Annotated in this window: 57 protein-coding genes (2 of these 57 cut by a window edge); 38 read left to right on the top strand and 19 right to left on the bottom strand. The window is 71.7% G+C overall.

Annotated features, from left to right (window positions below):
* Both ACLJWH_RS27140 and ACLJWH_RS27135 read right to left on the bottom strand, forming a co-directional pair.
* A protein-coding gene (locus tag ACLJWH_RS27140; RefSeq protein ID WP_411144377.1) for an epoxide hydrolase family protein crosses the window boundary here: on the bottom strand, positions 1-847 show its 5' portion. It extends 308 nt beyond the left edge of the window; only the first 847 of its 1,155 coding nucleotides appear in the window; it begins with the start codon at positions 845-847; its stop codon lies off the left edge, out of view.
* Positions 848-1,085: 238 nt separating this feature from the next.
* On the bottom strand, positions 1,086-1,538 hold the full coding sequence (locus ACLJWH_RS27135) for an SRPBCC family protein (RefSeq protein WP_411144376.1): 453 nt from the start codon (positions 1,536-1,538) through the stop codon (positions 1,086-1,088).
* Between the two features lie 56 nt (positions 1,539-1,594).
* On the opposite strand from ACLJWH_RS27135, the gene ACLJWH_RS27130 reads away from it, so the two are divergent.
* Positions 1,595-2,077: a MarR family winged helix-turn-helix transcriptional regulator gene (locus ACLJWH_RS27130; protein ID WP_411144375.1), complete on the top strand. Its 483-nt coding sequence runs from the start codon at positions 1,595-1,597 to the stop codon at positions 2,075-2,077.
* A 604-nt stretch (positions 2,078-2,681) separates the two neighbouring features.
* On the opposite strand, the gene ACLJWH_RS27125 is transcribed toward ACLJWH_RS27130, so the two are convergent.
* Entirely contained in the window at positions 2,682-3,596 is a 915-nt protein-coding gene (locus ACLJWH_RS27125) for an IS982 family transposase (RefSeq protein ID WP_411144374.1), read from the bottom strand.
* An 86-nt stretch (positions 3,597-3,682) separates the two neighbouring features.
* Complete coding sequence (locus ACLJWH_RS27120) at positions 3,683-4,192, bottom strand: DinB family protein (protein WP_411144373.1); 510 nt, start codon at positions 4,190-4,192, stop codon at positions 3,683-3,685.
* 239 nt (positions 4,193-4,431) lie between these two features.
* Between ACLJWH_RS27120 and ACLJWH_RS27115 the strand changes: the two genes are divergently transcribed.
* The 13 genes from ACLJWH_RS27115 to ACLJWH_RS27055 all read left to right on the top strand — a co-directional run bounded on the left by ACLJWH_RS27115 (position 4,432) and on the right by ACLJWH_RS27055 (position 13,631).
* Entirely contained in the window at positions 4,432-5,028 is a 597-nt protein-coding gene (locus ACLJWH_RS27115) for a GH25 family lysozyme (RefSeq protein WP_411144372.1), read from the top strand.
* A gap of 14 nt (positions 5,029-5,042) precedes the next feature.
* Positions 5,043-5,279: a hypothetical protein gene (locus tag ACLJWH_RS27110; protein ID WP_411144371.1), complete on the top strand. Its 237-nt coding sequence runs from the start codon at positions 5,043-5,045 to the stop codon at positions 5,277-5,279.
* Positions 5,280-5,319: 40 nt separating this feature from the next.
* Positions 5,320-5,670: a hypothetical protein gene (locus tag ACLJWH_RS27105; RefSeq protein ID WP_411144370.1), complete on the top strand. Its 351-nt coding sequence runs from the start codon at positions 5,320-5,322 to the stop codon at positions 5,668-5,670.
* A gap of 1,032 nt (positions 5,671-6,702) precedes the next feature.
* Entirely contained in the window at positions 6,703-7,875 is a 1,173-nt protein-coding gene (locus ACLJWH_RS27100) for a helix-turn-helix domain-containing protein (protein WP_411144369.1), read from the top strand.
* Between the two features lie 88 nt (positions 7,876-7,963).
* Complete coding sequence (locus ACLJWH_RS27095; RefSeq protein WP_411144368.1) at positions 7,964-8,791, top strand: hypothetical protein; 828 nt, start codon at positions 7,964-7,966, stop codon at positions 8,789-8,791.
* On the top strand, positions 8,788-9,120 hold the full coding sequence (locus ACLJWH_RS27090) for a hypothetical protein (RefSeq protein ID WP_411144367.1): 333 nt from the start codon (positions 8,788-8,790) through the stop codon (positions 9,118-9,120). The genes ACLJWH_RS27095 and ACLJWH_RS27090 overlap by 4 nt, the downstream gene beginning before the upstream one ends.
* Positions 9,117-9,428, top strand: coding sequence for a hypothetical protein (locus ACLJWH_RS27085; protein ID WP_411144366.1), 312 nt, complete (start codon positions 9,117-9,119; stop codon positions 9,426-9,428). Before ACLJWH_RS27090 ends, ACLJWH_RS27085 begins: the two co-directional genes overlap by 4 nt.
* A 283-nt stretch (positions 9,429-9,711) precedes the next feature.
* Complete coding sequence (locus ACLJWH_RS27080; RefSeq protein WP_411144365.1) at positions 9,712-9,858, top strand: hypothetical protein; 147 nt, start codon at positions 9,712-9,714, stop codon at positions 9,856-9,858.
* Between the two features lie 55 nt (positions 9,859-9,913).
* Positions 9,914-10,804 carry a hypothetical protein gene (locus ACLJWH_RS27075; RefSeq protein WP_411144364.1) on the top strand — a complete coding sequence of 297 codons (891 nt, stop codon included), beginning with the start codon at positions 9,914-9,916 and terminating at the stop codon, positions 10,802-10,804.
* On the top strand, positions 10,791-11,606 hold the full coding sequence (locus ACLJWH_RS27070) for an SAM-dependent methyltransferase (RefSeq protein WP_411144363.1): 816 nt from the start codon (positions 10,791-10,793) through the stop codon (positions 11,604-11,606). The genes ACLJWH_RS27075 and ACLJWH_RS27070 overlap by 14 nt, the downstream gene beginning before the upstream one ends.
* Before the next feature lie 143 nt (positions 11,607-11,749).
* A complete protein-coding gene (locus tag ACLJWH_RS27065; RefSeq protein ID WP_411140227.1) occupies positions 11,750-11,908 on the top strand; it encodes a hypothetical protein in 159 nt (52 codons plus the stop codon).
* A gap of 110 nt (positions 11,909-12,018) precedes the next feature.
* Positions 12,019-12,510 carry a hypothetical protein gene (locus tag ACLJWH_RS27060; RefSeq protein ID WP_411144362.1) on the top strand — a complete coding sequence of 164 codons (492 nt, stop codon included), beginning with the start codon at positions 12,019-12,021 and terminating at the stop codon, positions 12,508-12,510.
* Entirely contained in the window at positions 12,507-13,631 is a 1,125-nt protein-coding gene (locus tag ACLJWH_RS27055; RefSeq protein WP_411144361.1) for a hypothetical protein, read from the top strand. Before ACLJWH_RS27060 ends, ACLJWH_RS27055 begins: the two co-directional genes overlap by 4 nt.
* A gap of 215 nt (positions 13,632-13,846) precedes the next feature.
* Here the strand turns inward: ACLJWH_RS27055 and ACLJWH_RS27050 are convergent, their stop codons facing one another.
* Both ACLJWH_RS27050 and ACLJWH_RS27045 read right to left on the bottom strand, forming a co-directional pair.
* On the bottom strand, positions 13,847-14,719 hold the full coding sequence (locus tag ACLJWH_RS27050; protein WP_411144360.1) for an undecaprenyl-diphosphate phosphatase: 873 nt from the start codon (positions 14,717-14,719) through the stop codon (positions 13,847-13,849).
* 474 nt (positions 14,720-15,193) lie between these two features.
* Positions 15,194-15,895 (bottom strand): TVP38/TMEM64 family protein, encoded by a 702-nt coding sequence (locus ACLJWH_RS27045; protein WP_411144359.1) that lies wholly within the window; start codon positions 15,893-15,895, stop codon positions 15,194-15,196.
* A gap of 730 nt (positions 15,896-16,625) precedes the next feature.
* On the opposite strand from ACLJWH_RS27045, the gene tuf reads away from it, so the two are divergent.
* The 3 genes from tuf to ACLJWH_RS27030 all read left to right on the top strand — a co-directional run bounded on the left by tuf (position 16,626) and on the right by ACLJWH_RS27030 (position 20,260).
* Complete coding sequence (tuf, locus tag ACLJWH_RS27040) at positions 16,626-17,798, top strand: elongation factor Tu (RefSeq protein WP_411144358.1); 1,173 nt, start codon at positions 16,626-16,628, stop codon at positions 17,796-17,798.
* A 201-nt stretch (positions 17,799-17,999) separates the two neighbouring features.
* Positions 18,000-18,842: a patatin-like phospholipase family protein gene (locus tag ACLJWH_RS27035; RefSeq protein ID WP_411144357.1), complete on the top strand. Its 843-nt coding sequence runs from the start codon at positions 18,000-18,002 to the stop codon at positions 18,840-18,842.
* 524 nt (positions 18,843-19,366) lie between these two features.
* Positions 19,367-20,260 (top strand): spermidine synthase, encoded by an 894-nt coding sequence (locus tag ACLJWH_RS27030; RefSeq protein WP_411144356.1) that lies wholly within the window; start codon positions 19,367-19,369, stop codon positions 20,258-20,260.
* A 250-nt stretch (positions 20,261-20,510) separates the two neighbouring features.
* Here the strand turns inward: ACLJWH_RS27030 and ACLJWH_RS27025 are convergent, their stop codons facing one another.
* Positions 20,511-21,818: an MFS transporter gene (locus ACLJWH_RS27025; protein ID WP_411144355.1), complete on the bottom strand. Its 1,308-nt coding sequence runs from the start codon at positions 21,816-21,818 to the stop codon at positions 20,511-20,513.
* 282 nt (positions 21,819-22,100) lie between these two features.
* Between ACLJWH_RS27025 and ACLJWH_RS27020 the strand changes: the two genes are divergently transcribed.
* Complete coding sequence (locus ACLJWH_RS27020) at positions 22,101-22,553, top strand: DUF4442 domain-containing protein (RefSeq protein ID WP_411144354.1); 453 nt, start codon at positions 22,101-22,103, stop codon at positions 22,551-22,553.
* 188 nt (positions 22,554-22,741) lie between these two features.
* Complete coding sequence (locus ACLJWH_RS27015; protein WP_052853965.1) at positions 22,742-23,389, top strand: DedA family protein; 648 nt, start codon at positions 22,742-22,744, stop codon at positions 23,387-23,389.
* Between the two features lie 133 nt (positions 23,390-23,522).
* Here the strand turns inward: ACLJWH_RS27015 and ACLJWH_RS27010 are convergent, their stop codons facing one another.
* Positions 23,523-23,732, bottom strand: coding sequence for a hypothetical protein (locus ACLJWH_RS27010; protein WP_411144353.1), 210 nt, complete (start codon positions 23,730-23,732; stop codon positions 23,523-23,525).
* Positions 23,733-24,034: 302 nt separating this feature from the next.
* On the opposite strand from ACLJWH_RS27010, the gene ACLJWH_RS27005 reads away from it, so the two are divergent.
* From ACLJWH_RS27005 to ACLJWH_RS26970, 8 genes are all read left to right on the top strand, one after another.
* Positions 24,035-25,033, top strand: a complete 999-nt coding sequence (locus ACLJWH_RS27005; RefSeq protein WP_411144352.1) for an alpha/beta hydrolase — start codon at positions 24,035-24,037, stop codon at positions 25,031-25,033.
* A gap of 569 nt (positions 25,034-25,602) precedes the next feature.
* On the top strand, positions 25,603-26,739 hold the full coding sequence (locus ACLJWH_RS27000; protein ID WP_411144351.1) for an ATP-binding protein: 1,137 nt from the start codon (positions 25,603-25,605) through the stop codon (positions 26,737-26,739).
* Entirely contained in the window at positions 26,736-27,143 is a 408-nt protein-coding gene (locus tag ACLJWH_RS26995) for a roadblock/LC7 domain-containing protein (protein ID WP_411144350.1), read from the top strand. The genes ACLJWH_RS27000 and ACLJWH_RS26995 overlap by 4 nt, the downstream gene beginning before the upstream one ends.
* Positions 27,140-27,520, top strand: coding sequence for a DUF742 domain-containing protein (locus ACLJWH_RS26990; protein ID WP_411144349.1), 381 nt, complete (start codon positions 27,140-27,142; stop codon positions 27,518-27,520). The genes ACLJWH_RS26995 and ACLJWH_RS26990 overlap by 4 nt, the downstream gene beginning before the upstream one ends.
* Positions 27,495-28,085, top strand: a complete 591-nt coding sequence (locus tag ACLJWH_RS26985) for a GTP-binding protein (protein ID WP_411144348.1) — start codon at positions 27,495-27,497, stop codon at positions 28,083-28,085. The genes ACLJWH_RS26990 and ACLJWH_RS26985 overlap by 26 nt, the downstream gene beginning before the upstream one ends.
* A 10-nt stretch (positions 28,086-28,095) precedes the next feature.
* Positions 28,096-29,460 (top strand): cytochrome P450, encoded by a 1,365-nt coding sequence (locus ACLJWH_RS26980; protein ID WP_411144347.1) that lies wholly within the window; start codon positions 28,096-28,098, stop codon positions 29,458-29,460.
* A gap of 238 nt (positions 29,461-29,698) precedes the next feature.
* On the top strand, positions 29,699-30,832 hold the full coding sequence (locus tag ACLJWH_RS26975) for a cytochrome P450 (protein ID WP_411144346.1): 1,134 nt from the start codon (positions 29,699-29,701) through the stop codon (positions 30,830-30,832).
* Between the two features lie 7 nt (positions 30,833-30,839).
* On the top strand, positions 30,840-31,616 hold the full coding sequence (locus ACLJWH_RS26970) for an enoyl-CoA hydratase/isomerase family protein (RefSeq protein ID WP_411144345.1): 777 nt from the start codon (positions 30,840-30,842) through the stop codon (positions 31,614-31,616).
* Positions 31,617-31,643: 27 nt separating this feature from the next.
* Here ACLJWH_RS26970 and ACLJWH_RS26965 read toward each other — a convergent pair whose 3' ends face one another.
* Positions 31,644-32,183 (bottom strand): gamma carbonic anhydrase family protein, encoded by a 540-nt coding sequence (locus ACLJWH_RS26965; RefSeq protein ID WP_411144344.1) that lies wholly within the window; start codon positions 32,181-32,183, stop codon positions 31,644-31,646.
* A 157-nt stretch (positions 32,184-32,340) separates the two neighbouring features.
* Between ACLJWH_RS26965 and ACLJWH_RS26960 the strand changes: the two genes are divergently transcribed.
* The 3 genes from ACLJWH_RS26960 (at position 32,341) to ACLJWH_RS26950 (ending at position 34,469) form a co-directional block, all read left to right on the top strand.
* Positions 32,341-33,138 carry an acyltransferase gene (locus ACLJWH_RS26960; protein WP_411144343.1) on the top strand — a complete coding sequence of 266 codons (798 nt, stop codon included), beginning with the start codon at positions 32,341-32,343 and terminating at the stop codon, positions 33,136-33,138.
* A 138-nt stretch (positions 33,139-33,276) separates the two neighbouring features.
* On the top strand, positions 33,277-33,849 hold the full coding sequence (locus ACLJWH_RS26955; RefSeq protein WP_411144342.1) for a helix-turn-helix domain-containing protein: 573 nt from the start codon (positions 33,277-33,279) through the stop codon (positions 33,847-33,849).
* A gap of 62 nt (positions 33,850-33,911) precedes the next feature.
* Entirely contained in the window at positions 33,912-34,469 is a 558-nt protein-coding gene (locus ACLJWH_RS26950) for a YbaK/EbsC family protein (protein ID WP_411144341.1), read from the top strand.
* An 18-nt stretch (positions 34,470-34,487) separates the two neighbouring features.
* Here ACLJWH_RS26950 and ACLJWH_RS26945 read toward each other — a convergent pair whose 3' ends face one another.
* The 3 genes from ACLJWH_RS26945 to ACLJWH_RS26935 form a co-directional block, all read right to left on the bottom strand.
* Positions 34,488-35,003, bottom strand: a complete 516-nt coding sequence (locus ACLJWH_RS26945) for a GNAT family N-acetyltransferase (RefSeq protein ID WP_411144340.1) — start codon at positions 35,001-35,003, stop codon at positions 34,488-34,490.
* On the bottom strand, positions 35,000-35,437 hold the full coding sequence (locus tag ACLJWH_RS26940) for a CoA-binding protein (RefSeq protein WP_411144339.1): 438 nt from the start codon (positions 35,435-35,437) through the stop codon (positions 35,000-35,002). Before ACLJWH_RS26940 ends, ACLJWH_RS26945 begins: the two co-directional genes overlap by 4 nt.
* Before the next feature lie 193 nt (positions 35,438-35,630).
* Positions 35,631-36,431, bottom strand: coding sequence for a type VII secretion system-associated protein (locus tag ACLJWH_RS26935; RefSeq protein WP_411144338.1), 801 nt, complete (start codon positions 36,429-36,431; stop codon positions 35,631-35,633).
* A gap of 241 nt (positions 36,432-36,672) precedes the next feature.
* Here ACLJWH_RS26935 and ACLJWH_RS26930 point away from each other — a divergent pair, with 241 nt between their 5' ends.
* The 4 genes from ACLJWH_RS26930 to ACLJWH_RS26915 all read left to right on the top strand — a co-directional run bounded on the left by ACLJWH_RS26930 (position 36,673) and on the right by ACLJWH_RS26915 (position 43,375).
* Complete coding sequence (locus tag ACLJWH_RS26930; protein WP_411144337.1) at positions 36,673-37,299, top strand: YigZ family protein; 627 nt, start codon at positions 36,673-36,675, stop codon at positions 37,297-37,299.
* Between the two features lie 145 nt (positions 37,300-37,444).
* Positions 37,445-38,917 (top strand): APC family permease, encoded by a 1,473-nt coding sequence (locus tag ACLJWH_RS26925; protein WP_411144336.1) that lies wholly within the window; start codon positions 37,445-37,447, stop codon positions 38,915-38,917.
* Positions 38,918-39,023: 106 nt separating this feature from the next.
* Positions 39,024-40,190, top strand: a complete 1,167-nt coding sequence (locus ACLJWH_RS26920; protein ID WP_411144335.1) for an exonuclease SbcCD subunit D — start codon at positions 39,024-39,026, stop codon at positions 40,188-40,190.
* Positions 40,187-43,375 carry an AAA family ATPase gene (locus ACLJWH_RS26915; protein WP_411144334.1) on the top strand — a complete coding sequence of 1,063 codons (3,189 nt, stop codon included), beginning with the start codon at positions 40,187-40,189 and terminating at the stop codon, positions 43,373-43,375. The genes ACLJWH_RS26920 and ACLJWH_RS26915 overlap by 4 nt, the downstream gene beginning before the upstream one ends.
* A 26-nt stretch (positions 43,376-43,401) precedes the next feature.
* Here the strand turns inward: ACLJWH_RS26915 and ACLJWH_RS26910 are convergent, their stop codons facing one another.
* Complete coding sequence (locus tag ACLJWH_RS26910) at positions 43,402-43,848, bottom strand: Lrp/AsnC family transcriptional regulator (protein ID WP_411144333.1); 447 nt, start codon at positions 43,846-43,848, stop codon at positions 43,402-43,404.
* Between the two features lie 94 nt (positions 43,849-43,942).
* On the opposite strand from ACLJWH_RS26910, the gene ACLJWH_RS26905 reads away from it, so the two are divergent.
* Positions 43,943-44,449, top strand: a complete 507-nt coding sequence (locus tag ACLJWH_RS26905) for a rhodanese-like domain-containing protein (protein WP_411144332.1) — start codon at positions 43,943-43,945, stop codon at positions 44,447-44,449.
* A 137-nt stretch (positions 44,450-44,586) separates the two neighbouring features.
* Here ACLJWH_RS26905 and ACLJWH_RS26900 read toward each other — a convergent pair whose 3' ends face one another.
* The 3 genes from ACLJWH_RS26900 to ACLJWH_RS26890 all read right to left on the bottom strand — a co-directional run bounded on the left by ACLJWH_RS26900 (position 44,587) and on the right by ACLJWH_RS26890 (position 49,448).
* Positions 44,587-46,278, bottom strand: a complete 1,692-nt coding sequence (locus ACLJWH_RS26900) for a DUF885 domain-containing protein (RefSeq protein WP_411144331.1) — start codon at positions 46,276-46,278, stop codon at positions 44,587-44,589.
* Positions 46,279-46,392: 114 nt separating this feature from the next.
* The gene (locus ACLJWH_RS26895) at positions 46,393-47,790 is read right to left on the bottom strand and encodes a GNAT family N-acetyltransferase (RefSeq protein WP_411144330.1); all 1,398 of its coding nucleotides are present in this window, start codon (positions 47,788-47,790) and stop codon (positions 46,393-46,395) included.
* Positions 47,791-47,873: 83 nt separating this feature from the next.
* The gene (locus tag ACLJWH_RS26890) at positions 47,874-49,448 is read right to left on the bottom strand and encodes an alkaline phosphatase D family protein (RefSeq protein ID WP_411144329.1); all 1,575 of its coding nucleotides are present in this window, start codon (positions 49,446-49,448) and stop codon (positions 47,874-47,876) included.
* Between the two features lie 234 nt (positions 49,449-49,682).
* Here ACLJWH_RS26890 and ACLJWH_RS26885 point away from each other — a divergent pair, with 234 nt between their 5' ends.
* Positions 49,683-50,087 (top strand): VOC family protein, encoded by a 405-nt coding sequence (locus ACLJWH_RS26885; RefSeq protein ID WP_411144328.1) that lies wholly within the window; start codon positions 49,683-49,685, stop codon positions 50,085-50,087.
* 63 nt (positions 50,088-50,150) lie between these two features.
* Here the strand turns inward: ACLJWH_RS26885 and ACLJWH_RS26880 are convergent, their stop codons facing one another.
* Positions 50,151-50,981, bottom strand: coding sequence for an alpha/beta fold hydrolase (locus tag ACLJWH_RS26880; RefSeq protein WP_411144327.1), 831 nt, complete (start codon positions 50,979-50,981; stop codon positions 50,151-50,153).
* Between the two features lie 533 nt (positions 50,982-51,514).
* Between ACLJWH_RS26880 and ACLJWH_RS26875 the strand changes: the two genes are divergently transcribed.
* A complete protein-coding gene (locus ACLJWH_RS26875; protein WP_411144326.1) occupies positions 51,515-52,261 on the top strand; it encodes a GntR family transcriptional regulator in 747 nt (248 codons plus the stop codon).
* Between the two features lie 49 nt (positions 52,262-52,310).
* Here ACLJWH_RS26875 and ACLJWH_RS26870 read toward each other — a convergent pair whose 3' ends face one another.
* The gene (locus ACLJWH_RS26870; RefSeq protein WP_411144325.1) at positions 52,311-53,468 is read right to left on the bottom strand and encodes an ROK family transcriptional regulator; all 1,158 of its coding nucleotides are present in this window, start codon (positions 53,466-53,468) and stop codon (positions 52,311-52,313) included.
* A gap of 170 nt (positions 53,469-53,638) precedes the next feature.
* Here ACLJWH_RS26870 and ACLJWH_RS26865 point away from each other — a divergent pair, with 170 nt between their 5' ends.
* A complete protein-coding gene (locus tag ACLJWH_RS26865; RefSeq protein ID WP_411144324.1) occupies positions 53,639-54,127 on the top strand; it encodes a hypothetical protein in 489 nt (162 codons plus the stop codon).
* Positions 54,128-54,180: 53 nt separating this feature from the next.
* Here ACLJWH_RS26865 and mug read toward each other — a convergent pair whose 3' ends face one another.
* Positions 54,181-54,623, bottom strand: partial view of a G/U mismatch-specific DNA glycosylase gene (gene mug / locus ACLJWH_RS26860; protein WP_411144323.1) — the 3' portion only. Its footprint extends 106 nt past the window's final position; only the last 443 of its 549 coding nucleotides appear in the window; its start codon lies beyond the right edge, outside the window; it ends in the stop codon at positions 54,181-54,183.

Here is a 54,623-nt window from a genome sequence, read left to right as displayed (position 1 = left end):
TGGCGGTGTGCTTGGTCGCGGTGGGGTCGTAGTCGACGAACCACTCAGAATTCCAGGCCAGTTGACCGACCGGCGAGTCGTTCAGCGCGTAGGCGATCGTCTGTGGGCGGGTGCTCATCTCGTGCATGTAGCCGGAACGCCCGTACCACCAGCGCTCGTGGGTGAGCGCCCGTTCGCGATCGGCCTCGCCGAGTATGTCGAGCTCGTCGGGGGACATGGGCCACGCGGCGAAGGCCAATGCGTTGACGTGCACTCCGATCACCCGTTCCGCGGCAACCCGGCCGAGCTCGGGCGCGATGAGACTGCCGAAATCCCCTCCCTGGGCCGCGTAGCGCTCGTACCCCAGGTCGCTCATGAGCTGAGCCCAGGCGCGGGCGGTGCGGTGGACGCCCCAGCCGCGATCGCGGGTCGGACCGGAGAAGGCGTACCCGGGCAGGGAGGGCGCGACGACGTGGAAGGCGTCGGCCGGGTCGCCTCCGTGTGCGCGGGGATCGGTGAGCGGTCCGATGATCGCCTGGAAGTCGGCGATCGTGCTGGGCCAGCCGTGCGTGATGATCAGGGGTGTCGCGTCCGGCTCGGGGGAACGGACGTGCAGGAAGTGGATGTTCTGCCCGTCGATCTTGGTGGTGAACTGGGGGTGCGCGTTGAGCGCCGCCTCGTGCGCTCGCCAGTCGTAGCCCTCGCGCCAGTAGCCGACCAGGTCCCGCAGCCATGCCCTGTTGACGCCATGGGACCAGCCGGCCCCAGGCAGCTCATCGGGCCAGCGGGTGCGGTCCAGGCGCTCCGCGAGGTCCATGAGATCTTCTTCGGGTGTGTCGATCCGGAAGGGGCGGGGTTCGGATGCCATGCGACTCTCCTGGGTTGTGCAGTGCACACTGCGGCGGCACGCCGCTGAGGGTGGTGTTGGGCCCGCGGCAGCATTCGCCTCTGCGCGCCGTGGTTCGGCGACATGCGAACGTTCCGCGGAAGCATGTCGAAGTGGTGCGATGGTCCCGGCAGTCCGAGTACCCGGGGTGACCGTACGGTGTGTGGTCGACTGCGGCAGGCCGCGGCAGGTGGGTCGGGCTGCGCCCCCGGCTGTCGGTTCAGGCGCCGTTCTCGACTAGGGCCTTGAGCCGCGGCAGGGTCTTCTCGATGCCCTCGGCGTTCCAGCGGGGCCACGGTGTGCGCAGGAGCAGCCCGCGCACAGGCGAGGTGGAGAAGTCACAGGTCTCGACGACCCGTGTGGCGCCGTCGACGGCTTCGAGTTCGTAGCGCCAGCGGTGCTTGCCGGAGTGGCACCACGCGATGCGCCGGTCCGCCTCGAACTCGACCACTCTGTTCATGATTTGGTAGCGCACACCGAACAGTTTCATGGCTGTCTTGAACGTGTCGTCCAGGCCCAGGCGGTCGGGTCCCGAGACCGCGTTCTTCACGGTGCCTGAGCCGTCGAAGTCGGCGTGGCGGTGCGGATCGGCGAGCACCGAGAACACCGCCGAGGGCAGTGCGGCGATGACGATGCTGCGTGAGATTAAGAGGGGGCGGGGTACGGAGGACATGCGGTACTCCTCATTCGCTCATTGCGGCCCGAAGCGCAACATGACAACATGTTGCCATGTCCGAGAAGGTAGCTACACGACAACATGTTGTCAAGGATGGCGACCGGGCCTGTGATGCCTACAGCGCACTGATCGACCAGGTCGGCAGACTCGCCGACGTCGTCGAGGCAATCGGCAACGGCATTGCCCGGCCGACCGGCCAGAGTCTGGCGCGCTGGCAGGTCCTCGCCGAGGTCGAACACGAAGCCGCCCCGGTCGGGGCCATCGCCTGCCGGCTCGGCCACACGCGACAGGCAGTCCAGCGCGTCGCGGACCTGCTCGTCGAGGACGAACTCGCCTGCTACCGGCCCAATCCCGCGCACCAGCGGGCCAAGCTGCTCGAGGTCACCCCGACCGGCCGCGCCGCACTGCACAGGATGCAGGCGGCCTACACCCAGCTGGCCCTGCGCACCACCGAAGGTCTCGACCCGGAAAGGCTCAACCTCGCACGCGAGACCCTCGGTGAGCTGCAGCGCCGCCTCGAATCCGAACTACCCTGACCCATCGAATGGCGCGCCAGCACTCAGGGGATCTCGACGCACAGATCCCCCGCGGGACCGCCACCAGGACCCACCTCGCCGACCCGGCCGACAAACCGGTCAGACCTGGGCGCGGATCGTCGAAGAGGTCCGTAGATCGAGCGCGTGGAGAACTCCAGCGCAGGGCATGAGGGCGATCCCCCTCGTCACGCTTACCTCTGCGACGAAATAAGGGAGTTCAGCAGGAATGGTCGGGCAGCCGAAGCGCATTGCTGCTGGGCCGTTCCTGCGCACGCATTGCCACCTTTAGCACCGGATCCCCGGTTAGCGAAACCGGGGATCCTCCGGATCATTGTCCTTCCATCGCCGCTCGTTCAGTTCGCGGAAGGACGCCCTCGTGCCCAAGCCGCCCGCCATACGCTCCTGTCAGCGCCCTCACGCCCGACGGCGGCATGCCCAGATCAGACGTTACGCAGAGCGACCACCGGTGGCATCCCAATCAACCGTTCTGCTCATGATCCCCACCCGCGAGCAGTGCTCAGCGCGTGCGGAAAACGCCATCACCGCAGGAACCAGTGCTCACGGAAATGCGGTCCCTAGATGATCGATTCCAAGGGGTCTGTGGTTAGTGCTCGTAGGCGGTCAGTGACCTCAGTACGGATTGTTCGGTCTGGTCGTTGTGCCAGATCGCGGCGGTCAGCGCGAGGATGCGCTGCATGACGCGGGTGATGACGCCGCCGGGCGTGCGGCCGCGGTGGTGCTCCAGGGCGAGCTGGCCCTTCAAGGACTCGTTGACCGACTCGATGATCTGCCGCAACGGCTTGAACAAAGGGGTGCCGGAGCGTTCCGGTTCTCCCTTGCGGGTCGGCCGCAGCAGCTGGATGCTCCGCTCGGCCAGTTCGCGTTCGAAGGCGCGGCCAAAGTAGTTCTTGTCGCCGATCAGCGTCTGCCCGGGCCTGCGGGCGACCAGGTCGTCCTCGGCGGCCAGCAGGTCCAGGAGCGTTTCACGTTCGTCGGCCTTCGCGCCGGTCAGGGCGAAGCCGATCGGCAGCCCCTGGAGCGTGCAGACCAGGTGCAGCCGAAGCCCCCAGAAGAAGCGGCTGTGGCTGGCGCAGTAGCCGTACTCGGCCCATCCGGCGAGGTCGGACCGTTTGACGGTCTTCCGTGAGCGTCCGCATTCGACTGGAGTGGAGTCCACGATCCACACGTCGTCGCTCCACACCGAGGTGTCGACGGCCAGCATCCGGGCCACCCGGCGCAGCAGCTCCGCGGCCTTGCGCAGTCGCTTGTTGTAGCCGGGCTGCTGGGGCAGGTAGGGAAACAGGTGCCGCAGATGAGCGCGGGCGTGCCGCAGCCACCGGGCCTCGGAGGTGAACCCCAGCATGGCCTGGATCATCGCCAGCGTCACCAGCTCCGCGTCGCTGAGCCGCGGCGCGATGCCCACGGCCGGCCGCCACGGGGCCAACTGCGGCGAATCCTTCAGCAGATCATCGGTCTTCACATAGAGTGCGGTGGCGAGGTGGTCCAACTCCGTCTTCATACACCGAGGTTGGGCTCGGTCCTTCCGGACATGCGGGCGATTCTCTGGAATAGATCAGCATTTGGAGATCGGTGACTCCTGTGGACTCAGGCGCCCACGGTTCCGTCGACACCCTCACGCAGAAAGTCTGCGTGGCCGTTGTGGCGGCCGTACTCCAGGAGCACGTGCACCATCACCATCCGCAGTGATACCTCCTCGCCCCATCTTGGCTGATACCCGGCCACGTCCAGGGACTCAGCCTCCCGCTCGATGCGGCGCGAGTTCTCCACCTCGGCCTCCCAGGCTACGAACGCCTCGTCCCTGGTCGACGCGCTCGCGTCGTACGCCGCCTGGAAGTCGATCTTGTCGGACCAGACCATGGGCACGTCGTTGTCCTCGAACACTCGACGGAACCAAGCACGCTCCACCTCCGCCACGTGCCGTACCAGACCGAGCAGCGAAAGCGTGGACGGCGGCATCGACTGCTGCCGCAGCTCCTCGTCGGTGAGCCCTTCGCACTTCATGGCGAGGGTCGCGCGGTGGTAGTCGAGGAAAGCCCGCAGCATGTCGCGTTCGCTTCCGAAACTGGGCGGTCCTATACGACTGTCGCTGGTCACTGGCCGTGCTCCTCATCCGTGCCTGCATTCAGGGCCAGTATCTACTCCCGTCGGCTGTCCCCAGACAAGGGCCGTCCACCGGATCCGACTGTCACCACGGAGGTCGCCGGTCACAGGAATCAGCAAGGCTCATCGGTCACCCCACAGCCGCAGCTACCCCTTGGAATCGATCATCTAGAGTCGAGCGCTGCGCGTCCGTCGGGGGGGACCCGCTCTGGGCCGACTGGGAGGACTCCGGAGTGAGTTGCGCGCAGAAGGACGCGTTCCTTGCCGAGGTGAAGCGGCTCCGCGGCTCGACGCACCGCGTCGGCCTCTACTGCAACCTCGACTACTGGAAGAACCGCGACCACACCAGCAACGCTGGCGACGCCCTGTGGATCGCCGACTACGTCACCGCAGGCCGCCCCCGGATCACGGCGCAGTGGCTGTTCCACCAGCACACCGACCGGCCCCTCGACACCAACGTCGGTCAGTTCGCGGACCGGGCTGCGCTGTGGAAGTGGGCATCCGGCGGTGCGGGCACGCCGCCTGGTGGCGGCACCGGCCGGCCGACGGTGTCCTTGGCCCATGTCGTCGCCGCGGCCCGCACGGACCCGCCGGCGGCGGAAGGCCACATCACCTACCGCGACGAGGTGCTGCGCGTGGAGCAGGCGTTGGCGGCGGAGGGGCTGTTGGCATCCACGTACGTGGACGGCTCGTTCGGTGCGAAGACCGTGGCCGCCTTCGCGGCGCTCCAGCGCCGGTACGGCTACAGCGGTCGCGACGCCGACGGTATCCCCGGCGTGACGTCACTGACCCGTCTGGGCACGGCGCATGGCTTCACCACCACCTCTTGAGAAGGGCACACCCCATGAGCGATCCCCTTTCCCTGCCGTCCGCTGACACCGTCCTCAAGACGGCCGGCACGTTCGGCCGCGACCTCGTCGAACGCATCCTCTCCACATTCCTCCAGGCATTCATCGGCGGCATCGCCGTCACCCAGCCCCTCGACGGTTCCATGTGGTACGCCGCGCTGTCCCTCGCCAAGGGCCTCGTGGCCCGGCTTGCCGACATCCGCAACAGCGCATCCCTCGCCAAGGGCGTCTGACCCCGGGTTGAACTGAACTGCGATGTGAGCGGAGGCGGTTGTGTCCGATGAGCTGTCGGTTGGTGAGATCGGGCGCACCGTCGTCGCGCTGTGCCAAGAGGTCCAGGCGATGGGGCAGGGCATCAACGCCCGGTTGGACAAGATGGTGTCGACCGAGGTCTATTCTCTCCAGTCTGCGTACACCGATCAGCGGATCAGCGATCTGAGTCGGGATGTGCAGAAGGAGCGGGATGCCCGCGGTGTCCTGGAGCGGGAGTTCGAGGCGCACCAGCTGGCGGATCGGGACCGGCGCGAACGTGAGCGGCAGGTCCGCCTCTACCAGGTGGTCGTGCCGGTGCTGATGGGGCTTCTCGCGGCGGCGATCTCCGTGTGGGCCGTGGTCGCCAAGTAGAGGCTGGTGAGCCCTGATAGGGATGGTGACGATGCGGGAACTACCTGACGCTCGGCCGGTGACACCGCGGGTGGACGAGACAGCTGGGGACGTTGGCGCTCTCGTCGACGGCGGGTGGATGGATCCGCTGGCGGAGCCGAGTTTGGAGCCCCCACCGCCTCTGGGCAGCCGATGGCACGCGTCGTTGGCGGGTGCCTTTCTACGAACGTCGCTCTGGAAGGGACGAGGGTAGGCTCGGTGCATGGATATTCGGTTAGCTCGGCCGCGCCCACTCCGCTGGTCGGAGGAGCGCACGCACGTATCCCCTATGTCCCGTTGGTCGGATTTCGTGAAAGTGCTCAAAAATCGCGTCGGCCCACGGTAAAGTCGCAGGTCGCGCCTTGTGGTCCCCGCGCACGCGGGGATGGTCCCGCCTTGGCGGCGACCTTCAGCCCGGGAAAGGTGGTGGTCCCCGCGCACGCGGGGATGGTCCCTCCGGCGCCTCCGGCCATGCGGCAGAGCCGACGTGGTCCCCGCGCACGCGGGGATGGTCCCCCGTCCTCCGAGGGCAGCCGGCCGAGGTTCATGTGGTCCCCGCGCACGCGGGGATGGTCCCTCCCAGCTCTCGCGCACCGGCTGATCGGCCCCGTGGTCCCCGCGCCCGCGGGGATGGTCCTGCGGCATACCTGTCCGCGATGAATTGCCATCTGTGGTCCCTGTGCCCGCGGGGATGGTCCCTTTGGGGCTGGCCGCCGCTCCCGGATCGCCTTGTGTTCCCCGCGCCCGCGGGGTTGTTCCCTGGCCTGATGGCTATCCGGCCAGTACGGCTGCGCCCCGTCGCCTGCTTCGGCAGGCGACGGGGCGTTTCGTCATACCGCAGGAGGTCACGGTAGAGCTGACACTGTCCTGGACACGGCACGCCCATGGAATTCGTCCAACACCCCAAGAACATGACACACAACGGCCCTCGTCAATGGCGAGGGCCGTTCGCTGTACTCCCTCGGGCCAGCCGGGGGTACCGTTCTGAGTGTCGAGGTCAGAACGGAGTCCAGTATGCACGAGCACGCTGACATGCACATCGGGCCGCGCCTTCGCGACGTACGTAAGCGCCGCGGCCTGTCGCAACGGGAGTTGGCAGCTGCCTCGGGGGTGTCTCTGTCTCTCATCCGCAAACTGGAGCAGGGCGAAGTCGAAGGCACGCGTATGGAGACGGCGCGACGCCTGGCAGTGGCGCTACGGCTCCCCACCACCAGTTTGCTGAAACGCGACAGTGAGTCTGCCACCGGTGTCTCTGAGCCATGGCGGGCCGTGCAACTCGCCGTCCAGGTCGCTGGGCGCCAATCGACCGAGGCGCCGACCGTCGAAGGGATCTGCGCCTCGCTTGCAGACGTACGCGCTGCCTATTTTGACAACCGCCTGGCCGATCTCTCGGGCCTCCTCGCGCCCCTATTGCGGGACGCCGACGCTCTGGGAGACACGACAGGCGCCAGGGATGTGCGCGCGCACCTCCTGCAAATCGCAGGGTCGACACTGACTCAGGTTCGCCAGTTCGAGGCTGCGGAGACGGCTCTTCAACGTGCCCTGGACGATGCGCCGGATCGACTGCGTGCCGCTGCTGTCGTCACCACGTGGAGTTGGTTGCTGCTTCGGCAGGGCCGGTTGGATGAGGCCCGCCAGTTGGCGACGCGGTGGGCCGACGATGTCGAGCCTCGCGTGTCGAGAGCGACGCAGGAAGACCTCGCCGCGTGGGGGTGGCTCTTGCTCCAGGCGTCCGCCGCAAATCTGCGCGACAACCGGACTGGAGAAGCCAAGGACACGATGCGCCTGGCGCGCTCAGTGGCAGTCATGACGGGGCGGGAGCTGCCGCGTGGCCGGGATCGACTGACGACCTGGGGGCCTGTCACCGTCGGCTACAAGTACGCAGAGCGCTACGTCATCTTGGACAAGCCCGACAAGGTGTTGACGACAGCTCACCGGATGACCAACGGTGGCCAGGTCGCGAGCACTGAGTATCACCGGCACCGGCTCGACGTAGCCAAGGCACACACGATGATGCGGCAGTACGGCGATGCAGTTGGCGTCCTGACAGATGTTCATACAGCGGCCCCAGAGTGGCTGGCCAACCAGAGGTATGCCCGCGACATTGTGTCCGTCGTGGTGAAGAAGCGGCGAACTCTGACTCCAGAGATGCGGTTGCTCGCCGATGCTGTGGCTGTGCCCTTGTAGGGAATGGCCGCAGCAGCGTTGGTACTTCGAAGGCTGGCCATGAAAAAGTGCCATTGAGAGGCACCTCACGGGCTCCTACGTTCTCGGTATGACGTACCGGACCGAGCAAGACCAGCAGCGTCGCCGCGACATTGCGGACGCGGCATCCGGCTACAGCCGGAGCCGTACGCGGGTCGTCATCTACGCCAACGTCCCCAACGGTGACCGGGACCAGGTCACGAGCGATCTGACCGCCCATGCCACCGCGAGGGACTGGACCATCGTCGCCACCTGCATCGACGTCGGCCCCACAACCCTCCCGCCCCACCAGCGCCCCGGCTGGTGCGAAGCCGCGAAGCTGCTGACCACGGACGCGGCGAACGGCGGCGCCGACGGCCTCATGGCCCGCAGCGCCGCGCAGATCGCCGGCACGGACCACGAGCGCGAAGAACTACGCAACTGGCTACGGGAAGTGCACGCTTTCGCCGTCTACCTCGACGACGAGCCCCACCCACCGGCCCCGCTTCTGCTTACCGCAGACGGCTCTGCGGCGAGCACCGTGGAGGCGCCGCGTCGTAAGCGGGTCGTCCTCTACGCGAATGTCGCCGATGCCGACCAGGCGCCGCCGGTCATGGGTGAGTTGCGTGAGTACGCCACGGCGCGGCTGTGGACCGTCGTCCGGTCCATCCACGACGTCGGACGCGTCGGTCGCCATCGTCGGCAGCGCCCGGGGTGGTTCGCGGTCTCCGAGATACTGCGCAAGGACGGTGCCGACGGGGTGGTGGCTCCGTCCGTCGCGCACATCGCCGAGACGCCCGGCGAGCAGGGGGAGTTCGCCGCGTGGGCCGTATCGGTAGGAGTGAGCACCGAGTACCTCGCCGAGGTAGGCAAGGCCGGCACCTCGACCGCGGACGCCCGGCAGGAGGGTGTGCAATGAGCGCCGACGTGAGCGTCGACCTCTCCGTGGCCGCCCGAACCGTGCACCTCGCCCGGGTGCGCAGCAAGAGCGGTCAGGTGTGGGACGACGAGGCGCAGACGCTGATCCACATGGTCGAGGAGACGCTGCGCGCCGAGGTGCTGCCCGTCTCCGAGCAGCGCGCCGACCGCCTCAACCGTGGCAGTCAGGAGTGGTCCCTCTTCGCGACGGCGATCAGCAGCGCCCGTCACTGCCTGGACGACCAGACCTGGACGAGGCCGGCCGCGCACCTTCACCACCTCGTCGTCTGCACCGTCCACCTCCTGCATCAGATGGACGTGCCGGTATGAATCACGCGAAGCTGCCGACGCCTCGGCGCCAGCCGGGCGCGCTCTCACCGCTCCCCGGGGCCGCGCCGAACCCCGGGGGGCGGGGGCGGGTGTGGGTTGCTCCGCCGGGCCTGCCGCCCCGCCAACACCACACCACCACTCCCGAGACCGGCGTGGTGCCCGAGACCATCGAGCAGGCCCTCGACTGGGCGGCGCCCACTGTGGAAGGGCCACTCGTGAGCGAACGCCTGGCCGTGATCGCCCTGGTCGTCCTCATCGCGGTCGGCGTCGTCACCCTGACGCTGGCATCGACACCCGCCCGCATCTGAACCCGCCTACCCGCAGCCCCTGACCGGTCACTTCCCGGCGCGCCCAACCCCGCCGCGCCGGGAGGTGACCTCAGACGGGCTCCTCCCTCTCCGCCGAGGCCACCGTGAGGTGTCGCACGGGCCGGCCCGCGGGTGCCGCGGGCGAAGGAGCGGCGCCACCGTGCCGTCCCTGTCAGACGACGCGAGCAGCGCGCCCCGGCCGCCCTCCCCCCAGGCGGGAGGGCGGCCGGCCACCACTCCCAAATCGTCTCCCTCCCTCCCTCCCTCCCTCCTTCTTTCTCTGATGGGAAAGCCCATGCCGCAGCCCGTGAAGCCGCCCGACGCGAAACGCCGCAAGGAGCAGCTGAAGGTCGCGCTCAAAGCCGCAATGGCCCTGCTGACCAGCACGGTCGTCGTCGGCGTTGGGGTGCTCCGCAGCCACCAGTTCTGACCCAGACCCGCCGCCGTTCGAGCACGGAAGCGACACAGGACCGCGAAGGATGGACATGAACGATCTGACGGGGTGCCCGGACGAGGCACGACTGGCAGCCGAGCGCTTGTCGGGGTCGCCGGCGAGCTGGCGGCTCGTAGTCGGCCGGCGCGGCGGCGAGGCCGTGTGGCAGGTGACCGGACCGGGCATGGACGTCGCGCTGAAGACCGGGCCGGGCCCCGCCGCTGCCGTGGTGGCGCGCGAGACCGCAGCGCTGGAGGCCATGCGGTCCGCCGGCGTCCCGGCGACGGCATACGGCAAGACCACCCATCACGGGTGCACCCAGGGCATGGCCTGGCTGATACGGCCGTGGCTGGCCGGCCCGACGACCTGGGAGGTCTTCCAGCCCATACGGGACGGGCAGCCCGACAGCCACGAGCGGGCGCTGAACGCAGCAGTGGACCTGTGCACGTCCGTTGGCTCGATGCACTGGTACGGCTGGGTACACGGCGATCTCCAGCCGCACCACAGCCTGCACACCGACGGCGGCCCCGTGCAGCTGATCGGCTGCTCCTGGTCGTGGGCCCGCGACCTTCCCCCGTCCGATGTCCACGTCGGCGGACTGGCACATCTGCTGTCGCCGGAACTCGCCGCCGCATCCGTCGCCGCGGCCCGCCCGGCGATCACCTCACAACGAGACGAGGTCTACGCCCTGGCCGCGGGGCTCTGGTGGGCGGCAACCGGCCAGTTTCCGCTGGACTACCAGGCAGCCGCCATAGATCCCCACGCCTTCGCGGCGAGAGTGCTGCGCCAGATGATCGCCGACCGTCGGTTCAAGATCGCCACCACCGACGTCTGGCCGGCGTTCACGACGGTGCTGCGCACGGTGCTCACCGCCGAGGCGACGCGGCGCCCGACGGCGATGCAACTCGCCCAACAGCTGCGGAGCATTCATGGAGTGGTATGAGATCGCCCCGGACGGGTGCCGCGTCTACAACGCCCTGCTCGGCGGACGTGACAACTACGCCGAGGACAGGGAACTCGTCCGCCAGCTGCTCGACGAGGTGCCGTGGCTGCCGGCCGCTGTCAGGATCAACCGCGTCCACGGGGCCCTGACCACCGCCTGCCTGTCCCGGCTCGGCTTCAGCCAGTTCCTCGACCTCGGCTGCGGATATCCCTCGTGGGATCCAGACATGCCGGATGTGCACGAGGTGGCCACAGCGATTCATCCCGGTGCCCGCGTCGTCTACGTGGACAGCAACAAGGGCGTCGTGACCCACGGGAAAGCCCTGTTCCGCTCATTGGGCACGTGGACGTGCTTCCAGGGAGATGTCACGGACATGGGGCGCCTCCTGGCCGCGCCGGCGATCCAGGAATTCGACCTCGACAGGCCCATCGCCGTCCTGAGCCACGATGTACTGCCCTACATCGCCGATGACGACGCCGTCGACCAGGCCCTCGCCACGCTGCGGGCATGGCTGCCACCCGGCAGCGCACTGTCCATCACCCACGCCACAGCCGACCTGAGCCCAGCCGCAATGGACACCGTGACGGCCCTGTACCGCCAGGCCCGGATCGCCTACCGGCCGCGCAGCCGGGACCACATCAGCACCCTGTTCGCCGGGTGGCCCCAGCTCGGACCCGGAGTCGTGCCCACAGGGCGCTGGCACACCGATCACCTGCATGCCCAGCGCACACCACATGTCTCCGGCGCCTACGCAGGCATCGCCGTGAAGCCCCCGAACGCTCCGCCCGGAGCAGCGACGTGACAAGTCACGGCAGCCGAATCGTCGAACACCGCTGCCGCCCGCCGCCCGGACCCGAGACCGGCCCGGATCACAACACCGTCGCGACGGAAAGGCCGCCCCGAGCCCAATCGGGCCGGGACCGACACAGAAAAAGGACAGGTGCCATGCCAGCTCAGAAAGACGATGACGACAGTGACCTCTCTTTGATCGCGGGACTGGGCGCCGCCACGAACGCATCGAACGACCCAAGCCTTTCGGACAGCGAGCGAGAAGTCGCGCGAGACCTCGCAGAGGGCTTCGCGGACCGCCTCAAGAACCAGTGAGCACTCTCCCGACCGGTCGCCGTGGCCCCGTACTGGCGGCCGGTCGGGACGGCACCCGGATAAGAGATCGGTGCCCCCGGAGATTCACCGGCTACGCGGGGGTGGCCGTGATGGTCACCAATCCGGTCGACATCCTCACCCGCCTCTTCGCCGAGACTTCCGGCTGCCGAAGGGTGGGGGCGGTCGGTGAGTTCCTTGCGTACCTGTTCGACGGGGATGGTGGCGGGTTTGCCGTTGATGGTGGTGGCCGACGCGCAGATGACGACGTTGTCGTGCTCGCCGATCGGAGTCGGCTCCAACACCGACACCGCCCGATACCGCCTCACCCTCGCCAGCGGATCAACGCCGGCATCGGCCGCACCCGCTCCGGCCCGGCCGGAGCCGTCCTCGCCGCCCTGCGCAAAACCCTTGGCCTGCAAGACGGCATCGAGGAACTGTCCGTCAACCACGACGGGAACTGGTACGGAATCCCGTTGCACTTCACCGCCGCAACCCTGACGGTCTGCCTTCCCCAGCTCAGCACCGGCGAGGCCCGACAACTGGCCGCCGCAGCCCGCAAGCTCCACACCGCCTACCGCCACCTCACAGGAGGCCCCTCATGACAACGACCGCTACCCGAATCACCACCGGCAAAGCACAGGTGACGGTATCCAGCAACCGCCCGGCCGTCACCGAATGGTCCCGCCGCTACTTCGGCCCCTGGTGGAACGCCGCCCCCACCACCGAGGAAGCGGCCCAGACTGTCGTAGCGAACGTAGACCCCGGACACGCAGCCCACGTCGCCGGCATCGTCAAGGACTTCCAGCACGACGAGACCACCTACGCGAACACCCGCACCCTCGTCGGCCAGGACCACGACGGCCACCTCTACGCAGCACAGCCCGCCGACCAACTCTCCTACGACGCCGCACCCGACCACAGCCGCCTGACCATCTCCGGGCATCACGACCTGCCCCTGGCACTGGCCGCCGCCCGCCTGGCCCGTGAAATGATCCGCGGCCAACTACTACGGGACGGCTGGAGCATCCTGCACGCCTCCGCCGTCGTCCAGAACGGCCAGACGCTCCTGACGTTCGGCCCCAAGGGCGCCGGCAAGACCACCACCGCCCTCCTCCTCGCCCGCGCCGGATGGGCACTCCTCGCCAACGACCGCGTCTTCGCCCGCCCCGACAACAACGGCGGCGTGCGCGTACTGCCCTGGCCGTCCGCCGCCGCCATCGGCTTCGGCCTCCTCGACGCCCTCGACCTCTACACCCCGGTGCGCCAACGCGTGCTCGACGGCGACGAACTGCACCCCACCCAGCACCAGCGCGTCACCGACGCACTCAAAGCCGGCCTGCGCGAACCGCTGTGGAACAACGCCGGAAAGGAACTCAAGCCCCAGTTCTTCCCCGACCAGCTGCACACCTGGCTCGGCCTGACCCTCGCCACCGAAGGCACCGCAGCCGCCCTGCTCTTCCCACAGGTCACCCCCAGCGCAACAGCCCCGGAGACGGGCCCGGAGTCCGCACTGACCGACGACGACTTCTTCACCGGAAAGACCGAGGACCGCTACCCCGACATCTTCGGACTCACCACACACACCCGCTCACAGACCACAGCCGTCCGCGAACTGCTGACAGCGCTCCCCACACGAACCGTGATCCTCGGACACGACGCAAAAGCCAACTCCGACTTCCTCACCAAGACGGCGGAGGGGCTGAACCTGTCGGAAGGGTCCTGAACGACGGAGACGGAAGAGCCCCGTCCGGCAGCAAGGTCTCCGAAGCACCCGCCGACTGACCACGTCGTTCCGGCTGCGGTGGTGGCCCTGCCCACTTGTCCGAAAGGCCCCGTGCCACGGCCGAGCCCGATCCCACACTATGGGCTCCGGCCAACGGCCCCTGGCCTCCGCGCCCACGAGCTTCCGCGCCGCCGAGTCCCGCGAAACCCGGCGTATCACCCCGCCGATTCACCCGCGTCGGCGCTCAGTACGCCCGCTCCGACCAGGGCGAACAGGGCGATGCCGAGGAGGATGCGGTAGATGACGAAGGGCATGAAGCTCTTGTGGGAGATGAACTTCATGAACCACGCGATCACGGCGTAGCCGACGACGAAGGCGATGACCGTGGCGAAGATGGTGGGGCCCCAGGCGACGTGGCCTTGGCCCGCGTCCTTGAGTTCGTACGCGCCCGATGCCACCACCGCCGGGATGGCGAGGAGGAAGGAGTAGCGGGCCGCGGATTCGCGGGTGTAGCCCATCAGCAGGCCGCCGCTGATCGTGGCGCCGGAGCGGGAGACACCGGGGATCAGCGCCATGGCCTGGCAGATGCCGTACAGCAGGCCGTCCTTGACGTTGAGGTCGGTGAGCGACTTGCGCTGCTGGACGGCGCGGTGTCGGCCGCCGGCCTCGTCGCGGGCCGCCAGCCGGTCGGCGATGCCGAGGACGATGCCCATCACGATGAGAGTGGTCGCGATCAGCCGCAGGTCGCGGAAGGGGCCCGCGATGGCGTCCTTGAGCGTGATGCCCAGGACGCCGATCGGGATCGATCCGACGATCACCAGCCAGCCCAGCTGGGCATCGTGGTCGTGGCGCAGATCCCGGTTGACGAGTGAACGGGCCCACGTCGAGATGATCCGTGCGATGTCCTTGCGGAAATAGATGATGACCGCGGCCTCGGTGCCGATCTGTGTGATGGCGGTGAAGGCCGCTCCCGGGTCGTGCCAGCCGGCGAACGCCGCGGTCAACCGGAGATGCGCACTGGACGAAATGGGCAGGAACTCGGTCAGCCCTTGGACGAGTCCGAGGACGAAGGATTCAAACCAAGTCATGGAAAGTACGCAATCCAAGGGTGATCAAGCGCTTGCCGGCGCAGACGGGGACCAGGGGATGGACGAGGGGACAGCTGAGGCCGTGCGGCGGATGTGATCATCGGCCGACGGGGGCAGAGTAGTGGCCAAAGGTGTCAGGAAAGCCAAAGGATTCTGGCCGGACAGCGCCCGTTCGGTGGCGGATCTGTCGTCGGCCCCCCTCCAGCGGTCCGCGGCCGGTCCAACGGTCCATTGGTTCAACGGTCCATCGGTTCAACGATCGGTTGGGCGGTCCGGCGGTCCGGCGATCAGGCGGTCAGGCGGTCAGGCGGTCCGGCGGTCTGTCAGTCCGCGGGCCGTCCGCCGTTCATCCGCGATAGCCGCGAATCCGCATCGCGTCCGTGCAGTGCCCCGGGCTGACGATGTCCCGGGCGATCCGGTGTGTGCAACGGCGGTCGCGCCGGTCTCCGTACGGCGATGGGTGTCCGCGCCCGTTCAGCGGCCGCGGAGCGCCTTGCGTTTGCGCCAGGCCACGGCCAGCGCGCCCAGCCCGCTGAGGACGATGAAGCCCGTCGCGATGAGGAACGCCGGTGAGGTGGGGGACGAGGCCCGCGCGCCCGCGACGACGTATGCCGCGGTGTTCGGGACGCTGCCGAGCGCCGTCGCGAGGAGGTAGGGGAGCCAGCCCATCCGAGAGACCGCGGCGCAGTAGTTCGTGGCGCAGAACGGCAGCCCCGGGAAGAGGCGGATGGCCATCATCGAGCGGAAGCCGTGTTCGCTCAGTTGCCGGTCGGCCGCGGTCAGCCAGCGGGCCCGTAGCAGCGGGCGCAGCGCGTTCTGGCCGAGCAGCCGGCCGAGCCCGAAAGCCAGGCCGGCGCCCAGGACCGTGCCGGCGAGCGAGGAGACGAAGCCGGCCTGGCTGCCGAAGAGGGCGCCCGCGGCGAGGTTCAGTACCGGCCGCGGTACGAAGGCGGTGGTGCACACGCCATACGCCAGCGCGAAGAGCACGACGGCGGTCGGGCCGGACAGCTGCGCGGGCCAGCCGTCGGCCAGCAGACGCTGCGGCTGCCACAGCAGCATCGCGATGGCGGCGCAGGCCAGCAGGACGAGCAGCAGGGTGAGCCGGGACCAGGGGGAGAAGAGCACACGCGTGCAGCGCGCGGCGAGGCCGTCGGGCGTTGCGGCGGGTTCGAGCATTTCGGGAGCCTAACCGACAAGCGTGTCAACTGGTCGCCGTCCCTCCGCGGCACGGTCCCGACACCTTCAAGAGGGAGGGGAAGGGAGGGGAAACGGGGAGAGGGGGAGATGTGAAAGCCGGGGAGGCAGGGAAGCGGGCGGGGGCGTGGATGGATGGCAGGTGAAGTAGTGGATGAGGGGGTGGGGTAGGCGCGGTGGCGCCGACGGTACATATGGCGGGCCGTCAGATCGTCGGGGGCAGGGGCAGGGGCAGGGGCAGGGGCAGGGGCCGGGGTCGGGGTCGGGTACCAGTGGTCGGTAGCGGCGGTGCCGGCGGAAGCGGTGAACGAGCGGCGGGAAATTCATTCGACGCAGGGCCGCCCGGCGGGCACGCTGTGACACATGTTCCGGCACGCCTTCCTTCCGTTCTCGTCCGCAGTCGCGGACGAGCCGAAGGCTGCCGTCTGCTCTCTCGCGGCCCTCGCCGCAGCCGACCGGGCGCCGGCCGGAGTTCTCCCGGCTGCCGTGGCCCCCGCAGTCGCTGCCGCAGCGGCAACTGCCCCCGCAGTCGCAGTCGCAGCCGCAACTGCCCCCGCAGCAGTTGCCCCGGCAGCGCCCGCGGCCGGCGGCGCCCGAAGCTGACCCTTCCCGGAACGTCCGGTGAGCCCCACAGGGGGAGGGTCGGACCGGCTCAGGGGCTCCCACGGCGTCAAGTCGCCGTACTCACCGCATTGTTGCGAGGAAGAACACCATGCCCAAGACGGCATACGTACGCACCAAGCCGCACCTGAACATCGGCACCATGGGCCACGTCGACCACGGCAAGACCACGCTGACCGCCGCGATCACCAAGGTGCTCAGCGACCGGGGGAGCGGCACGTTCGTCCCGTTCGACCGGATCGACCGGGCCCCGGAGGAGGCCGCCCGCGGTATCACCATCAACATCTCGCACGTCGAGTACGAGACCGGCACCCGGCACTACGCCCATGTGGACATGCCCGGCCACGCCGACTTCATCAAGAACATGGTCACCGGCGCGGCGCAGCTCGACGGTGCGATCCTCGTCGTCTCCGCGCTCGACGGGATCATGCCGCAGACCTCCGAGCATGTACTGCTCGCCAAGCAGGTCGGCGTACGGCACATCGTCGTGGCCCTCAACAAGGCCGACGCCGGCGACCCGGAGCTCACCGACCTGGTGGAGCTGGAGGTGCGCGAACTGCTGGGCGCGCACGGCTACGACGGGGAGCATGTGCCCGTCGTACGGGTCTCCGGGCTGCGCGCGCTGGAGGGCGACCCGCGCTGGACGGAGGCGATCGACGCGCTGCTGGACGCCGTGGACACCTATGTCCCGATGCCCGAGCGGTATGTCGACGCGCCGTTCCTGCTGCCGGTGGAGAACGTGCTGACCATCACCGGTCGCGGCACGGTCGTCACCGGTGCCGTCGAGCGCGGCACGGTGCGGGTCGGTGACCGGGTGGCCGTGCTGGGCGCGGAGACCGAGACCACGGTCACCGGTCTGGAGACGTTCGGCAAACCGATGGAGTCCGCCGAGGCCGGGGACAATGTCGCGCTGCTGCTGCGTGGTCTGCACCGGGACCAGGTGCGGCGCGGCCATGTGGTCGCGGCGCCGGGCAGCGTCACACCGCGCCGCCGCTTCACCGCGGAGCTGTACGTACTGTCCACGGAGGAGGGCGGCCGCCGGACGCCGCTGTCCACCGGCTACCGCCCGCAGTTCTACATCCGCACCGCGGACGTGGTCGGCGACCTCGACCTGGGCGAGCGGGCCGTCGCCCGCCCCGGGGAGACGGTGACCGTATCGGTCGAACTGGGCCGTGACGTGCCACTGGAGGCGGGCCTCGGCTTCGCCATCCGCGAGGGCGGCCGGACGGTCGGCGCGGGCACGGTGCGCACCGTCGAGGAGTGAGACGGGGTGCGCACCCGGCCCTGACGTGAGCGCCGCGCCCCGTACCTCGCACAGGTACGGGGCGCGGTGGCGCGGGGTATGCGTGCTGTTCCGCCGGTCGGGCGGAGTGCGAGACTGCTGGCCCGGCCGGGCCGGTCGATGCGGCTGACCCTGCCGCGACGGTGACCTAGGCGGGCGGCCGGTGAGGGAAGGGGACGTCGGATGACGGGTACGGCACTGGTCCTGGGCGGCGGAGGGCTCACCGGAATCGGCTGGGAGATCGGCATCATCGCCGGACTCGCGGAGGCGGGCATCGACCTCACCGACGCGGAGATCGTCATCGGCACCTCCGCCGGATCGATCGTCGGCGCCCATCTCACGGCGGAACGCCTCAAGCCGGCGGAGATGTACGAGCGGCAGCTGGCCGCGCCCGCGAGCCGGGCGTCCGGCCGGATGGGGCCGGCCGCGATGGCCCGGTTCGCGGCCATCGCCCTGAGTTCCCGGGACACGGTGTCGTTCGGTGCGCGGATGGGGCGGCTCGCGCTGGCGGCCCGTACCGTCCCGGAGGCCGCCCAGCGCGCGGCGATCGCCCGCACGCTGTCCTCGTCCGACTGGCCCGCCCGCCGCCTGGTGATCACTGCGGTGGACGCGGCGACGGGGGAGCGGACCGCCTTCGACGACACGAGCGGGGTGGCGCTGATCGACGCGGTGGGCGCGAGCTGCGCGGTGCCCGGCGTCTTTCCGCCGGTCACCATCGGCGGGCGGCGGTGGATCGACGGCGGTGTGCACTCCAGCGCCAATGCCGATCTGGCCGCCGGATACGGCCGGGTGGTGGTCGTGGCACCGATGGCGGTCAGCGGCGGGCCGATCGCCTCGCCGACGGCGCAGGGCGACGCACTGGCGCGGGCCGGCGCGCGGGTGTGCGTGGTGAACCCGGACCGTGAGGCCGGTGCGGCGTTCGGCCGCAACGTCCTGGACCCCGCCAAGCGCGCGGACGCCGCCCGTGCGGGGCGGCGCCAGGCGGCCGCGCATGTGGCGGAGATCCGGCGGGTCTGGTCGGCGTGATGAGCGCTGCTCTGCCGGGCCCTGCCGTGCCGTGCCTGCCGTGCCGGTGGCCCGGGGTGGCGCGCGGCAGGGCTCCGGGCTGAGCGGACGGAGTTGGGGCCGGGCGGGCCGAGTGGGCCGAGGCCCGGCCGCGACTGGGCGGCGCCTCGGCGGGGACCGGACGGCACCCGGCCCGGCGGCGGGGAGCCCCCTCGGCCCGGCCGGGTGCTCCCCGTTCCGAACTGGGACCCCGTTCCGAACTGGGACCCCGTCCCGAACTGGGACCCCGTTCCGAACTGGGACCCCGTCCCGAACTGGGACCCCGTCCCGAGCAGGGACCCCGTTCCGAACTGGGACCCCGTTCCGAACTGGGACCCCGTTCCGAACTGGGACCCCGTCCCGAACTGGGACCCCGTTCCGAACTGGGACCCCGTCCCGAACTGGGACCCCGTCCCGAACTGGGACCCCGTCCCGAACTGGGACCCCGCCCCGAGCAGGGACCCCGCCCCGAACAGGGCCCCCGCCCCGCCCGGCACAATGGCACCGTGGACGAAACACCCGAGCCGATAGCCGCCCCCCGGACCCTGGACGCGGCACCCGAGCCGATCCCCGTCACCCGGGACGTGGACTGCGGCACCGCCAAGCTGCTGCCCGATGTCGACCGTCCGCGCGGCTGGTTGCTGACGGTGGACGGTGCGCCGCAGTCGTACGTGGATCTCGACGCGCCCACGCACCTGGAGTTCGAGTACGTGCGGCGGCTCGCCCACGTGCTGGACGAGGCCGCCGCCCCCGGCCGCCCGCTCGACGCGCTGCATCTGGGCGGCGGGGCGCTGACCCTGCCGCGCTACCTCGACGCGACCCGTCCGCACTCCCGGCAGACCGTCGTCGAGGCCGACCGCGGGCTGCTCTCCCTGGTGGCGGAACACCTTCCACTGCCCGCCGGCTCCGGTATCGACGTGCAGGCGCAGGACGCCCGTACGGCCCTGGAAGCGGCACCGGCGGAGAGCGCTGACATCATCGTGGCGGATGTCTTCGGCGGCTCGCGGGTGCCCGCGCATCTCACCTCGGTCGAGTACGCGCACGCCGCCGCCCGTGTGCTGCGGCCGCACGGCGTCTACGCCGCGAACCTCGCCGACAGCGCGCCCTTCGGTTTCCTGCGCAGCCAACTCGCCAACTTCGCCACGGCCTTCGGCCATCTCGTGCTGATCGCCGAGCCCTCGGTGCTGCGCGGCCGTCGCTTCGGCAACGCCGTGCTGCTCGCCTCGCACGCGGAACTGCCGCTCGGTGCGCTGGCCCGGCGGGCGGCGGGTGACGCGTTCCCGGCCCGGGTGGAGCACGGCGCGGCACTGCGGCGGCTGATCGGGGACGCCGCTCCCGTACCCGACGCCGAGGCGGTGGCGTCCCCGGTACCACCGGACGGCGCCTTCAGCATCGGCTGACCCGGCCCGGACCGTGGCGGTCGCCCTGGCGGCCCGCCCTCGCGTGTGACCACCGTTTCGATGGCGATGGCGATGGCGATGGCGATGGCGATGGCGATGGCGATGGCGATGGCGATGGCGATGGCGCTAGCGACGGCGCTAGCGACGGCGCGTACAACGGCAGTGCCTGCGGCCGTGACGACCGAGACCGGGTAGGCGGGACCGGGGTGACCCACGCGGCTGCGGCAACGGCCGGGAGGTGCGACGGCGACTACGGCCGCGTGGTCCGGGCTGTCCGAGGCGTCTGGGAGGTCCGAGGCGTCGGCGGTGTCTGCGGCGTTGGCGCCGTTGACTGCGGGACCGTGCCCGTCGTCGCCCGTCGCGTCAGCCGGCGCACATCGGGGACGCAGAGCACGGCCGCCGTCAGCAGTGCGATCAGCGCCGAGCAGCACCACAGCGCGGCCGTGCGGCCGACGAGATCCTGTACGGGGCCGGCCAGCGAGGTGGCCACCGGGACGAGGGCGAGCGAACCCAGCGCGTCGTAGGAGGAGACCCGGGAGAACTTCTCCTCGGGGATCTCCTGGTGCAGCGCCGTCATCCACGTCACCGCGAAGACCTCGACCGCGATACCGGTGCCGAACATGATCGCGGTGAGCCCGGCCGTCGGCAGCGGCACCGCCAGCGCGGCCGAGGGCAGCGCGAGCGGGAAGACACAGAGCACACCGGTCAGCAGCAGACGGCGCGGGGTGAGCCGGGTCATCAGCAGCGCACCGCCCACCGTGCCGGCGCCGAACGCGGCGAGCGCCAGCCCCCAGGGCCCGGCGCCGCCCAGCTGCTCCTCGGCGACCACCGGCCCGTAGACCGCCTCGGCCGCGGCGACCATCGCGTTGACGACGGCGAACTGCACCACCACGCCCCACAGCCAGGGCCGCGCGGCCACCTCCCGCCAGCCGTCCCGCAGATCGTGCAGCATCCCGCCACCGGGGGCCCGCTCGGGGACGCCGCTGACGTCGAGGAATGCGCGCAGCGCCCCGGCGAGGGCGAAGGAGGCGGCGTCGATGGCCAGCACCCAGCCGGGGCCGACCGCCGTGACCAGGGCGCCGCCGAGCGCCGCGCCGCCGATGTTCGCGCCGTTCATGCCCATCCGGAAGACGGCGAACGCGCGGCCGGAGTGTTCGCCCGAGACGCTGGCGAACACCATGCCCTCGGCCGCCGGGACGAAGAACGCCTGCCCGGTGCCGCCGAGCGCGGCCAGCAGCGCCATCTGCCACAGCCGCGGTTCCCCGGCCAGCACGAGCAGCGCGAACAGGCCCTGGGAAACGCAGCTGAGCGCGTTCGCGGCGACCATCACGCGATGCCGGGGGAGCCGGTCGGCGAGCGCGCCGCCGACCAGTAGGAAGAGGATGAGCGGGACCGTACGGGCGGTGGCGACCAGCCCGACGTCGGTGGCCGAGCCGCCGGCCCCGAGCACCGCGAAGGCGGCCGCGATCAGCGCCCCGGAGCTGCCGAGGCCGGAGAGGACCGTGGCGCCGGTGAGCAGGGTGTAGTTGCGCCCCGCCCAGGCGGGACGGGCCCTCACCAGGACCACACCGGCCGGGCCGGCGCCCCGGCGGACCGGGTGGTGGCGGGGTACGGGGCGTCCGTCGCCCGGTGTGCCGGGTGTGCGGTCCGCACGTCCCCGGTGTGCTGTTGTTCTGGCCACATGGGCGTCCACGATAGGCGGGCCGGCCCGCGGACCGTACAGCTGTGTCCCCTCCGCACGGGGATCCCCGTGCGCACCGACCGAGCTGCGGCTTCCCCGTCCTCCGGAGGGGAAGATCCGGCCTTCCCCTCCTTTGCTACCCGCTGGTAACCTCTGGCCATGTCTGAGACCCTGCCGAACATCGGCGAGATGCTTCTGGCCACCGTGCCCATGGCCCGCACCCTGAATCTGGAGTTCGTCGAGGCGACCGCCGAGCGTGCCGTGGTGCGCCTGCCCGACCAGAGCGCTTACCACAACCACGTCGGCGGCCCGCACGCCGGCGCCATGTTCACGCTGGGGGAGTCCGCCAGCGGCGCCATCGTCATCGGGGCGTTCGGCGACCAGCTCTCGCGCGCTGTGCCGCTCGCCGTACGGGCGGAGATCGACTACAAGAAACTGGCCATGGGACCGGTCACCGCGACCGCGGAGCTCGGCCGTCCGGTCGCCGAGGTGGTCGCCGAACTCGACGCCGGCCGGCGTCCCGAATTCCCGGTCCATGTCGCCATCCGGCGCGCGGACGAGGCCGTCACGGCCGAGCTGCGCATCATCTGGACACTGCGCCCCAACGCCTGAGCCGCCCCGGCCTCCGGTGACGGCCGCGGCGGGCCCGGCGCCGGGTACGGAGAACAGCGCTCGGCCGCGGCCATCGAGTAGGCTTCCCGGGCGCGCTGTTCCGGCGCGCCCGGGGGATCGACGGGCACCGGTGCCGGTGCCGCCGGGCAATGGCCCACGGGGCCCGACACCATGCGGAGGAAGCGGCGTTGCACATCCAGGAGTGGCTGGAATCAGTACCGGCCGTGAGCGTATACCTCCTGGTGGGGGTGGTCATCGGGGTGGAGAGCCTGGGCATTCCGCTGCCCGGTGAGATCGTCCTCGTCAGCGCGGCGATCCTCGCCGCGACCCAGGACCACATCGACCCGGTCGTGCTGGGCGCCTGCGCATCCGCCGGCGCGATCATCGGCGACTCCATCGGCTATCTGATCGGGCGCAAGGGCGGCCAGCCACTGGTGGACTGGGCCGGCCGTAAGTTCCCCAAGCACTTCGGCCCCGATCATGTCGCCATGGCCGAGTCGAAGTTCGACAAGTGGGGGATGTGGGCGGTGTTCTTCGGCCGCTTCGTCGCCCTGCTGCGGATCTTCGCCGGCCCGCTCGCCGGTGTACTGAAGATGCCGTACTGGAAGTTCCTGATCGCCAATGTGCTGGGCGGCATCGTCTGGGCGGGCGGCACGACCGCGCTGATCTACAGCGTCGGCATTGTCGCCGAACCGTGGCTCAAGCGCTTCTCCTGGCTCGGGCTGGTCGCCGCCCTGCTGTTCGGTGTCGGCTCGTTCCTCGTCATGAAGCGCCGGGCGCAGAAGGCGGCCGCGGCCCACGAGGCGGAGGCCCCGGTCGCCACGGCGGCCGACTGACGGCCCGGGACACCACGCCTCCCGGCCCTCCCGGTCGGGCGGCCGGCACCCGGAGCTACGGCCCGGCAGCACTCGCTGCCGGGCCGTTGTCGTGCCGTCCGGACGGTGGCGCGGGTACGGGGCGGGATCCGCGTCAGGGCATCGACCAGATGTCGGGCCCGCCGTCGCGCCATTCGACGAGACCGGCGTCGTCCCAAGGGGGGTCCGCGGCGCAGAAGCCCGCCCGGCGCAGGATCGCGGCGACCTCGCCGGGGCGCCGTGCCCGTCCGAGATCCTGTCCGTGGAGCGTGACGCGGCGACCGCCGGCGCAGGGCGGATGGACGATCACCGGGGCGCGGTTCATTCCCCTAGGGTGCGCCCGGTCCGCCGCGGCCGCACCCCGAACGCACCCGCACCGTCACGCCGCGTGACACTCGGAGGTGCCGTCCGGCAGCCGCTCGCCGCGGGTCCCAGGGACCCCGTCCGTGACCGTGCGGGATACGGGCACCGGCACATCCGCCAGTGGCGCGCGCTGGGCCGCCGGTCGCCGGGGCCGGTCTTTGGCACCCTCTAGTTGATCTTATTGTGGTGTCCTTCGTCCGGCCTGGCGGGGTGGCACCGTGCGGCGCCCGCGCCCGGTCCCGAGCCTCCGAGGAGTACGTCCCGATGAAGTGTCTGCGCGTCAGAGCCGTGATGTGTGCGGCAGCCGTAGGACTGCTCGCCGGTTGCGGCAGTCACGGCGCGGACGCCGTGGACGCGTCCGACGTACCGCGGCTGCGGGCGCACGCCGCGGACGCCAGCGACGGCAGGCCCCGGACGGTGCCGCCGACCGGCCCGCGCGCCACCTTCACCCCGTTCCGTACGACCGGCGACGACGGCACCCAGGTCGTCAAGACCAGATGGCACGGCCGGAAGTCCGGCTTCACCGGCGACATATGGGCCTGGGTACCGCCGCAGTACAACCAGCCGAAGTACCTCAAGAGCGGCTTTCCGGTACTGATCGCGCTGCCCGGCTCCTGGGGTTACCCGGCCAACTACTGGGCGAGCGCGCCCTTCGCGCTGGAGGAGCGGATCGCCGAGTGGTCGCAGCAGGGCAAGACGCTGCCGTTCATCGTCGTGATGCCGGTGCTCAACCCGGGGAAGAAGTACTACGACGGCAGCGACATACCGGGGCAGCCCAAGATGGGGACCTGGCTCACCCAGGACGTACCGGATTTCGCACGCGCCAACTTCCGTACCTACGACAGCCGTGACGGCTGGGCCTTCATGGGGTCCTCCTCCGGTGGCTTCGCCGGGCTCAAGGCGGTGCTGAAGTACCCGCACCGTTTCAAGGCCGTCATCGCCAACGGCCCGGACACGGCGCCGGATTCGCCGATGTGGCAGGGGCACCCCGCCGAGATGCGCGCCAACGACCCGCGGTGGCTGTCACGGCAACTGGTCGCACACGGGGGGCCGCAGGTCTATCTGGCCTTCGAGCTCGGCACGAAGGAGGCCGCGGTGCCCGACGTCAAGCGCTTCATCCAGGAGTACACGGGCGGGCCGGTCCACGCCACGCTCTTCGAGATACCCGACGGGGTGCACAGCGGCCACACCTACATCCAGCGGATGGCCGATTCGCTGCACTGGATCAGCGAGCGGATGCAGGGCCCCGTCCCGGCTGTGTGACGCACCGTCACGAGTGACCGGGGTACCGCTGTTGTCGGACACGGGGACCGGCCGCCGCAGCGGGCGGCGAACCGGCGGGCGGGCGCGGCCAGGCGCCTTTGACCTGTGCTTTGCCGCCGCTTGGGGCGGTGGGACGGTGGGCGGGAACGGGGTTGGCGTCATTGCTTTCGCCAAGCCGAGGGTTCGCCTCACGGACCGTCAGGAACACCGCGGCCGGGGTCGCCCCGGAGTCCGGCAACAGCCCCCAATATCACCAAAGCGGACCATTTTTGAATCTCCGTCAGGTCACGGAACGGAGCGGATCTGCGTGGACGCCGGGCGTGCCCGTGATGCTAAGATCATCGCACTTGCCAAGCGCTTTAATAGCCTGCTATGGCAAAATAAAATCCGCGCATTGCCCTGAGAAAAACGCCACCCCGGGGAGAGTTATGCCATTTGCCGGGCCGTGGACGGATTTCCGGCAGGCGACCGTGCGTGGCCGTTCAGGTATGTCCGGGGGTCGCGACTGATTTTGAACGCAACATCCCGATATTTGACAGCTCGTGGCTCCGTCGTCCGAAGAGAGTCCTATGACGCCATACTTCCAGGATCCAGCGCTCTGGGGTCTGATCGTTGGTACCCCTGCCGCCGCCACCGCGATTGTTCGCGGCAGAAAAAAGATCACGGAGCTACGCAACGAAAAAGCTGAGCTCAAGCAGCACTACGCCAACCTGGAGAATCATTACACAGAGGCCGTGGAAGAGGCCAAGGACAGAGCTGAAGAGGCCACGAAGAACACGCTGAAGGCCGCCATGCGGACTCTTCAGGGCCTGGCGAGTGAGCAGCAGCTGGCGATTTCCAAGATGCAGGGGGCGTACGGCGAACACCAGATTCTCCAGGACCTCCTCGACATCGACCACATGAACTCGCAGTTCGCCCGGCGGGCCCAGTCCATCGCGGTGCTCTGCGACGGCTGGCTGGGCAGGCGGCGCAACGCTGCCTCGCTCTACGACGTGGTCCGCAGCGCGAAGGGCCGCATCCGGCACTTCACGCGCGTCGAGATCCGTTCCCAGAGCAATTTCGCCATTGTGAGCCGCGCCGTCGAACCGGTCGCGCTCACCCTCGCCGAACTGCTGGACAACGCCACCAGCTACTCGGCGCCGGAAACGATGATCGAGATCAACATCCGGCCGGTGCCCAAGGGCGTCTGCATCGTGGTCGACGATGCCGGTGTCGGCATGAACGAGGAGGAGAAGGCGCGGGCCGCCGAACTCCTGTCGAGCGAGCACTCGCCCGGCGTCTCCAGCCTCGGTAACCCGCCGCAGTTCGGATTCACGGTCATCGGTGTCCTCGCCGCCCGTTACGGCTTCAGTGTGTCCGTGGATTCCACCTCTCCCTACGGTGGCGTGCGCGCGGTCGTCCTGCTCCCCGACGATCTACTCACGTCCATGCATGAGCCCGAGGAGAGTCCAGCCGTGGCCGCGTCCACCCCGATGCCGCCGGAGGAGAACAATCCTCGCCCGGCGGCTCCCGTAACGACGGCCGGCGGTCTGCCGAAGCGCCGCCGCCGAGGCGCGATATCGATCGTGCCGACCGAGTCGGAGAGCGCGGGCAGCCCGGCCCGTGACAGCGCGACGACGGCTTCCGTCATGGGCGCCTTTCAGCGCGGGACACAATCGGGCCGTCGTTCCACCAATGCAAGCAGTGAAGGGCATGAGACTCCGTGAACTACGATCTTTCGTGGATGCTTGACAGTGCTCTGGAAGTGCCCGAAGCGCAGCACGCGATTCTCGTCTCCGCCGATGGCCTTCTTATGGCGCGCTCGAAAGGGGTCGGCCGGGACCACGCCGATACCGTCGCCGCCGCGATGAGCGGTATGCAGTCACTGAGCCGTACGGTCGCCGATTTCTGCGGCAGCCCCGACGAGCGGCCGCAGTGGCGTCAGACGCTGGTCGAGTTCGACCACGGCTGGGTCTTCCTCATTTCGGCCGGCGAAGGCGCCTATCTCGCTGTTTCGGCGTCGCCCGATGTCGACATGGCGGAGATCACCTTCCGTATGCAGCAGCTGGTCGGACAACTCGGCAAAGCACTGACCAGCCCCCCGCGCGAGAGGGCTGACATCCAACCATGACGACCTCGGACGAACCGGAGCTGGCACAGGAAACAGCGGAACTGGTACGGCCGTATGTCATCACGAACGGCCGCGACCTGCTCGATGACAGTGATTTCTCACTGATCACACTGGTCACCATGCACCGGGAGCCGCCCCGCACAAAGCCTCTCGACCCGGAGAAACTCCGCCTGCTGGAGCTGTGCGCGGGGGGTTTCCTTTCGGTCGCCGAGATAGCCGGGCATATGCAGTTGCCGGTGGGTGTCGTCAAGATTCTGGTGTCCGACCTCACGGAGGAAGGACACCTCTCGACTCGCGCGCCGATACCCAGCGCCCAACTCGTCGACAGGCAAATTCTTGAGGAGGTGCTTAATGGGCTCCAGGCTCGATTTGGATGACAGTGTCTACCTGCGCAGTTCGGTGCAGACCGCCGCGAAGATCCTCGTGGTCGGGCATTTCGCCGTGGGGAAGACGACGTTCATCGGGACGATGTCCGAGATTCCACCGCTGCGCACCGAAGAAGTCATGACACAGGCGGGCGCGGGAATAGACGATCCCAAGGGCGCGCCCGGCAAGACCACGACGACGGTCGCCATGGACTTCGGCCGGCTCACACTCAGCGAGAAGTTGGTCCTGTATCTGTTCGGAACACCCGGCCAGCAGCGCTTCGTTCAGGTGTGGGAAGACCTGTCGCGGGGGGCACTCGGGGCACTGGTGCTGGTGGATCCCGAACGCCTCGAAGAATCGTTCCCGGTGATGGACCTGGTGGAGCACTACGGCATCCCGTACACCATCGCCGTGAACCAGTTCGACGGGACACCGAGCCATTCGCTCGACGAAATCCGGGAGGCTCTGGACCTGCTCCCCGAGACGCCCGTCGTCAACTGTGACGCGCGTGACCAGCGATCGTCGGCCGATTCGCTGATCGTGCTCGTCCGTTATCTCCAGTCCCGCCTCAACTAGGAGTTCAGGCATGCAATCTCACTCGGAATACCAGGCGCCGCCCGGCTGCCCCGCGCACACCGGTGGCGGGCGCTTGCCCCTGCACGGGTCCGAATTCGCCGCCGCTCCCGAGGCTTTCTACGAGAACATGCGGCAGTACGGTGCCGGCGCACCGGTCGAGCTGGCCCCCGGAGTGGAGGCCACCCTCGTCACGGATTACGCCGCGGCGCTGCATGTCTTGCAGAACCCGGACGCCTTCGCACGGGATTCGCGCCGCTGGCGCGCCTGGAACGAGGGGCGCATTCCGGTGGACAGCCCAGTGCTGCCCATGATGGCGTACCGGCCCAACTGCCTTTTCTCCGACGGCGCGGAACACATGAGGCTGCGGCAGGCGGTGACGGACAGTCTGGCCCGGGTGGACACCCACCGGCTGAGCCGGCACGTCGACCGCGTCGCCACGTATCTCATCAGCCAGTTCAGCGGCCGGGGCCGGGCCGATCTGGTGGCCGACTACGCGCAGTTGCTGCCGCTTCTGGTCTTCAACGATCTGTTCGGCTGCCCCGCCGAGATCGGTGACCGACTGGTCTTCGGTATCTCCGGGATTTTCGACGGAATCGACGCGGAAAAGGCGAACGAGGTCCTCACCGAAGCCCTGCTCGAACTCGTCGCGCTCAAGCGGGCGACGCCGGGCGAGGACATCACGTCCTGGCTGATGCAGCATCAGTCCCGGCTTACCGACGAGGAAATGATTCATCAGCTCGTCACGCTCATCGCGGCGGGCACGGAACCCACCCAGCACATCATCACCAGCGCGCTCCGGCTGCTGCTGATTGACGAGAAGTACGCGGGCGGTCCGCATTCGGCGGGTCTGCTGGTGGACGATGCCATCAACGACGTGCTGTGGAACAGCCCGCCGATCGCGAACTACGCCGTGCATTACCCCGTGCAGGATGTGGACCTCTTCGGCAGCGGGCTGCGGGCCGGCGATCCGGTACTCGTCAGTTTCGCGGCGGCGAACACCGACCCGAACCTTTCGGTGGGCCGGCAGACGCTCAGCAAGCGGGCCCATCTCGCCTGGGGCGCGGGCGCGCACGCCTGCCCGGCCAAGGATCCCGCGCTGCTGATTTCCGTGCTGGCGATCGAGAAACTCCTCAACAGCCTGCCGGATATCGACCTGGCCACGCCCGCGGAAAACCTGACCTGGCGGCCGGGACCTTTCCACCGGGCACTCGACGCACTGCCCGCCCGCTTCACCCCGGTACGGTCCGACAAACGGGCAGGCGGAGCGTACCCGGCGTTCGGGAACGCCGCCGGAAATGCCCCGTCCCAGCAACAGCAGAAAGCGCCGCAGAAGGGTAGCTGGTGGAGTTCGTTCCTGACCTGGTGGAAGGTGTGACATTCACAACAGGGTGAAGTGACGTCCCGTCACATAAACGTTCAACCTCACGGGTAGTCAGATCAGGCCAATCTGCCCGGATGTATTGAACGAAGGAGTCGCCGCCGTGGAAGCCGCAGTGGTTGCCCCACCCGTGGTCCCGACCGTCGACCGCCGTTCCGTGGTAAGGCTCTTTTCGCGCCTGCGTACACCGGACGGGCAAGCTGACACCTCGCCCTACTACGCGGAACTCCGGTCGATGGGGGAGTTCGTTCCGGCTCCCTGGGGCGGACATCTGGTGACCTCCTACGGCCTGTGCGACGAGATAGTGCGCGACAGAAATTGGCTGGTACCCGACGGCGATTGGCGGGCCCGGCAAGGTGATGCGACGCGGTGGAGTGCGGCCTCGTCGCGTGAAATGAGCAAAACACTGCCCGGACTCAACCCGCCGCACCACACGCGGGTCCGGCGTTCAGTGGGCAACATGTTCGATCGGAAAACCCTGGACATCCTCAAGAATTCCGTCGAGAGGACAACGGAAGACCTCCTGGACAAGCTCGCGGAACAACTGCGGGACGGCGAAGCGGATTTCGGTGCCGTGGTCAGTGATGAACTGCCGGTGGCGACGATCGGCCAATGGCTGGGACTGCCGCCCGCCGACTATCCGCTGCTGCGGTCGCTCACCCACGACCAGGTGTTCGCACAGGAATTGCTGCCCTCCGCGAGCCAGCTCGCGCGGTCCGACGCCGCGACCCGGCGACTGCGCGAGTACTTCACCGCACTGGTCCAGGAACGGCGCCGGGCGCCCGGTGACGATCCGGTCTCGGTGTGGATACGCACCTGGGACGGCCTCGAACCGGACCGGGACGCCGCCGACGAGGCCGTCTACCGCCTCGCGCTCTTCGTCGTCCTGGCCGCGCTGGAGACCACGTCGACCCTGCTGTCCACCACGGTGCGGCTGATCGCCGAACACCCGCGGCAGCAGGCGTGGCTGCGCGCCCATCCGCAGGACATTCCCGGTGCGGTCGAGGAGGTGCTGCGCCACGACGCCCCCACGCATGTGGTGAGCCGGGTCGCGGGCGAGGACATCACCGTCGCCGGGGTACGCGTCCCCAAGGACCAGATGGTGCACCTCATGGTCGGCGCCGCCAACCACGATCCGGCGCAGCACACCGACCCCGATGTCTTCGACGTACGCCGCAAGGCCACCCATCTGAGCTTCAGCGGCGGTATCCACTACTGCCTCGGTGCGGCGCTGGCCCGTCTCGAAGCGACCACGCTGCTGACCGCGGTGCTCGGGCGGTTCCCCGGGCTGCGCCTCGGCCGTGCGCCCGAATGGGCGCCGCGCGTCGCCTTCCGGCGCCTGGTGACGCTGCCCGTAATCAACCCCTGAGGTACCGATGACGAACACCGTGCGCGAGAGCTTCAAGACCCTTGAGGTCGCCCACGAGGGGCCCGTGCTCACGGTCCGGCTGAACAGCCCGGAATCCGGCAACGCACTCTCCGTGCCGATGCTCGACGACCTCCTCACCGTGCTCGGCGCCGCACAGGACGCGCCCGAGATCCGGGTGCTGATCCTCTCCGGTGCGGGGGCGGATTTCTGCCTGGGCGGCGACCGCGGGGAGTTCGCCCGGTTCCTCGCCGCCGACGGCACCGGGGCGGGGCTGCGCAGCATGGGCGACAAGGCACGGCGGGTGTGCGATGCGCTCGCGACCGCGAACGCCGTCACCATCGCCCGGCTGCACGGCCGGGTGGACGGCGCGGGGATCGCGCTGGCGGTCTTCTGCGATCTGCGGGCCGGTGCGGACACCTGCCGTTTCCGGCTGCCGGAACTCGCGCTCGGGCTGCCGCCCGCCTGGGGAGGCGTCCTGCCACGGCTGCTGAACGAGTCGGGCGCCGCCCGGATCCGGGAGCTGATCCTGACCGGCGAGCGCTTCGACGCGGCGAAGGCGGCGGAGCTGTCCCTCCTGCACAAGGCCGTCCCGGAAGAGGAACTGGACGACGTCATAGCGAAGTGGACCGGGCCGCTGGTCCGCAGGTCCCCCGCGGCCCTGCGGAGCGCCAAGATGATGCTGAACGCGTACGCGGGCGCCAACCGCCTCGCGGACGCCACCCTCTTCGACGCCGAACTGCTGACGTCCGTGCTGGCGGCCGCCGAGTCCGCGCGGCGCCCCTGACGCGGACCGGCGACGGGCCGGTACGGATCAGCCCCCGGTGCCGGCCGCCGCCGCCCGATGCCGCCGGACCAGCTCCAGGTACATCGCGGCGTTCAGCTCGATGCTCGCGCGCTCCTCCTCGGTCAGCTCCCGTTTGACCTTCGCCGGCACCCCGGCGACCAGCGAACCGGGCGGTACCCGCATGCCCTGCGGGACCAGCGCCTGCGCGGCGACCAGTGAGCCGGCGCCGATGTGCGCACCGTTCAGTACGGTTGCGCCCATGCCGACCAGGACGTCGTCCTCGACGGTGCAGCCGTGCAGGACCGCGTTGTGCCCGACGGAGACGCGCGCGCCGACGGTCACCGGGAAGCCGGGATCCACATGCACCGTGCAGTTGTCCTGAATGTTGCTGTCGGCGCCGAGCACGATCGGGCCGCAGTCGGCGCGCAGCACCGCGTGGTACCAGACACTGGCGCCCGCGGCCAGGGTGACCTCGCCGAGCACCACGGACGTGGGTGCGGTGAACGCCTCCGGATCGACCACCGGCTCCTTGCCGCCCACCGCTGAGATCAATGCCTGCCCCGACATTCCGCTCTCCCCTCGCCGTCGCCGCCCGGTACGCCGCGTCAACAGCACCGTAGACGACGGGCACCGGGGCGGCCGGGCGACCGGGGAAGGCGGTGGTGGGGCGAAGATCACAGCGGATCGCGCGGACGGCGCGCGGTGCGCTGAGTACGGTGTGCGGGTGCCGACGAACCAGAACGTGTTCTCATCCGTCGCGGCCTGGCGGCGCCGGGCCGTGTCGCGCGCCGTGCACCGCGGCGCGCGCTGGGTGCGGCAGGCGGCGGCGGTCACGGCCGAGCGGCCGGGACCGTACCGCTTCCGCCGGATCGGCCCCGGCGCCCGGCTCGCCTACCCCCAGGGCACCGTCTTCGGCGACCCCTGGATCGAGATCGGCGACCACTGCATCATCGCCCAGGACGTGACCCTGACGGCGGGCATGATGCCGGACCTCGACCTGGGGCCCGCCCCGATCCTGACGCTGGGCAACGGCGTCGTGCTGGGCCGCGGCAGCCATGTGATCGCCGATGTCCGGCTGACGATCGGCGACGACTGCTTCTTCGGCCCCGGCGTCTACGTCACCACCACCAACCACAGCTACGACGACCCCGATGTGCCGGTCGGGAAGCAATGGCCGCGCACCGACCCGGTCAGCATCGGCCCCGGCAGCTGGATCGGTACGGGGGCGGTCATCCTGCCCGGCGCCCGGCTGGGCCGGAACGTGGTCGTCGCGGCCGGCGCCGTCGTCCGCGGTCCGGTCCCCGACCACGCGGTGGTGGCCGGCGCACCCGCCAGGATCGTCCGCACCTGGGACCGGGAGACGGGCTGGCAGCCGCCGCTGCGTACGCCGCCCCCGGTGCCGGTGCCCGAGGGCGTCACCCCCGAGCAGCTGCTGGCGCTCGCCGAGCACGCGGCGGCCGGGGAGACGGACCGGGCGCTCCCGGACGGCTCGGCGGCGGACGCGGCGCCGGGCGGTTCCTGAGCGGCCGTCAGCCGTGCGGCGCCACCGGCGGTCACGGTGCCCCCACGCAGTACAGTGAGCTGCACGCGGAAGTGCACCACACCGTAGTGCGGCGACGCGCTCCGCTACGGCATTCGACACAGTGAACCGGGACGGACCGTGACCGACCTCGAACAGCTCACCCGGTCGCTCGGCCGCAACCTCAAGCGCTGGCGCACCGAACGCGGTTACACCCTCGACGCGCTGGCCGCGCGGGCCGGCGTCAGCCGCGGCATGATCATCCAGATCGAGCAGGCCCGTACGAACCCGAGCGTGGGGACCACCGTCAAGATCGCCGACGCGCTCGGCGTCAGCATCACCACGCTCCTGGACTACGAACAGGGGCCGCAGGTGCGGATGGTGGCGCCGGGCGAGGCCGTGCGGATGTGGTCCACCGACGCGGGCAGCCACACCACCCTCCTCGTCGGGGCCGAGGCACCCGGGCCCTTCGAACTGTGGGACTGGCGCCTGATGCCCGGCGACGAGAGCGTGTCCGATCCGCATCCGCCCGGCAGTGTCGAGCTGATCCATGTCCGCGCCGGCACGCTGACGCTCATCGTGGACGGCGCGCCGTACACGGTTCCCGCGGGCACCTCGGCGACCTTCGAGGCCAAGGTCGCGCACGGCTACCGCAACGACGCCGCGGAGCCCGTCGAGATGACCATGTCCGTGATCATTCCGCCCGCCCGCTGACCAGGTCCGTGCTGCCGGGACCGCCCGCCGCACCGCTCGGGGTACCTGTTAGCTTGACGCGCATGCCCGTGCCCATGGATGCCTTCGACGACGTCCGGCCCGCCGCCGCGTGCCTGGATCTGCTGACCGAGCCCGTTGCCGCCGCGATCCGCGGCTGGCGCGGATCCGTACCGGTGGAGGAGATCCGCTACGTCGACACCGATCCCGCGATCGCCGACACCGACGCCCTCGTCGAGCACCACGGGCGCTGGCTGCTGGAACAGTCGGCGAACTGCGTGGTGGTCGCGGGCAAGCGCGGCGGCGAGGTGAGCCTGGCCGCCTGCGTGGTCCTCTCGCACACCCGCGTCGACGTCAACGGGGTGGTCCGCCGCCAACTGGGCGCCCGCAAGGCGTCGTTCGCGCCGATGGACACCGCGGTCGGCGACAGCGGCATGGAGTACGGCGGCATCACCCCGATCGGCCTGCCCGCCGGCTGGCCGCTGCTGGTGGACGCCGCCGTCGCCGACGCCCCGTACGTACTGATCGGCAGCGGCGGCCGCCGCGGCAAGCTCATCGTGCCGGGCAAGGCGCTCGCCGAACTGCCCGGCGTCACCGTGCTGACGGGGCTGGGCGTCGCCTGACGCCACCGCCGGGACCGGTCAGGGAGCCGGGGCGGCCGGGGGCTCCGGCCGCGCGCGGGTCCGCAGGTCCAGCGACAGGGCCGTGGAGTGCTCGGTGAAGCCCAGGCTCCGGTAGAGCGGCTCGGCGTCGTCGGTGGCGTGCAGATCGACACGGGTGACGCCACGCTCGCCGAACCAGGCCAGCAGGGCCTCGGTCGTGGTGCGCGCGAGGCCGCGGCCGCGGTAGCGGGGGTCCGTGCAGACGTTGAAGACGAAGGCGAAGCGGCCGGTGGGGTGGCCGGGGGCCGGCAGCCGTTCCTCGATCCGCCCGACCGCGCACGCCGCCAGATGCGGGGCGATGCCGGCCGCGTCACCGTCCATCACGAACGCGCCGAGCACCGGATCCGGACCGGTCAGCTGCCGACGCGCCATCTCCTCGGCGTCCCGCTCCCAGCCGCCGGGTTCGTCCCGGCAGGTCATGGCGGAGAACATCAGGCGGCGCAGCCGGACGAGCTCGGCGGCGTCCTCGGGGCGGGCGGCACGCGGAGCGCTCATGACCGGGCGCCGACGCACTCGGGGCGGAACCCCGAGCGGGGTATCTCGATGGCCGGACAGCGGTCCATCACCATGTCGAGACCGGCCCCGCGCACCCGGTCCCACGCCGCTTCGTCGACCACCCCGAGCTGGAACCACACGGCCTTCGCGCCGATCGCCACGGCTTCGTCGGCGACGGCGCCCGCCAGCGCGCTGTTGACGAACACATCGACCACATCGACCGGGAACGGGATGTCGGCGAGCGTGGCGTACCCCCGCTCGCCGTGGACCGTCTCGGCCTTGGGGTGCACCGGCACGATCCGCTTGCCGTGGCGCTGCAACAGCTCCGCCACGCCGTACGCCGCCCGCCGTTCGTTGCCGGACAGGCCGACCACGGCCCAGGTCTCGCCGGACTCGGTGAGAATCCTGCGGATCGTGCGGGGGTCGCCGTACACGTGCTGCCTCCTGCGGAGGGGATGGGTCCTGTGCCGATCAACGGACAAGACCGTCCGGAGATTCCCGCGCCGACCGGGGAGGGCCCGGCGGCGGGGGAGCCGCCGGGCCCCGGGCGCGGCCGGACCCCGCCCCCGGACACGCAGACGCCCCGCCCGAAGGGGAAGACGGGCGGGACGAGTCCTGCGCGGCGGGTCAGCCCTGGCCGCCCACCATCCCGCTGCCCGCCATACCCGCCCCCACGACGGTGGCTCCGGCCGCGGCGCGGGCCGGTTTGCCGATCGCCATCCCGCTGCCGACCGGCTCGGCCCCGGCCGCCGCCGTCCCCGGGCGCAGCGTCCCCGGGGCGGCCGGTTCCGCCGCCTCGCCCGCCTGCCCCGCGGGCCCGGTGCCGACGGCCGCCAGCGCGGCGCGCAGCTGCTCGGTCTCCACCAGCATGCTCACCGGGCCGGTCGGGTTGAGGTAGAGGGCATGGCCCGGCGGCAGATGGTCGACGAGTTCGGCCACCGGCCGCCGGTCGTACAGCAGACGTCCCACGGACTCCAGATAGACCGCGGACGTGTAGACGGGCACCACCGGCGTGCCCTCGGGGGAGGCCGCGGTCAGCGGTGTCCCGGTCGCGCTGACCAGGACGGAGACCTCCGCGCGCGCCAACGCCGCCGGAACGTCCTGCGCCGGGCCGTAGCCGGTGGCGGCCAACTGGACCGCGCTGTCGACCGCGTCGGCCGGATCAGGCCAGTCCAGCATCTGCGGGGAGGGCCGGTACTCCGGATTGTCCTGCCACTCCTCGATCTCACCGGTCGGCCCCGACCGCCACTGCCCGATCAGCGCCCAGTGCGGCGGCGGTCCCTCGCCGGACCAGGTGAGATCCACCATGGCCAGCCAGTGATCGGGTGCCTGCCGGGCCGCCTCGACGACCTCCGGCGGCGGTTCGGGCATCGCGCTGCCCGTCACGGGAACGCCCGCCGCCGTCTCCGACTGTGTGTCCTTGTCCATGAAGCCCTCCGCCAGACCGCCGTTCCGTTCCTGCGTACGTGAGCGGGGCCGGATGCCGAGGCCCTCGCCCGGGGCTCACAGTGCCCACGAGCGGCACGGACGTCGTCCCGACGCACCGAGCGGACCGCGCGGGTACGCCGCCTGGCCGCGCGGACTGCGCCCGTACGGCGGACACCGCAGCGCGGCGCGGCGGCGGGGCGGCCGGTGTCCACCCGTTCCGGGGGCCGCATAGGCTGGTGCGATGCCGGACCAGTACCGGACCCTCGCGCGCGCGGGTGTCCACGAGACCGAGATCAACAAGTCCCGCTTCATCTGCGCGCTCGCGCCCGTCGCGACCGAGACCGAGGCCCAGGACTTCATCGCGTGCGTCCGCAAGGAGCACCCCGGCGCCCGCCACCACTGCTTCGCCTACGTCATCGGCGCCGAGGGCGGGATCCAGAAGGCGAGCGATGACGGCGAACCGGGCGGTACCGCGGGCGTCCCGATGCTCCAGATGCTGGTGCGCCGCGAGGTGCGCTATGTCGTGGCCGTCGTCACCCGGTACTTCGGCGGTATCAAGCTCGGGGCCGGCGGCCTCATCCGCGCGTACGGAGGCGTCGTCGGCGAGGCGCTGGACGCGCTCGGCACGGTCACCCGGCAGCGCTTCCGGCTGGTGACCGTCACCGTCGACCACCAGCGGGCGGGGCGGGTGGAGAACGACCTGCGGACGACGGGCCGCGCGGTGCGCGAGGTGACGTACGGAGCCGAGGTACGCATCGAGGTCGGGCTGCCGGAGGCCGAGCTGGACGCCTTCCGCGGCTGGCTGGCCGATGCGACGGCCGGGACGGCGCTCCTGGAAGTCGGCGGCGAGGCGTACGGGGACCTGTGACGGCCCTGCCGTACCGCGCCCGGTAGCGGCCGTCGCGGAAAGTCCGGTCACGACCGGTGCGCGGTGACGCCGGGCGTGTCAGCCTGTCCCGGCACACAACCGGCCGCGCACCGGCGCGAGGGCCGGCCTGGGAAAGGGCTGACGCATGTCCGACCGGCTCGACACGCGCGCGGGATTCGTCCGCCGCATCGGCCTCTTCCAGGCCACCGCCATCAACATGAGCCAGATGTGCGGCATCGGGCCGTTCGTGACGATCCCGCTGATGGTCGCCGCGTTCGGCGGGCCGCAGGCCGTCATCGGGTTCGCCGCGGGCGCGGTCCTGGCGCTGGCCGACGGGCTGATCTGGGCCGAGCTGGGCGCCTCCTTACCGGGCGCCGGCGGCAGTTACGTCTATCTGCGGCAGGCGTTCCAGTACCGCACCGGCAAACTGATGCCGTTCCTGTTCGTCTGGACGGCCATGCTGTTCATCCCGCTCGGGATGTCCACGGGCGTCATCGGATTCGTGCAGTACCTCGGCTATCTGTGGCCGGAGATGAGCCAGGGACAGGGCGATGCCGTCGGGCTCGTCGTCACCGCCGCCATCATCGCGCTGCTGTGGCGGCGGGTGGAGAACATCGCCCGGCTGACGGTCGTCCTGTGGACGGTGATGATCGCCGCCGTCGTCCTCGTCATCACCGCCGCGTTCACCCACTTCAGCCCGGAGCGCGCCTTCACCTACCCCGCGCACGCCCTGGAGCTGACCTCGCATCAGTTCTGGCTGGGCTTCGCGGCGGGACTGACCATAGGCGTCTACGACTACCTCGGCTACAACACCACCGCCTACATGGGCGCCGAGATCAGACAGCCCGGCCGCACCCTCCCGCGCGCCATCATCTACTCGATCCTCGGCATCATGACGATCTACCTGCTGCTCCAGATCGGCACCCTCGGGGTCGTCGACTGGCGGGACATGCTCGATCCGGGCAACGTGGCGTCCACCTCCGTCGCCTCCGCAGTGCTGGAGAAGACTTGGGGCAGGGGCGCCGCCGCCACCGTCACGGTGCTCATCCTCGTCACGGCCGTCGCCTCCGTCTTCACCGGACTGCTGGGCGGCTCACGGGTGCCCTACGACGCCGCCCGGGAAGGCGTCTTCTTCCGCGCGTACGGCACCCTGCACCCGCGCCACCGCTTCCCCGTCCTGGGGCTGCTGACCATGGGCGTCGTCATGGCCGTCGGCTTCCTCATCGGCCGGCACACGGACCTGGCCACCATCATCCAGCTGCTGACCACCGTCATGGTGATCGTGCAGGCACTGGCCCAGGTCGCGGCGGTGACCGTGCTGCGCCGCCGGCAGCCCGGACTGCGCCGCCCCTACCGGATGTGGTGCTACCCGCTGCCGAGCCTCGTCGCGCTCGTCGGCTGGCTGGTGATCTACGGCTACGCGGACGAGAGCTCGCCGGGCCGGCACCCCATCGAATGGTCACTGGTGTGGGCCGCGGCGGGCGCCGTGGCCTTCCTGCTGTGGGCCCGCCACGAGAAGGAGTGGCCGTTCGGGCCGAAGCGGATCAGCGAGGAGTATCTGCACGGGGCCGATCCGGACGCCGAGGGCGCCGGGGGCGGGGTCCCCGGCCGCGGCTAGAGTGTCCGGAGCTGAGGAACGACCCGCGCCGGGTGCGCGGGCCGGAAGCTGATCCTTGCGAAGCACGAGAAGGCGGAGGCGTGGCGGTGCGGGTGGGAGCTCTGCGGTGAGGATCCTGCACACCTCGGACTGGCACCTGGGCCGGTCCTTCCACCGCGTGAGCCTGCTCACCGCCCAGCGCGCGTTCCTCGACCACCTCGTCGAGACGGTCCGCACCCGGGAGATCGACGCGGTGCTCGTCTCGGGCGATGTCTACGACCGTGCCGTCCCCCCGCTCGCCGCCGTCGAACTCTTCGACGACGCCCTGCACCGCCTCGCCGGCCTCGGCGTCCCCACCGTCATGATCTCCGGCAACCACGACTCCGCCCGCCGGCTCGGCGTCGGCTCCGGCCTGATGCGCCGGGCCGGGATCCACCTGCGCACCGACCCGGCGGCCTGCGGCACCCCGGTGCTGCTCGCCGACGGCCACGGCCCGGTCGCGCTCTACGGCCTGCCGTACCTCGAACCGGCCATGGTGCGCGACGAGCTCGGCGCCGGACGGGCCACGCACGCCGAGGTGCTCGGCGCGGCGATGGACCGGGTCCGCGCCGACCTCGCCGGCCGGCCCGCGGGCACGCGCTCCGTGGTGCTCGCGCACGCCTTCGTCACCGGAGGCACCGTCAGCGACAGCGAGCGCGACATCAGCGTCGGCGGGGTCGCCGCCGTCCCCGCGGCCGTCTTCGACGGCGTCGACTACGCCGCCCTCGGGCATCTGCACGGCTGCCAGACGCTCACCGACCGGGTCCGCTACTCCGGATCGCCGCTCGCCTACTCCTTCTCCGAGGCCGGGCACCGCAAATCGTCGTGGCTGATCGACCTGGACGCGGCGGGCGCGGTGCACGCGGAACGGATCGACTGCCCGGTACCGCGTCCGCTGGCCCGGATCCGCGGCCCGCTGGCAGAACTGCTGGCCGACTCGGCGCTCGGCGCGCACGAAGAGGCGTGGGTCGAGGCGACGCTCACCGACACCGCCCGCCCGCACGAGCCGATGGCCCGGCTCGGCAAACGCTTCCCGCACCTGGTCAGCCTCGTCTTCGACCCGGACGAGGCACCGGCCCGCTCGCTCGCCTCGTACGCCCAGCGGCTGCGCGGCCGCGGCGACCAGGAGATCGCCGAGGACTTCGTGGCACATGTGCGCTCCGGCCGCGCGGCCGACGAGGCGGAACGGGCCGAGCTGCGCTCGGCGATCGACGAGGTACGCCTCGACGACGCCGTGCACGAGGTGGCGCGATGAGGCTGCACCGGCTGTCCGTCACGGCCTTCGGACCGTTCGGCCGCACCCAGACCGTCGACTTCGACCAGCTCTCCCGGGAGGGGCTCTTCCTCCTGCACGGGCCGACGGGCGCGGGCAAGACCTCGGTACTGGACGCCGTCTGCTTCGCGCTGTACGGGTCGGTGCCCGGGGCCCGGCAGAGCGGCCAGGCGCTGCGCAGCGATCTGGCGGACCCGCTGACGCTCACCGAGGTCGTCCTCGAACTGACCGTGGCCGGACGGCGGCTGGAGCTCACCCGGCTGCCCGAGCAGCTGCGCCCCAAGAAGCGGGGCAGCGGCACGACCCGGGAGAAGGCGCAGAGCCGGCTGCGGGAGTACGTCCCGGCCGGGACCGGCGCCGCCGACGGGGCGGCTGGCGACGGGTCCGGCGGGCACTGGAAGGCGCTGAGCCGCTCCCACCAGGAGATCGGCGAGGAGATCGGCCAGCTGCTGGGCATGAGCAAGGAACAGTTCTGCCAGGTGGTGCTCCTGCCGCAGGGCGACTTCGCCCGGTTCCTGCGCGCCGACGCCGAGGCCCGCGGCCGGCTGCTCGGCCGGCTCTTCGACACCCGCCGGTTCGCCGCCCTCGAAGAGCGGCTCGCCGCGCGCCGCAAGGCCGCCGCGGACCGGGTCGCCGCGGGCGACGAACGGCTGCTGGCGCTGGCGCACCGGATGGCGCAGGCAGCCGGCGAGCACCCCGATCTCGCCGACCCCGCGGTCCCGGCGCCGGAACGGACCGCGCGGCCGTCCCCGTCCGGCAGCGGCCGGGGCGGCGCGGCGACCGCGGCCGTACCGCGGCAGGCCGGGCCCGCGGCGCACACCGGACGGCGGGGCGCCGACGGCCCCGCGGACGCCCCCGGCACGCCCGCGCCCGGCCCCGGCGAGCCGGGATTCGCCGAGGCCGTACTGGTCCGGGCCGCGGTGGCCCGGGTCGGCGCCCGGGAGCGGCTGGAGATCGCGCGGGCCGCGGTGCGGGCCGCCGAGGCCGCGGCGCGGTCGGCGGAGCGGTGGCTGGAGGAGGCCCGCGAACGGGACCGGCTGCAACAGCGCCACGCGGACGCCCGCCGGCGCGCCGCACAGCTCGACGCCCACACCGCGGAGCGGGAGCGGACCCGCGACCGGCTGGCGCGGGCCCGCGCCGCCGCGGACGTCGCCCCCGCGCTCGCGCTCGACGACGCCGCCCGCCGCGAACTGGCCGCCGCGCGCCAGGCCGAACGCCGGCACCGGAGCGCGCTGCCGCCCGGCCTCGCCGACGCCGAAGGACACCGGCTCGCCGCGCTGGAACGGCGGTCGCGGGAAGATCTGGGGTCGCTCGCGGCGGCCCGGCGCGCCGAACGGCGGGCCGCCGACCTCGGCCTGGAGCGTGCCGGACTCGACCGTGAGGCGCGCGCCGACGAGCAGACCCTGCTGGACGCCGCCGCCTGGCTCGCGGACTGGGACGCCACCCGGCAGGCCCTCCAGCGGCGCATCGAGACGGCCCAGGAGGCCGCGACCCGGACCGAACAGCTGGGCACCCTGCTGGAGGCGGCCGTCGCCCGCCTGGCGGCGGCCCGCAGGCGCGACGTCCTCACCGGCGAAGTCCGTTCGGCCGAAGGGGAGTTGCTCGCCGCCCGGGAGCGGACCGCGGCCGCCCGCGAGCACTGGCTCGACCTCAAGGACCGGCGGCTGCGCGGGATCGCCGCCGAGCTCGCGGACGGCCTCCAGGACGGGCGGCCGTGCGCCGTGTGCGGCGCGCGAGAACACCCCGACCCGGCCCGCGCGGGCGCCGGGCACATCGACCGCGCGACCGAGGAAGCCGCCCTGGCCGCCCACCGCGGGGCCGAGGACGCCCGCCAGGACGCGGCGGCGCGGTGCCAGTCCGCCAAGGAGGCGCTGGCCGCCGCGGCCGCCACCGCGGGAGACACGCCGACGCACGAACTGGCCGCCCACGTGGACGAGTTGCGGGAGTCCTTCGCCCGCGACCGGGCGGCCGGCGCGGAGCTGCACACCGCGCGCGAAGCCCTCGGCCGGGCCGAGGGCGAGTACGAACGGCGCCGCACCGAACAGCAGCGCGCCGAGCGCCGGGCCGCCGCCCGCACCTCCCACCGCGAGGCGCTGGAGCGCGAACGGACCGCGCTGGAAACGGAGTTGGCCCAGGCGCGGGGCGACTGCGCGAGCGTGGCCGAGCGGGCCGGACGGCTGGAGCGGGAGATGGCCCTGCTCACCGCCGCCGCCGAGGCGTCCCGTACCGCCGACGCCTGCGCCCAGCGGTTCGCGGAAGCCGGCGCCGGTCTGTCGGAAGCCGCCCGGCGCGCCGGATTCGACACTCCCGAGGCCGCCGCGGCGGCGCTGCTGCACGACGGTGAATGGCGGGCGCTACAGGAGCGCCTCGACGCCTGGCAGGCCGAATCGGCCGCGGTGGCGGCGGAGCTGGCGGACCCGGCCGCGGTCGCCGCGGCGGCCCTGCCACCTGTGGACCCCGACGCGGCGCGCACCGCGCTGGAGGCCGCCGGGTCGCGGCTGCGTACCGCCTCCGCGACCCACGCCGCGGCCCGCGAACGCTGCGCCGACCTCGACCGGCTCTCGGCCCGCGCACAGGCCGACGCCCGTGCACTGGCCCCGCTGCGCGCCGCGTACGACCGCATCGCGCGGCTGGCGTCGCTCACCTCCGGCACCTCCGCCGAGAACGAGCGGCGGATGCGTCTGGAGTCCTACGTACTCGCCGCCCGGCTCGAACAGGTCGCGGCCGCCGCCAGTGCGCGGCTGCACCGGATGTCCGCCGGCCGCTACACCCTCGTCCACTCCGACGAACGGGCCGGCAGCGCCCGGCGCTCCGGCCTCGGCCTGCACGTCATCGACGCCTGGACCGGTCACGAGCGGGACACCGCCAGCCTCTCCGGCGGCGAGACGTTCTTCGCCTCGCTCGCGCTGGCGCTCGGGCTCGCCGATGTCGTCACCGACGAGGCCGGCGGCACCCGGCTGGACACTCTCTTCATCGACGAGGGGTTCGGCAGCCTCGACGAGCAGACCCTGGACGAGGTGCTGGACGTGCTGGACTCGCTGCGCGAACGGGACCGCAGCGTCGGCATCGTCAGCCATGTCGCCGACCTCCGAGCGCGCATCCCGGCCCAGCTGGAGGTCGTCAAGGACCGGACGGGCTCCACCGTTCGGCACCGCGTCCGGGCCTGAGCCGCCGGCGCACGGGCGGGGCCCGGTCAGCGGCCGACCGGGCGGCCGGGCAGCGGCGAGGAGTAGACGACGCTGGTCGTCACCGAGCCGAGCGCGCCGATCCGGCCCGACACCTCCTCCAGATGCTTCATCGACCGGGTGGCGACCTTGAGGACGAAACAGTCGTCGCCCGTGACGTGGTGCGCCTCCAGGATCTCCGGCGTCGTCTCCAGCAGATCGTGGAACGGCTTGTAGTGGCCGTTGGGGTAGCGCAGCCGGACGAACGCCAGCACCGGCAGGCCGATCCGCTCGGTGTCGACCACCGCCGCGTAACCCGAGATGATCCCGGCCTCCTCCAGCCGCCGCACCCGCTCGGTCACCGCGCTCGCCGACATGTTCACGGCGCGGGCCAGTTCGGCGTAGCCCGCGCGGCCGTTGCGTTGCAGTACGTCGAGGAGGCGCCAGTCCGTGGCGTCCGGGGAATAGCCGGTCATCCGTGCTTTCTAGCAGTGGAATCACCGGTGGATCAAGGTCTCTGCCGCTGATCGTCCCTTCTCGGGACGGTCGGCCGACCGTAGATTATCGGCCATGATCACTCAGACGCCGCCGCCCGCCACGGCCACCGGCTCCGCCACCGCCCGCCCCGTCCTCGCCGATCCGCCGGCCGCTCCCGCCGACGCCGCCGCCTACTTCGCCGCGCGCCTGGCCCACCACACCGACGTCGCCGATGTGCACCGCGCGCTCGCGGCCGGCGACCCCGGCTTCGTCGTCGTCGACTCCCGCGGCACCGCGGCCTGGGACCAGAGCCATGTCCCCGGCGCCCGCCATCTGCCCACCGCCCGCATACCGCAGGACGCGGCGGCGCTGCTGGACCCGGCGGTCCCGGTCGTCGTGTACTGCTGGGGCCCCGGCTGCGACGGCGCCACCCGCGCCGCGCTCGCGCTGGCCCGGCTCGGCTACCGGGTCAAGGAGATGCTCGGCGGCATCGAGTACTGGATCCGGGAGGGCTACGAGGTGACGACCCGGCAGGGCCCGCGGCAACTCCCCGCCGACCCGCTGACGGCGCCCGTCGACGGCGGGGAGTGCGGCTGCTGAGCCACTGCCCGGGGTCCCGCGGAGCCACGCGACCCGGTACGCGCGGGGGACGTTCGGCCGCTGCCGCGGCGGCCGGTCACCGCACGAGGGGGGACCGGCCGCCGCCGTCGGGACGGGCCGCCGCGCGGCCGCCGGTGTCAGAGCGCCGAGATCTCGCTCAGCAGATCGTCCAGCCCCAGCGAACCCTGCGACAGCGCGGCCATGTGCCACGCCTTGAGGTCGAAGTCCGCGCCGTGCCGTGCACGGGCCGCCGCCCGGCCCTGGAGCCAGACGCGCTCGCCCAGCTTGTAGCCGATCGCCTGGCCGGCCATGCCCTGGTAGCGGATGACCTCGCTCTCGACGTAGTCGGCCGGGCGGCTGCTGTGCCGCGCCAGGAACTCCTGGGCCAGCTCGGGCGTCCAGCGCTCGCCCGGGTGGAAGGGGGAGTCCGCGGGGATCTCCAGCTCCAGATGCATGCCGATGTCGATGACGACCCGGATCGCCCGCAGCATCTGCGCGTCCAGATAGCCCAGCCGCCGCTCGGCGTTGGTCAGGAAGCCCAGCTCGTCCATCAGACGCTCGGCGTACAGTGCCCAGCCCTCGGCGTTCGCGCTGACGCCGCCCACCGTCGTCTGGTAACGCGAGAGGCCGTCGGCGACATGCGCCCACTGCGCCAGCTGGAGGTGATGGCCGGGCACCCCCTCGTGGTACCAGGTGGAGACCAGGTCGTACGCCGGGAAACGGGTCTCGCCCATCGTCGGCAGCCAGGTGCGGCCGGGCCGGGAGAAGTCCAGCGACGGCTCGGTGTAGTACGGGGCCGCGGCGCCGCCCGGCGGGGCGATCCGGGACTCCACCCGGCGCACCCGCTCGGCGAGCTCGAAGTGGGTACCGTCCAGCGCCTCGACGGCCTCGTCCATGAGGGACTGGAGCCACTGCCGGGCCTCCTCGACGCCCTCGATGGCCTCGCCGTGCTCATCGAGCCAGGCCAGCGCCTCCCACGGCGTCCCCGCACCGGGCAGGACCTTGCCGGCCTCCGTCTCCATCTCGGCCAGCAGCCGGTGGAACTCGGACCAGCCGAACGCGTACGCCTCGTCCAGATCGAGGTCGGCGCCGTTGTAGTAGCGGGCCAGCCGGCCATAGCGCTCCCGGCCGACCACGTCCGGGGCACCGGCGACGGCCGGGGCGTAACTGTCGCGCAGCCAGCCGCGCAGTTCGGCCAGCGCGCCGGTCGCCACCGCCGCGGCCTCGGTCAGCTCGCCGCGCAGCCGCTCCGGGCCCGGGTCGGTGAACTCCGCGAACCAGCCGCGGTCCGTACCGATCCATTCGTCCAACTGGTCGAGGACGGTGGCCACTTGCCGCGGTCCGCCGAGCAGTCCCCGCTCGCGGCCGGCTTCGAGGGCGGCGCGGTAGCCCTCCAGCGCGGCGGGCACCGCACGCAGCCGCCGGGCGATGGCCGCCCAGTCCTCGTCGGTGTCGGCGGGGGTGACGGTGAAGACGTCGCGGACGTGGTGCAGCGGCGAGCTGATGTTGCTGACCGTACGCAGGCCCTCGCCCGCCTCGTGCACCGCCAGCTCGGCCGTCAGCCGCTCGCGCAGCAGCCGTCCGCAGCGCCGCTCGGCGGCGCTGTCCGCGCCCGGCCGCGCCTCGGCCTCGGTGAGCTTCTCCAGGGTCGTGCGGGCGAGCTGGGCCACCGCTTCCTGGCCCGTGGGGGAGAAGTCGGGGAGTCTGCCGGAGCTCTCGGCGATGCCGAGGAAGGTACCGGTGATCGGGTCGAGGCCGACGAGGGCGTCGACGTAGGCGTCGGCGACCTGGCGGGGCAGCGGGCCGTCGGAAGAAGTGGTGTGGGACATGCGGCCATCCTCGTACGGGCGCCCCCGTCCCGTCACCCGGAATACTCGGTATGCGCCTGTCGTACCGGCTGCCGGTGGGTCCGGGCGCGCCCCGGCCCGGCCCCACCGCCGCGCTCAGCGGCGGGCGGAGTCGTCCTGCACCTGTACGGACCCGTGGCCGCCGCGCAGGGCGGGTACGCCCGACGGCCGCGCGGTGATCACCAGCGTGCCCTCCTCGATCTGGTAGTCCAGCGGGACGCCGAGACCGCGCATCGCCGCCACCATCGCGGTGTTGGACGCCTGGGTGACGGCGTACACGCTCTCGGAGCCCGCGTCGGCCGCCATGGCCACCAGCCGGCGCAGCAGCTCCGCGCCGATCCCGCGCCGCTGCCAGGCGTCCTCGACCAGCAGCGCCACCTCGGTCTCGTCGCCGTCCCACAGCAGATGCCCGAGCGCCACCAGCCGGCCGGACGCGGTCTCCACCGCGAGGGTGCGGCCGAACCGCGGGCTGAGCAGATGCCCCAGATAACGGTCCGCCTCGGAGACCGGGCCGTGGTAGCGCCGCGCGAGGGTGTCCGCGGAGCAGCGGGTGTGCATCTCGCGGGCGGCGGCCCGGTCGGCGCTGCCGGCGCGGCGGACCGTGAGGGCGTTGCCCGCAGGCAGCGTCAGTACGTCGCGCCGCGGCGGCACCCGCTGGCCGAGCCTGGTGTCCAGGTCGACCAGTGCGCGTACCCGGGCGAATTCGGTGGGCGTGAACGGCAACTGCGGCCTTTCGATGGTGAGGGAGCCCCCGGCGGGGTCGCGGAATGTCATGGTGTGCTCGGCCAGCACGCCTTCGGCGGGCACCTGCGCGGTGCGCGGCCGGCCGTGCGGCGCGCCCGCGGGAACCGAGTGGATGGTGCAGCGGCCCAGCAACTGCCGTAGCGCCAGCGGCAGTTCGGCGGAGTCCAGGGCGGTACGGGTCGCCAGGCTCAGCATCCGGGTCGGCGCGTCGACGAGATCGTGGGCATCGGCCCGCTCCAGCCAGCTGTGCGCGCCGCCCGCACCCGCCACCGCCCGGGTCAGCTCGGCCGGCGCCAGCGCGGCCGGCGCGCGCAGCAGGAACTCGTCGACCGTGCCGTCGGAGAGCGGATGGGTCTGGAGGCTGAGGATGTCCACCCGCTGCGCGGCCAGCGCTCCGCACAGGGCGGCCAGGCTGCCCGGCTCGTCCCGGACCGTGGTCCGCATCCGCCACAGCGCCGTCTCCGGCCGGCCGGTCCGGGGTGCCTCGGCCGGGGCGGGCGCGGTGGCGCCGGTATCGGCCGTGGTCGGCGGTGGCGCGTGCCCGTGGCGGCGGGACCACCAGACGTGGAACGCGGACGTGGCCAGCAGGGCGACGGCCGCGGCGCACAGCAGCACCGGGCCCGAGGGGCCGTGGGCCACGGCATTGGCGACGCCGTCCGCCACGGCCACGGCCGTGAACAGGGCGGCCAGCTCGACGAGGTCCCGGCGCCAGTGGTGGGGGCGGGAAGGGGCAGCATGCGTTTCGGTCATACCGGCAGCCTCGCCGACCGGTGTTGCCTGGCCGCCAACACCTTGTGTCCGACGGGTAAAACACGTAATCGATGCATTGGCCTCTACTGTCCCACCCGTCCTGGTTGCAGCACCTTGCTGAACAGCACCTGTCCACCCTCCTGGCGCAGCCGCACGGTCAGCTCCCCGCTGCCCCCGTCGATATCGACCTCGCCGAAGTACTGCGGGGTCTCCGCGGGCGAGGTGTTGGCACGGTCCGGTGCCTTGACGAACGGCTGCGCCGGCCCGAATGTTCCGTCCAGCTTCACCGCCGGGAAGCCGCCCGCGTTCAGCGGCCCCGACACGAACTCCCAGAACGGCTCGAAGTCCTTGAACGCCGCCCGCTCGGGCGCGTAGTGCTGCGCCGAGGTGTAGTGGACGTCCGCCGTGAGCCAGACCGTGCCGGTCACCCGGTCGCGCTTGATGTGCCGCAGCAGCTCGGCCATCTGGAGCTCGCGCCCCAGCGGAGCACCGGGATCCCCCTGCGCCACCGCCTCGAAGTCCGTCGCACCGTCCTGGACGACCAGACCCAGCGGCAGGTCCGCGGCGATCACCTTCCACACCGCACGCGAGCGGGACAGCTCACGTTTGAGCCAGCGCAGCTGCTCGGCTCCCAGGATCCCCTGCCGGTCGTCCGTCTGCCGGCCGGGCGAATTGGCGTTGCGGTAGCTGCGCATGTCCAGCACGAACACATCGAGCAGCGGACCGTGGCGCACCACCCGGTAGACCCGGCCGCCCCCGTCCGGGTGCAGCGTACGGATCGGGAAGTACTCGCCGAAGGCGCGCAGCGAGCGCGCCGCGAGCACATCCGCGTTCTTCTCCGTGTACCGGTCGTCGTCCAGCAGCTGCCCCGGATACCAGTTGTTGTGCACCTCGTGGTCGTCCCACTGCACGATGGTGGGCACCTGGGCGTTGAACCGGCGCAGATTCGCGTCCAGCAGGTTGTACCGGAACGCGCCACGGAACTCCGCAAGCGTCTCGGCGACCTTCGCCTTCTCCTCGGTCGTCACATTCCGCCACACCCGGCCGTCCGGCAGGGTCACCCGGGACGGAATCGGGCCGTCGGCGTAGATGTTGTCGCCGCTGCACAGGAAGAAGTCCGGGTTCCGGCGCCGCATCTCCTCGTAGATCCGGTAGCCGCCGCGGTCCGGATTGATCCCCCAGCCCTGCCCGGCGAGGTCGCCCGACCACAGGAAGCGGACGTTCTCGCGGCGGCGGTCGGGCGCGGTACGGAAGGTGCCGGTCACCGGCTCGCCGGTGCGCCGCGGGTCGTCCGGATCGGCCAGCAGCACCCGGTAGTGGATCTGCTCGCCGGCCGGCAGACCGTGCAGCGCGGTGACGCCGGTGAAGTCGCCGCCGGCCCCGACCACCGGGCCGTGCCAGGTTCTGGCGTGCCGGAACGACTCGGTCGCGGCGGTCTGCACGATCATCCGGGCCCGGCGGTCGGACCGTACCCACACCAGACCCGAGGAGGCCGTCACATCCCCCGTCTGCACGCCCCAGCCGGCCCCCGGCCGCCCGCTGCGGGCCTGCGCGGGCGCGGCGAAGGACAGGGCGGGCAGCGCCAGCGCCGCCGAACCGGCCGCCGCGCCCTGAAGCAGCGACCGCCGTCCGAAGCCGCCGCCGGATCCCTGTGCCATCTCCCACCTCCATAGTTCGTCCGGCCTCGATGACAACCCGGTCGTACGGCCGCCCGGTGCCGCGCGGGCGAACGCCCGGTGAACGCTGTCGAGGCCCCGCCCCGCCGGACCCGCCCTGCGTCCCGCGGCCCGGGACCGTGGTCGCACGACCAACGGCCGATCGCCGGGGCGTCGGCACCGCCCCTACAGTCCGGGTACGCGCCGCCGGACGGCGGCCCAGGGAGAGGAAACCTGATGCCGGCCAACGGTTCCGCGCATATCCGTATCGCCCGCCCCACCTGCGACCTGGCCGCGGCCGAGCGCTTCTGGCGCACGGGCCTGGGGCTGTCGGAGCTCTTCCGGCGCGCCCCCGAGGCGGGGGAGTACGGCCTGCTGATGCTCGGCCGGCCGGACGCCGCCTGGCATCTGGAGCTGACCACGGACCCGTCCGGCGCCCTCGAACCGTCCCCCACTCCGGACGATCTGCTCGTGATCTACCTGGGCGAGCCGGTGCCCGCCGAGCTGGTCGCCCGGCTGGAACGCTCCGGCGGCAGACGCGTCGCCGCCCGCAACCCGTACTGGGACGAATGGGGCGTCACCCTGGAGGACCCCGACGGCTACCGCCTGGTGCTCTGCGAACGGGAGTGGTCCAACTCCTGAGCCGCGGTCCGGGCACCCGGCGTGACCGGACCGCCGGGCGCGCCGCCCGCCGTGCCGCGGCGTTCAGCCCACCGTGTCGAGAACGACCCGGGCGACCAGTGCCGGATCGTCGTTCATCGGCACATGCCCACAGCCCGGCAGCCGCACCAGCCGGGCACCCGGGATCGCCTGTTTGGCGCGCACGCCCTGGCGGCGCGGCAGCACCCGGTCCCGGCTGCCCCACCCGATTGTCACCGGCACGTCCGGCACATCGGCGGTGAACCGCACCCCGCGGCCGGCCGCCAGCGTCGGCGCGAACCCGGGCGCCTCACGCATCGCCCAGGTCTCCGCCACGACCGCTTCGGCCGACCGGCGCCCGGGGTGGGCGTAGATGGTGCCGGTGAGCGAGGCCCGGCCCACCGCGGACCGTGCCAGCGTCCGCACCACCGGCCACGGCAGCGCGTGCGCGCCGGCCCGCATCCCGCGCAGCACCCCGAAGGCGTAGCGGCGCTCCGCCGGTGTCCAGAAGCCCGCGGGGGAGAGCGCGGTGACCGACCGTACGGCCCGCGCGCTGCCCAGTTCCAGCGCGAGCAGTCCGCCCAGCGAATTACCCACCACATGCGGGCGGTCGACGCCCAGCTCGGCGAAGGCCGCGACGAGCAGCGGGATCACCGAGGGCAGGTCGTACGCCAGCCCGTCGGGCAGCGCGGGCGAGGCACCGAAGCCGGGCAGATCGAGGGCGATGACCTCGTGGGACGCGGCGAGGATGTCGCAGACCGGCCGCCATGCCTGGAGGTGGTGGCCGATCCCGTGCAGCAGCACGATGGGCTCACCCGAGCCCTTGCGCTCGTAGGCGACCGTGAACGACGGCCGGTCCGCGGGGCTGACGCGGGCGAAGGAGACCGGGGCGGCCATGGGGGACTCCTCAGGGGACGAGGTGAACGGTGGTGTGACCGGGACATGCGGGGACACGATGCCAGCAATTGCTACCGATCGGTATGGGGCGGGGCTACCGGCCGGTACGAAGTGGCCGGTCCGCGCCCGTCCCGCACCCGGCACCGTGCCGTACGCCGCCCGCCCCGCCGCCCGGTGCCGGTTTCGCCGGACGACGCGGCGGCGGCCGGGTGGGCCGACCGGGCGCCGGCGGACCCCGCGACCGCTGTCTTCGGGGCGCGGCCCCGGCGACCCTGCCGTCCCGCCCGCCACACCGGAGGGCGCGCGCGACCGGCCGCGTGGTGACCGTCGCCGCAGGTGGTGAGGGTGGGCCCGGTGCGGCGGCGGAGTCCGTAACGGATCCCGGATTGGTCTTGACCAAGGGTGGGGGCGGCCATATCGTCTGGATACTGCAACAACCTTTAATAAAGAAGCGCTCACATACCGGCTCCTGTGCGAGCCCGCATGCGGTGGGGGCGCCGCCCCGCGGGGCAACGGCCAGTGCGGAGGACAGGGTGGGGACCACGCAGCTCGAAACGGTGCCGGAGCCGAAGTACTGGCATCTCAAGACCGTGCTCAGCGATGCGCTGGACTCGGAGTTCAGGGTCGGCGAGATTCTGCCCAACGAACGTGATCTGGCGGCCCGGTTCGGCGTCGCACGGGCCACGCTCCGGCAGGCACTGGAGCAGCTGGAGCTCGAAGGCAGGCTTCAGCGCCGCCGCGGCGTGGGCACCACGGTCGCCCCGCCGCGCGTCGGCATCGCCGTCGATCCGGCCCGTCACACCTGGCCCGGCGCCCCCGGCGACGACTGGCAGCCGGTGGACGCGGTCGAGACCGAGGCGCCGCCCGCCGCCGTCGCCCGCCTCCTGGAGACGACCCCCGGCGACCGGGTGCACATCGTGCGCCGCAGCCGGGTCACCCACGGCCAGCCGGTCGCCGCCGAGCTGCTGTACGTCCGCGCGGACGCGGTCCCCGACTGCTCCGGTGTGGCCTCGGTCAGCGCCCCGGCCCGCGCCGCCGCCGTCCTGCACGCGTTGCAGGCCCTGGAGCTGGAGAGCCAGGACCGTACCGTCGAGCTCGGCTCGGCCCGCGCGGAGGACGCCAGGCAACTGGACCGGCTGCCCGGCGCCCCGGTGCTCGTCGTCACGACGCGCTATGTCGCCGACGGCCGTACCACCGCCGTCGCGGTCTCCACCTACCGCGCCGACACCTGCCGCCTCACCTTCGGCGCGAGCGACCCGGTCGCGCTGCTCGCGGGCTGAGCGGTCCGCCGTAGCCCAAGGCCACGGTCCCGGGTGACCGGCGGCCGGTTCACCGGCGGCCGGTCACCGTGCTCTCCACCGCGAAGAGTTCGCCCTCGACATGGTCCAGGGCGAGCCGCAGCGCGCCGGTGGCCACCGCCGCCTCGCCCAGCACCGACAGGGCGACCTGCGGCGGACGCAGACAGTAGCGCGCCAACTCGCCGCGCAGCGGCTCCAGTACGTCGGCCAGACCGGCCGCCCAGCCGCCGATCACCACCAGCTCCGGGTCCAGCGCCAGTACCAGGGCCGCGACATCGTGCACCAGCCGCTGATGGAAACGGTCCACCGCGTCCCGCGCCCGCGCGTCGCCCTCGCGGGCCAGCGCGAACACCGTGGCGACCTGCGCCTCGTCCAGCGGGTGCAGCGGCTCCCCGGTCGTGGACAGCAGCTTCTCCGGCGTCGCCTCCCGACCCAGCAGATGCAGCGCGCCGATCTCGCCCGCTGCCCCGCCGTACCCGCGGTGCAGCCGCCCGCCGATCAGCGAACCGGCCCCCGGGCTCAGGCCCGCCAGGACGAACACGATGTCGTCGGAGTGGGTCGCCGCGCCCTTCCAGTGCTCCGCCACCGCGGCGGCGTTCGCGTCGTTCTCCACCAGCACCGGGCAGCGGAAGGACCGCCGCAGCCGTTCGCCGAGCGGGAGCCCCGTCCAGCCGGGCAGCGCGGTGCACAGCCGTACCGTGCCGTCCGCCTCCACGATGCCGGGGCTGCCCACGCCGACCGCCCGCAGTGAACCGCGTGCCACCCCCGAGCGGCGCAGCAGCTCGGCCACCACGGCGCGCACCCGCTCCAGCCGTTCGTCGGCCTGCGCGGTCTCGTCCACCGGGCGCTGCGCGGAACCCAGTACCCGCCCGCTCAGGTCGGACAGCAGGGCCGCGATCCGGTGCGGCCCGATCTCGATGCCCAGCAGATGCCCGGCCTCGGTACGGAACCGGAACCGGCGGGCCGGCCGCCCCTGGCGGCGCGTTTCGCCCCCCTCGGCCGCCGCCTCGACGACCAGCCCGGTCTCGATGAGTCCCTCCACCACGCCCTCGACCGTCGGCCGGGACAGGCCCGTCACCTGGACGAGGTCGGTGAGGGTGGGGGAGTCCGCGGCGCGCAGCGCGTGCAGTACCACCGCGGAGTTGATCCGTCGCAGCAGGGAGGGATCCCCGCCGGTGAGCCGCCCCAACGTCCGTCTCCCTCGCTTCGCGTGTCTGGCGGATCGTAGCCGGTCGGTGGGTGCGCGGCGAGCCCCGCGGGCCCCCGGAGCCTCGCCGCGGCCGGCCGCGGGACGCGCCGCCGGTGCCGTCCGCCGCTGACGGGCGGCCAATTGTCAGACCCCGGCGGTTTACTGACGGTATGACGTCCGCACCGCACAGCACCACCGCCCGGCAGCTGGCCCTCATCGACCAGCTGCGGGACCGCCCCTTCCCGGCGCACCACGGCCTTGTCACGACGGCCGGCGGCGCGCCGGGCCGCCCGGTCCGCAGCGGGCCGGGCGGCCATGTGGCACAGCTGTGGGAGAGCCCGCCCCTCTGGGACGCCGACCCGGCCGACACCGAGGAGATACGCGAGGAGTGCGCGGCCGGCCTGGCGGCGCTGACGGCCGTGCTGTCGTTACGGTGGGGCCCGCCCACCGTCGTGGAGCTGGCCGGCCGGCTGGAGCGGCTGGCGCGGGGGCTGCCGGTCCGTCCGCCGCTGGACCTCCTCTGCGGACAGGTGACGCGGGTGCACACCTGGTACGCCGGCGGCCGCTGGGTGGCGGTCGGCGCGGGGCAGGGCGGCCCGGACCTGCCGTACCGGCTGCTGGCGGCGATAGGGGAGGGGACCGTGGAGGAGGTGCCGTAGGTGTGCGCGGGCGCGCGGCGCCGCCGGTGGGGGCGCCACTTCGGTGCCCCGCGCTACGCGTCCTCCCAGGCCGCCGCGCGCAGCCTGCCGTACTCCTCCGCCATGGTGGCCAGGGTCCAATGGGCGTTCAGACCGCTGGGGTTGGGCAGCGCCCAGACCCGGGTGGTGCCCAGGGTGCGCTGCTGTGGCCCGATCGCGGCGTGCTTGTCGTCGAACGCGACGCGATAGGCGGTCACCCCCGCCACCGCCAGCCACCGCGGCCGCAGCCGGGCCACCTTCTCGGCCAGCAGCCGCCCGCCCTCCCGGTACTCCTCCGCCGTCAGCTCGGACGCCTTGGCACTCGCCCGCGCCACGACATTGGTGATGCCCAGACCATGGGCGAGCAGCTCTTCCTGCTCGGCGGGCCGCAGCAGCCGCGGGGTGAAGCCGGACGCGTGCAGGACGGGCCAGAAGCGGTTGCCGGGCCGCGCGAAATGATGGCCGGTGGCGGCCGTCA

This window comes from Streptomyces sp. x-80, from assembly GCF_046549095.1.
GTDB classification, from domain to species: domain Bacteria; phylum Actinomycetota; class Actinomycetes; order Streptomycetales; family Streptomycetaceae; genus Streptomyces; species Streptomyces celluloflavus.
This window is presented reverse-complemented; position numbering and strand designations above follow the sequence as displayed.

Excerpts from the sequence above, each read along its gene's own strand:
- ACLJWH_RS27135 (WP_411144376.1), bottom strand. The coding sequence starts at position 1,538 with ATGTCCTCCGTACCCCGCCCCCTCTTAATCTCACGCAGCATCGTCATC.
- ACLJWH_RS27130 (WP_411144375.1), top strand. The coding sequence starts at position 1,595 with ATGTCCGAGAAGGTAGCTACACGACAACATGTTGTCAAGGATGGCGAC.
- ACLJWH_RS27125 (WP_411144374.1), bottom strand. The coding sequence starts at position 3,596 with ATGAAGACGGAGTTGGACCACCTCGCCACCGCACTCTATGTGAAGACC.
- ACLJWH_RS27110 (WP_411144371.1), top strand. The coding sequence starts at position 5,043 with ATGAGCGATCCCCTTTCCCTGCCGTCCGCTGACACCGTCCTCAAGACG.
- ACLJWH_RS27100 (WP_411144369.1), top strand. The coding sequence starts at position 6,703 with ATGCACGAGCACGCTGACATGCACATCGGGCCGCGCCTTCGCGACGTA.
- ACLJWH_RS27095 (WP_411144368.1), top strand. The coding sequence starts at position 7,964 with ATGACGTACCGGACCGAGCAAGACCAGCAGCGTCGCCGCGACATTGCG.
- ACLJWH_RS27090 (WP_411144367.1), top strand. The coding sequence starts at position 8,788 with ATGAGCGCCGACGTGAGCGTCGACCTCTCCGTGGCCGCCCGAACCGTG.
- ACLJWH_RS27085 (WP_411144366.1), top strand. The coding sequence starts at position 9,117 with ATGAATCACGCGAAGCTGCCGACGCCTCGGCGCCAGCCGGGCGCGCTC.
- ACLJWH_RS27080 (WP_411144365.1), top strand. The coding sequence starts at position 9,712 with ATGGGAAAGCCCATGCCGCAGCCCGTGAAGCCGCCCGACGCGAAACGC.
- ACLJWH_RS27075 (WP_411144364.1), top strand. The coding sequence starts at position 9,914 with ATGAACGATCTGACGGGGTGCCCGGACGAGGCACGACTGGCAGCCGAG.
- ACLJWH_RS27070 (WP_411144363.1), top strand. The coding sequence starts at position 10,791 with ATGGAGTGGTATGAGATCGCCCCGGACGGGTGCCGCGTCTACAACGCC.
- ACLJWH_RS27065 (WP_411140227.1), top strand. The coding sequence starts at position 11,750 with ATGCCAGCTCAGAAAGACGATGACGACAGTGACCTCTCTTTGATCGCG.
- ACLJWH_RS27060 (WP_411144362.1), top strand. The coding sequence starts at position 12,019 with ATGGTCACCAATCCGGTCGACATCCTCACCCGCCTCTTCGCCGAGACT.
- ACLJWH_RS27055 (WP_411144361.1), top strand. The coding sequence starts at position 12,507 with ATGACAACGACCGCTACCCGAATCACCACCGGCAAAGCACAGGTGACG.
- ACLJWH_RS27050 (WP_411144360.1), bottom strand. The coding sequence starts at position 14,719 with ATGACTTGGTTTGAATCCTTCGTCCTCGGACTCGTCCAAGGGCTGACC.
- ACLJWH_RS27045 (WP_411144359.1), bottom strand. The coding sequence starts at position 15,895 with ATGCTCGAACCCGCCGCAACGCCCGACGGCCTCGCCGCGCGCTGCACG.
- tuf (WP_411144358.1), top strand. The coding sequence starts at position 16,626 with ATGCCCAAGACGGCATACGTACGCACCAAGCCGCACCTGAACATCGGC.
- ACLJWH_RS27035 (WP_411144357.1), top strand. The coding sequence starts at position 18,000 with ATGACGGGTACGGCACTGGTCCTGGGCGGCGGAGGGCTCACCGGAATC.
- ACLJWH_RS27020 (WP_411144354.1), top strand. The coding sequence starts at position 22,101 with ATGTCTGAGACCCTGCCGAACATCGGCGAGATGCTTCTGGCCACCGTG.
- ACLJWH_RS27010 (WP_411144353.1), bottom strand. The coding sequence starts at position 23,732 with ATGAACCGCGCCCCGGTGATCGTCCATCCGCCCTGCGCCGGCGGTCGC.
- ACLJWH_RS27005 (WP_411144352.1), top strand. The coding sequence starts at position 24,035 with ATGAAGTGTCTGCGCGTCAGAGCCGTGATGTGTGCGGCAGCCGTAGGA.
- ACLJWH_RS27000 (WP_411144351.1), top strand. The coding sequence starts at position 25,603 with ATGACGCCATACTTCCAGGATCCAGCGCTCTGGGGTCTGATCGTTGGT.
- ACLJWH_RS26990 (WP_411144349.1), top strand. The coding sequence starts at position 27,140 with ATGACGACCTCGGACGAACCGGAGCTGGCACAGGAAACAGCGGAACTG.
- ACLJWH_RS26985 (WP_411144348.1), top strand. The coding sequence starts at position 27,495 with ATGGGCTCCAGGCTCGATTTGGATGACAGTGTCTACCTGCGCAGTTCG.
- ACLJWH_RS26980 (WP_411144347.1), top strand. The coding sequence starts at position 28,096 with ATGCAATCTCACTCGGAATACCAGGCGCCGCCCGGCTGCCCCGCGCAC.
- ACLJWH_RS26975 (WP_411144346.1), top strand. The coding sequence starts at position 29,699 with ATGGGGGAGTTCGTTCCGGCTCCCTGGGGCGGACATCTGGTGACCTCC.
- ACLJWH_RS26970 (WP_411144345.1), top strand. The coding sequence starts at position 30,840 with ATGACGAACACCGTGCGCGAGAGCTTCAAGACCCTTGAGGTCGCCCAC.
- ACLJWH_RS26965 (WP_411144344.1), bottom strand. The coding sequence starts at position 32,183 with ATGTCGGGGCAGGCATTGATCTCAGCGGTGGGCGGCAAGGAGCCGGTG.
- ACLJWH_RS26950 (WP_411144341.1), top strand. The coding sequence starts at position 33,912 with ATGCCCGTGCCCATGGATGCCTTCGACGACGTCCGGCCCGCCGCCGCG.
- ACLJWH_RS26945 (WP_411144340.1), bottom strand. The coding sequence starts at position 35,003 with ATGAGCGCTCCGCGTGCCGCCCGCCCCGAGGACGCCGCCGAGCTCGTC.
- ACLJWH_RS26935 (WP_411144338.1), bottom strand. The coding sequence starts at position 36,431 with ATGGACAAGGACACACAGTCGGAGACGGCGGCGGGCGTTCCCGTGACG.
- ACLJWH_RS26930 (WP_411144337.1), top strand. The coding sequence starts at position 36,673 with ATGCCGGACCAGTACCGGACCCTCGCGCGCGCGGGTGTCCACGAGACC.
- ACLJWH_RS26925 (WP_411144336.1), top strand. The coding sequence starts at position 37,445 with ATGTCCGACCGGCTCGACACGCGCGCGGGATTCGTCCGCCGCATCGGC.
- ACLJWH_RS26915 (WP_411144334.1), top strand. The coding sequence starts at position 40,187 with ATGAGGCTGCACCGGCTGTCCGTCACGGCCTTCGGACCGTTCGGCCGC.
- ACLJWH_RS26910 (WP_411144333.1), bottom strand. The coding sequence starts at position 43,848 with ATGACCGGCTATTCCCCGGACGCCACGGACTGGCGCCTCCTCGACGTA.
- ACLJWH_RS26905 (WP_411144332.1), top strand. The coding sequence starts at position 43,943 with ATGATCACTCAGACGCCGCCGCCCGCCACGGCCACCGGCTCCGCCACC.
- ACLJWH_RS26900 (WP_411144331.1), bottom strand. The coding sequence starts at position 46,278 with ATGTCCCACACCACTTCTTCCGACGGCCCGCTGCCCCGCCAGGTCGCC.
- ACLJWH_RS26895 (WP_411144330.1), bottom strand. The coding sequence starts at position 47,790 with ATGACCGAAACGCATGCTGCCCCTTCCCGCCCCCACCACTGGCGCCGG.
- ACLJWH_RS26890 (WP_411144329.1), bottom strand. The coding sequence starts at position 49,448 with ATGGCACAGGGATCCGGCGGCGGCTTCGGACGGCGGTCGCTGCTTCAG.
- ACLJWH_RS26885 (WP_411144328.1), top strand. The coding sequence starts at position 49,683 with ATGCCGGCCAACGGTTCCGCGCATATCCGTATCGCCCGCCCCACCTGC.
- ACLJWH_RS26880 (WP_411144327.1), bottom strand. The coding sequence starts at position 50,981 with ATGGCCGCCCCGGTCTCCTTCGCCCGCGTCAGCCCCGCGGACCGGCCG.
- ACLJWH_RS26865 (WP_411144324.1), top strand. The coding sequence starts at position 53,639 with ATGACGTCCGCACCGCACAGCACCACCGCCCGGCAGCTGGCCCTCATC.